The organism is Bradyrhizobium nanningense (assembly GCF_004114535.1).
GTDB lineage: Bacteria > Pseudomonadota > Alphaproteobacteria > Rhizobiales > Xanthobacteraceae > Bradyrhizobium > Bradyrhizobium nanningense.
In genome coordinates this window covers 1-57,671 of sequence record NZ_LBJC01000029.1, presented here as the reverse complement: position 1 = coordinate 57,671, position 57,671 = coordinate 1, and the positions used below count along the sequence as shown (strand labels likewise).

Genomic DNA, 57,671 nt, shown 5'->3' with positions numbered 1-57,671 from the left:
GATCGCGCCCCGCAACACCAAGGGCAGCAACGAGAACATCCCGCTTCTGGAGAAAGGCGAGCTCGATCTCGCGCTGGTCGCGGGCGAGCCGGCCTATGAGGCCTTCGCCGGCATCGGCCGCGCGCCGGTTCGGCTCAAGATCCTGACGGCGATTTATTCCAATCCCGGCATGTTCGTGGTGCGCGCGCACAGTCCCTACAAGACCATCCGCGATCTCATCGGCCAGCCGATCGCGTTCGGCGCCAAGGGCTCTGGCCTGCCGATCCTGGCGCGCTACGTGCTGGACGGCATCGGCCTGAAGCAGGACGAGGACTTCAAGGCCGTCTATCTCGATCGCGCCGGCGATGGCCCCGCGATGGTCGAGGACGGCCGGGTCGCCGCGCTGTGGGGCGCCGGCATCGGCTGGCCCGGCTTTGCGGCGGTCGCCTCGAGCGCGTCAGGCGCGCGCTTCATCGCGCCGACCGCCGACGAGATGACGCGCATCCGCGCCAAGCATTCCTTCCTGAAGCCGCTGCTGGTGCCGGCGAATAGCTATCCGAAGCAGGACGCGCCGATCGCCTCGCTCGGCTCCTGGAGCTTTGTGCTGACGCGCGAGGATTTGCCTGACGATGTTGCCTATCGCCTCGCAAAGACGCTGCACGGCAGTGAGGCAAATTTCTGCAAGAAGCTCGTCCAGGCCTGCGAGACCACGGCGGCGAACACGGTCGCCGCCGCGCCAAGGCCGGAGCTGATCCATCCCGGCGCGATGAAGTATTTTCGCGAGATCGGGGTGGTGAAATAGCGAGTGGCGAGTGGTGAGTAGTGAGTAGCGAATGGAGTTAATCCATTCGCTACTCCCTATTCGCCGCTCGCCAATCTCACTTCTTCACCATCGCGCAGGCCGGGTCCGGCGGGCCGAACGCCTTGTCGCCGGAGATCGTGGTGAGGATCTTGTAATAATCCCACGGATATTTGCTCTCTTCCGGCGTCTTCACCTGCACCAGCCAGAGGTCGTGGACCATCAGATTGTCCTCCCGCAAGCGGCCGTTGCGGGCGAAGAAATCCTCGATCGGCTTTTCGCGCATCTTGGCGGCGACCTTGAGCGGATCATCGGTGCCGGTTTCCTTGATCGCGTTGAGATAGTGCATCACGCTCGAATAGACGCCGGCCTGCCACATCGAGGGCATCTTGTTCATCTTGGCCAAGTAGCGCTTCGACCATTCGCGAGTCTTGTCGTCCATGTCCCAATAGAACGAGGTGGTCAGCAACAGGCCTTGCGCCGCCTGCAGGCCGAGGCCGTGGATGTCGGTGATCAGCGCCAGCAGCGCGGCCATCTGCTGGCCGCCCTTGAACACGCCGAACTCCGAGCCGGTCTTGATCTCGTTCATGTTGTTGGGGGGGCCTGCGGCGATGCCGATGATCTTGGCCTTGGAGGCCTGCGCCTGCAGCACGAAGGAGGACAGGTCCGGCGTTGCCAGCGGCGGCCGCACCGAGCCCAGCACCTTGCCGCCATTGGCGGTGACGACGGCGGACGCGTCGCGCTCCAGCGAATGGCCGAAGGCGTAATCGTCGGTGATGAAGAACCAGCTGTCGCCGCCACGCTTCACCACCGCGTCCGCCGTGCCGACCGCGAGCGCGCGGGTGTCGAACACCCACTGGATCGCGTAAGGCGAGCAGAACTTGCCGTGGAAGTCCGCGGTGCCGGTGGAGTGGGTGATGAACAGCCGCTTCTTCTCGTTGGCGATGTTCTGCACCGCGAGCCCGACCGCCGAGACCGGCACGTCGACGATCAAGTCGACCTGCTCGACATCGAACCAGCGCCGCGCGAGCGAGGCGCCGATGTCGGCCTTGAGCTGATGATCGCCGACCACGACGCTGATCGGCTTGCCGAGCACGGTGCCGCCGAAATCGTCGATCGCCATCTGCGCCGCCGTCACCGAGCCCTGGCCGGTCGGCGCGGAGGCCGGACCGTTCATGTCGGTGAGCACGCCGATCTTGACGACGTCGTCGGAAAGCTGCGCCATTGCGGCGCCCGACATCAGCGTTGCCGCCAACGCGGCCGCGATCGGTAGTCCAAATCTCGTTGGATTCACGTGTCTCCTCCCCTGATCCGGCGCGTTGGCCGGCGTTGCCCCGGGTGTGCCCCCGGCTGAATTGGTTTCTTTTGCAACTATTTGGGGGCGGGCGTCAATGTCAGGCTGCGAACCGGATCTGCCCTGCTGGCGAGGGATCATAGCCGGTCAGCTCCTCGGCGCGCTGGCGCAGGCGCCTTTCGGAGAGAAACCGGAGCAGGGCCTGCATGGCGGGGCGGAAATAGCTGCGCTGCCGCATCGCAAGATCAAAGTTCTCCCAGACCAGCGGCACGAAATCCAGACCCGCCGAGCGGGCGGTGGCGCGCGTCGCGATGCCGCAATCGGCCTGGCCGGCGCGGACGATCTCGACGAGGTCCGGCCCGGTCAGGGCCGGCGGCTCGATCCGGCGCAAATCCCGCGTCGAGGCGCCTGCGCGCTTCAGCAGCATGTCGAGCAGCATCTGCGCGCCGGTGCCCTGTTGGCGCATCGCCATCCTGGCGCCGAGCGCGAGCACGTCGGTCAGGCCGTGCAGGTGCTTGGGATTGCCTTGCGGCAGCACAAGCCCCTGCTCGCGGCGCACGAACGCCACCAGCACCGCATCATGCAGGTCGGGAGCGGCGCGCAGCGCTTCGATGCTGGCATCGACGGCGAGATCGTCGGAAGCATCCCGGCCGTGGAAGTGCACCGCTGCCGCCATCACCTCGTTGCGCTGCAGGCGCTCGAGCCCGCGCAGGCTGCCCTCGCTCATCGATCCCAGGCCCGAGCCGGATTCGCGCAGGCTCCAATCCAAGAGTTCGTCCTGGCTGCCGCCCACCACCGGCGGCGGCTCCGCGATCAGCATGCCGGCCGGACGCGCGAGGCCCGACAGCACCCAGAGATCGAGTTCGTGCCGCGGGAAGAGCCATTTTCCGGTCACCTTGGTGCAGGGGATCGCGCCGGTGGTGACGAGTTCGTAGAGCTTGCGTTCGCCGAGCCGAAGATAGTCGGCGGCTTCGCTGGTCGTCAGGAATTCCATCCTGCATTCCTATGCAAATTCTTGCTTCTTTTTGACGTTCGACGCAGGTGGAATTCTGCATTTCAATTCTGTCAGCGGAACCATGCCCGATCATCTCGCTGCTTTGCAACACATCCGCACGCTCAGTTTTTGCTTTGGTGAACGATCCGGAAGGCGCTCCGGCGTTGCCGAAATTTCCCGGCTAGGCGGCGCAAGCCCGTCACGAGTGGGGCGCAATCAATCCTCATCATGATCGCGTCTTAGCCAGTGGGAACCTGATCATGGGCCGCCTGTTCGTTGTATTCGCGCTCTTTTGCGGCCTCATCGCGGGCGTTGCGGCGTCATCCGCAGAGGACCGTAGCATCGTCCTCGCCACGACGACGGCGACACAGGAATCCGGCCTGCTCGACTATCTGCTGCCGATCTTCCACGACAAGACCGGCATCGAGGTGACCGTGATCGCGCGGCGCGCCGACGAGGTGCTCAACGGACCGCGAAGAGGCGAGGCCGACGTCGTGCTGATGCATGCGCGGCCGCAGGAGGAGAAATTCGTCGCCGACGGGTTTGGCGTGAAGCGTTTCGACGTGATGTACAACGACTATGTGCTGATCGGGCCGAAGAGCGATCCCGCGGCGGTGAAGGGCAAGGACATCGTGACGGCGCTGAAGGCGATCGAAGCCAAGGGCGCGCCGTTCGTGACGCGCGGCGATCGGTCGGGCACCCACGCCGCGGAGCTCGCGCTCTGGATCGTCGCCGGCATCGACATCGCCGGCGCCAAGGGCGCCTGGTATCGCGAGGCGGGGCAGGGCATGGCCTCGGCTCTCGACGCCGCGCGCGCCGCCAATGCCTATGTGCTGTCGGATCGCGGCAGCTGGATCTCGTTCAGGGATCGCGGCGATCTCGACATCGTCGTCGAAGGCGACCGGCGGCTGCTCAATCAGTATGGCGTGATGCTGGTGAATCCCGAGAAGTTTCCGAACGTGAAGAAGGATCTCGCGCAGACCTTCATCGATTGGCTGACCTCGCCGGAGGGGCAGGCCGCGATCGCCGGCTACAAGGTCGACGGGCAGCAGCTGTTCTTCCCGAATTCGGACAGGTCAGGCGGTTGAGGCCCGCACCGCCGGCGGTTGCCAAACCGGGCGATGCATGGTCCATCATGGCGCATGACCCAGCGCCTGCCGCCATCGCTGACACCGCTCGACACCGCGCTCGCCGCGTTGTTGAACGGGCTCGAGCCGCTTGCACCGGTGGAGTTGCCACTGCTCGACGCAGCCGGGTGCATTGCGGCGGGCACTCCGCTGCTTGCGGCCCATCCGCCGCACGACATTGCCGCCACGGACGGCTGGGCGCTCCGCGCCAATGACCTCGTCGGCGCCTCCTCTTACTCGCCGCTGCCTCTGACACGAATGCCGGCATGGGTCGAGGCTGGCGATGCGATGCCGGCGGGATGCGATTGTGTGCTCGATGCCGATGCGGTGGAAGTGTCGGGGCCGCTCGTGCAGGTGCTTGCGGAAGGCGTGCCGGGGCAGGGCGTCAGGCGCGCCGGCAGCGATATCGGAGAACGTACAGCCGTTGTGGCAGAGGGGCGTCCGGTCACCCCTGCCACTCTGCTGCTCGCGCGCGTTGCAGGTGTCGGCAAGCTGAGCGTGCGCCGGCCGCGGTTGCGTCTCATCAATGTGCCCGGTGCGACGACGACGGCTCATTTGATTGCCGAGATCGCGCGCGCAGCGGGACTGCACGTGGAGATGCATGAAGCCGGCACGCGTGCTGCGGCATCGATCGCGGAGGCCCTCGCCGATGACGCCTGCGACCTTGTCGTGACGATCGGCGGCAGCGGCGTCGGTTGCCACGACGCAGCCGTCACGGCACTGGCCGAGCGCGGCGAGGTGCTTGCTCATGGTTTCGCGCTTCAGCCCGGACGCACCGCCGCAGTCGCACGGCTCGGCAGGGTTCCCGCCGTCGCCTTGCCCGGTTCATCGGATCAGGCGCTCTCGGCGTGGTTCGCGCTCGTGCTTCCGCTGGTCGATCGCCTGTCGGCGCGACAGCCGCGCCGTCAGATCACCTTGCCGCTATCTCGCAAGATTGCCTCCGGCGTTGGCATCGCCGAAATGGTGCTACTGGCTGAGGAACATAAGACGTGGAGGCCGCTTGCCGTGGGCGAATGGCCGCTTCAGGCGATTGCCCGTGCGGATGCATGGTTGCTCATTCCCGGCAATCACGAGGGATTTGCGGCAGGTGAGCCGGTCGATGCTTATCTAATCCGGGAGTGATATCAGTTCCGGCATGACGATGATCCCAAAACCGCCAGATCGCAGCGTGCTCGAACAGGAGCAATTCCTCAAGATCCTCTCGCGCGAGGAGGCGCTGGCGCGCTTCGAGGCGGCGCTGTTTCCACGCGCGCTTCCGTGCCAAACGCGCAAGCTCGCCGATGCGCTCGGTAAAGCGCTTGCCGAAGACATCACGGCGCCAATCGACGTGCCCCCGTTCGACCGCTCCAATGTCGACGGTTTCGCCGTGCGCGCCGCCGACCTTGCGGCGGCCGGGGAAGGCGCGGCCGTGCGCCTTGCGCTGAACGGCGAGACCATTCACTGCGGCACTGCGCCGGCGCTGCAGGTGGCGGCGGGAACCGCAACGCCGATCGCCACCGGCGGTCCGCTGCCGCGTGGCGCCGACGCCGTCGTCATGGTCGAGCACACCCAGCCGGCGGGGTCGGATGCAATCGAGGTTCGTCGCGCCACGTCTCCCGGGCAATTCGTGTCCTACGCCGGATCCGACATTGCGTGCGGCGAGGCGCTGCTGCGTGCCGGCACCATCATAGGCTCGCGCGAGATCGGCATGCTGGCGGCTTGCGGCATCGCCGAGGTGAAGGTCGCGCGCAAGCCGCTTGTGGCCGTGATCTCGACCGGCGATGAACTGGTTCAGCCCGGCGGGGCTCTTCCGCCCGCCGCGATCTACGACACCAACGGCGCCATCGTCGCGGCCGCGATCGACGAGAATGGTGGCGAGGCGGTCTTTCTGGGTGCGATTCCCGACGATGAAGCCAGGCTCGAAGCTGCCATGCGCGGCGCGCTCGCCGATGCCGACATGCTGGTGCTGTCAGGCGGCACCTCGAAAGGCGCCGGCGACCTATCCCATCGCATTATCGGCCGGCTCGGCGAGCCCGGCATCATCGCGCATGGTGTTGCGCTCAAGCCCGGCAAGCCGCTGTGCCTTGCGGTGTGCGACGGCAAGCCAGTGGTGATCCTGCCGGGCTTTCCGACCTCGGCGATGTTCACTTTCCACGACATGATCGTGCCGGTGCTGCGCAAGCTGGCCGGGCTGCCGCCGCGCTCGGATGCCAAGGTGAGCGCGACCGTGCCGGTGCGCATTGCGTCCGAGCTCGGCCGCACCGAGTTCGTCATGGTCTCGCTGGTCGAGGGGCGGCATCGCCTGATCGCCTATCCCTCCGGCAAAGGCTCCGGCGCGATCACGTCCTTCGCGCAGGCCGACGGCTTTCTGCGCATCGATGCGCTCGCCGACCAGATGCCGGCCGGCACCGAAACCGAGGTGACGCTGTTCACGCCGCACGTGCGCGTGCCCGATCTCGTCATTATCGGCAGCCATTGCACGGGCCTCGATCTCGTCACCGCTGGGCTCGCGCATGTCGGTCTCGCCGTGCGCTCGATCGCCGTCGGCAGTCTTGGCGGCCTCGCGGCGGCCAAGCGCGGCGAATGCGATCTCGCGCCGATCCATCTGTTCGACGACAAGAGCGAGACCTACAACTCGCCCTATCTCGTCGAGGGACTCGAACTCGTGCCGGGCTGGCGGCGGATGCAGGGCATCGTCTTCCGCAAGGGCGACCAACGTTTCGAGGGCCTTGATGCGAGGGAGGCGGTCGCCGCCGCGCTCAAAGATCCCGCCTGCATCATGGTCAACCGCAACCAGGGTGCTGGCACGCGCATCCTGATCGACCGTCTGCTCGGCGGTGCGCGCCCCGAGGGTTATTGGAACCAGCCGCGGTCGCACAACGCTGTCGCGGCGGCCGTGGCACAGCACCGCGCCGACTGGGGCATGACCATTGCGCCGGTCGCCCATGCGGCCGGCCTCGGTTTCATTCCGCTCGCGGAAGAGCATTATGATTTCGCTCTGGTGACGGCGCGCAAAGACCGGCCGGCAGTGCGGGCTTTTCTCGATGCGCTTCGCTCGGACGAGGCGCGCGCGGCGCTGCAGCAGGCCGGCTTCCGGCCCGCGTAAGGACAGGCGACGCGGCGTTCAAGCCGCGCGACAGGGTAGGGGACGCGATGGCGAGACCGCTCTCGGTTGCGATCGTCGGTGCCGGCATGGGCGGGCTTGCGACCGCCGCGGCGCTGAGACGTGTCGGTATCAATGTCATCGTCTACGAGCAGGCCTCGCAATTCGCCCGCATCGGCGCCGGCATCCAGATCGGCTGCAACGCGATGAAGGTGCTGCGTGCGCTGGGACTGGAAGCGCGGATGCGCGAGCACTCCTTCTATCCACGCTCCTGGAACAACCGCGACTGGAAGAGCGGCGACATCAAGTTCGACATGATTTTTGGGGAGAGCGCGGAAGAGAAATTCGGCGCACCCTATCTGCTTGCCCATCGCGGTGATTTGCATGCGGCACTGGCGAGCGTCGTGCCGGCCGAGCTCGTGAAGCTCAATCACAAGCTGGTCGGCCTCGACGAGGCCACAGATGGCGTCCGGCTGAGCTTTGCCGACGGCACCAGCGCCGTCGCCGATGCCGTGGTCGGCGCGGACGGCGTGCATTCGGCGGTGCGCGATATCCTGTTCGACACCGCGCCAGCCCGGTTCACCGGCCGCATCGCCTACCGCACCACCTATCCCGCCGCATTGCTCGCAGGCGCAGAGATCGACGACTGCACCAAATGGTGGGGCGAGGACCGCCACATCGTGATCTATTACGTCAAGCCTGATCGCAGCGAGGTCTATCTCGTCACCAGCCAGCCCGAACCGGACTTCCGCATCGAGTCGTGGTCGGCAAAGGGCGATGTGCGCGACCTGCGCGCCTCGTTCGAAGGCTTTCATCCGCAAGTCGGCCAAGTGCTCGCGGCCTGCCCCGACGTGCACAAATGGGCGATCATGGACCGGGAGGCGCTCGACCGTTGGGCCGACGGCAAGGCGACTTTGCTCGGCGATGCCTGCCACCCGATGACACCCTACATGGCGCAAGGCGCGGCCATGGCGATCGAGGATGCTGCGGTGCTGTCGCGTTGCCTCCAAGGTGTCGATCGCGACCGGCTCGCGGATGCGTTCCGCCGCTTCGAGGCGACGCGCAAAGCGCGCACGACGCGGGTGCAGGAAACCTCGCGCGCGAACATCTGGTTGAAGGAGCGCACCGATACGAGCTGGGTTTACGGCTACGATGCCTGGGAGGCGCCGCTGGCGGATTGATCCTGTCGCTGCCCGAGCCGCCGGGCTCCGCCGTTTCGTGGCCGTTAGGCCGCGTCATCCAGTGCCGCGAGCCGCTCGGCTTCGGCGATGTCCTCGACCGTATTGGCGTTGAAGAAGGGATCGAGTGGCTCGGCCGGCCACGTCACGGTCGCCAGCGGATAGCGGGCGGTCCAGCGGTCGATCTTGCGGAGGTCTTCGACGACCAGGGCATGGCGCAGCTGGTCGCGCAAGGCGACCCGCCACAGGCCGATCACGGGGTGCGACTGCTCGCCGGATGCGGCAACCGCGAGCTGCGCGTTCTCTCGGCTCCGCGCGTCATGCAGGCGGGCGACCAGATCGCGCGGCAGGAACGGACAGTCGCCGGCGGCGCTGAGCACCCATTCGACGCCCGGCCGATTTGCCGCGGTCCAGTCGAGCGCGGCAAGGATGCCGGCGAGCGGGCCGGGAAAGCCGGGTACGTCGTCCGCGACGACCGGCAAGCCGAACGCGGCGAAACGCGCGGGATCGCCGTTGGCATTGAGGATCAACCCACTGCATTGAGGCTTCAGGCGCGCGATCACGCGTTCCAAAATGGTGCGGCCGCCGATGGTGCGCATCGGCTTGTCGCCGCCGCCCATGCGGCGGGCGAGACCGCCGGCGAGCAGCACACCTTGCGTGGCCGGAAATTCAGTCGTCACCAGCTTCACCCTTGCGCTTGTGCTTCGCCGATTCCTCCTCGACGTAAGCGAGGTCCTGGTCGTAGACGATGCGCTCCTCGCCCGCGAGGACGATGAAGCGCTTGCCGCGGGTGCGGCCGACCAGCGTCAGACCGACCTGGCGTGCGAGATCGACGCCCCAGGCGGTGAAGCCGGAGCGCGACACCAGGATCGGAATGCCCATGCGCACCGTCTTGATCACCATCTCCGAGGTGAGACGCCCGGTGGTGTAGAGGATCTTGTCGCTGGGGTCGACGCCGTGGCGATACATCCAGCCGGCGATCTTGTCGACGGCATTGTGGCGGCCGACATCCTCGGTGTAGCAGAGCGGGGTGCCCTCCTTGCACAGCACGCAGCCGTGGATCGCACCGGCTTCGAGATAGAGCGAGGGCATCGTGTTGATGGTCTGCGTCATCTGGTACAGCCAGGATGTGCGCAGCTCCGCCTTCGGCAGCGCGACGCTTTCGACGGCCTCTAACAGATCGCCGAAAGCGGTACCTTGCGCGCACCCCGAGGTCTGCGTTCGCTTCTTCAGCTTGGCTTCGAAATTGGTGTGATGTTCGGTGCGCACCACGACCACCTGGAGGTCGTCGTCGTATTCGACCTCGGTGACCGCGTCATTATATTTCAGCATGTTCTGGTTCAAGAGATAGCCGAGCGCCAGATATTCCGGATAGTCGCCGATCGTCATCATGGTGACGATCTCCTGGGCATTCAGGTAGAGCGTCAGAGGCCGCTCCATTGGCACCTTGATCTCGACCCTGGCACCGGTCTGGTCAGTCCCGGTCACGCTCTGGGTCAGGCGTGGGTCGTCCGGATTGGGGACGATCAGGGGCACCGGAGCTTTGTCGATCTTCATCATGGCCGCGAGGTTAGCATGACATTCCGCTCAAGCCGATATAAGCATGATCGGGAATGGGTAAAATGCCTCCTGGTCATTGCGAGCGCAGCGAAGCAATCCAGACTATCTCCGCGGTGGCAGTCTGGATTGCTTCGTCGCAAGGGCTCCTCGCAATGACGGGGATGGACCGAAGGTTCCATCGGCGGTCGCCGGTTGCGAAGAGAGAGCTGGAATGAAAGTCATCGGCCTTGCAGGCTGGAGCGGTGCTGGCAAGACCACGCTGTTGGCCCGCCTGATTCCGCATTTCAACGCGCAAGGCCTGCGCGTCTCGGTGATCAAGCATGCGCATCACCAGTTCGACGTCGACGTGCCCGGCAAGGATTCCTGGCGGCATCGCGAGGCCGGTGCGGCCGAGGTGCTGGTTGCGTCGTCAAACCGCTGGGCCCTGATGCACGAATTGCGCGGCGCGGCTGAGCCGCGGCTGCCGGAACTATTGGGCAAGCTTTCCGCCGTTGATCTCGTCGTGGTCGAGGGTTTCAAGCGCGAGCCGCATCGCAAGATCGAGGTCCATCGCGCGGCGAACGGCAAACCGCTGCTGTTTCCCGACGATCCCGGCATTGCCGGCATCGCGACCGATGCCGCCATTGACACGCGGCTGCCGACTGTCCATCTCGACGATATCGACGCTGCTGCGGCATTGCTGCTGCGCGCGGCGATGCCGGTCGAGGAGGTGGTGGCGAAGAGCGCCGCAATACGCTGACGAGGCACCATGGCGCAACTGTCGGACGATTGCTTTGCCTTCGGCGGCCCGATGATGTCGGTCGACGAGGCCGTGGGCCTGATCACGACGCGCGTCAACGCGATCGCCGATCTGGAGACGGTGAGGCTCACCGATGCAGACGGGCGCGTGCTGGCGCGCGACGTCGTGGCGCCGCTGCCGTTGCCGCCCTTCACCAACTCCGCCGTCGACGGCTACGCCGTGCGCGATGCCGATCTTCCGCAAGGCGTGGAGCGGGCGTTCCCACTCGATGGCCGCATTCCGGCGGGCGGCCTTGCGCAAGCACCGATCAAGCCCGGCCACACCGCGCGCATCTTCACGGGCGCGCCGATGCCGCCGGATGCGAAGACCGTCTTCATGCAGGAAGATGTCCGCATCGATGAGGCCGGCAGGATCGTGCTGCCGCCGGGACTGAAGCCTGGAGCCAATGTCCGGCCCGCGGGCGAGGACATCCCCCAGGGACGAGTTGCGCTGCCCGCGGGCCAGCGCTTGCGGCCGCAACACGTCGCGCTCGCGGCAGCGTTCGGTCTGACCAGCCTCGACATGGTCAGGCGCATTCGCGTTGCGGTGTTCTCGACCGGTGACGAGCTGGCCTCGCCCGGTGAGCCGCGCGCGCCCTCGCAGCTGTTCGATTCCAATCGCTTCATGCTGATGGCGATGCTGCGCCGGCTCGGCTGCGAGGTCAGCGACCTCGGCATTCTGCGCGACGAGCGTACCTCGCTCGCGAGCGGCCTGAAGCAGGTGGCAGGGCGCCACGACCTGATCCTCACCACCGGCGGTGTCTCGACCGGCGAGGAGGACCACGTCAAGGCCGCGGTCGAGAGCATCGGCTCGCTGGTGCTGTGGCGGATGGCGATCAAGCCCGGCCGGCCCGTGGCGATGGGGATCATCGACGGCACGCCGCTGATCGGATTGCCCGGCAATCCCGTCGCGAGTTTCGTGACATTCGTCCATGTGGTGCGGCCGACAGTGCTGGCGCTGGCGGGCGGCCTGCCGGAGCCGTTGACGCCGATCCCGTTGCGCGCCGCGTTTACCTACAAGAAGAAGGCGGGCCGGCGTGAATATGTGCGCGCCTCGCTGCGACGCGCGCAGGACGGCCGGCTCGAAGCCATCAAGTTTCCGCGCGAGGGAGCGGGGCTTTTGTCCTCGCTGGTCGAGACCGACGGCCTCGTCGAACTCGGTGAGAGCATCACGGCCGTCGAGCCCGGGCAGGATGTAGGCTTTTTGCCCTACGCCGATCTGCTCTAGGGGCCTTGCGTTGACGCCATCGTTTCGTCCCGCCATGTTGCGCCCATGACCAGAACGACGCTCGATCTCACCGGACTGAAATGCCCGCTGCCCGCCCTGAAGACGCGCAAGGCGCTCAAGCCATTGCAACCCGGCGATCAGCTCGAGGTTCACTGCACCGATCCGCTGTCGGTGATTGACATTCCGAATCTGATCCGCGAGACCGGCGACAAGGTCGAGATCACCGAGCGCAACGACGCGCGCATCGTGTTCCTGGTCGAAAAGGGCGACGCCCCGTAGAAAGGCGAATATTCACGGCGGCGACGTTTGACTATGATACCCCCGCGGGGGAAACGGCCGGAGCTTCGCTGCAATGCGAAAGGCGCCGATCGTTGCGGTGGATGATCTCAAACCTAAGACGTCGGGCATGACTTTCTCAACATCGAGGGCAAGCGCAGCCGCAACTCCCGCGGCGGGCCGCGAGCCTGCCGTCAAGCCCGGCAAGACGGCTGCAGGGCCGGAGTTCGGCGCGTTGGCGCAGGCCTCCATCCTGATCGTCGACGACGAGCCGGGCATGCGCAATTTCCTGGTGCGCACGCTTGGACCGCGCTGCAAGCTGGTGGACGAGGCGGCCGATACCGACCAAGCCTCGCGCAAGCTCGATTCCAACCGCTACGACGTCGTCATTCTCGACAACATCATGCCAGGCAAGAATGGCGTCGATTGGCTCGCCGAGCAGCGCGCCGTCGGCTTTTTCGCCGACGCCATCCTGATTACCGCCTATGCCGACCTCGACACCGCGATCCAGGCCCTGCGCGCGGGTGCGGCCGATTTCGTGCTCAAGCCGTTCCGCTCCAACCAGATCCTCAATGCCGTGGCGCGATGCCTCGACCGTGTCCGCCTCCAGCGCGAGAATTATGTCCTGCGCTATGCTTTGCGTGCCTCGTCCGACCGCGCCTTTCTGCGCGACAATCTGATCGGACAGTCGGCGGCGACACTGCGTGTGCGTGAGACCATCGCACGCGTCGCGCGCCTGCCGACCTCGGTCCTCCTCACCGGCGCATCCGGCACCGGCAAGGAAGTGGCGGCGCGCTCGATCCACTCGCTGTCCGACCGCGCGGACAAGCCGTTCGTGCCCGTGAATTGCGCGGCGATCCCGCCCGACATGATCGAGGCCGAGCTGTTCGGACACATCAAGGGCGCCTTCACCGGCGCCGATTCGGGGCGCGAGGGCCTGTTCCTGTATGCCCATGGCGGCACGCTGTTCCTCGACGAGATCGGGGAGCTGCCGCTGCCGATGCAGAGCAAGCTGCTCCGCGTGCTCGAAGACCGCCGCGTCCGTCCGGTCGGCTCCGAGCGCGAAGTTCCGGTCGACCTGCGCTTCATCTTCGCGACCAATGCCGAGCTTCAGAAGGAGGTCGAGAGGGGGCGTTTCCGAGCCGATCTGTTCTACCGGCTCAACGTGATGCAGATCCATTTGCCGCTCCTGAAGGATCGCGGCGATGACGTGCAGGAGCTTGCCAGCATCTTCATGAGCAAGCTGTCGGCTCAGCTCGGCATGCCGCCGGTGCCGATCGACGCCTCGGTGCGGGCGGCGCTCGCAAGCTATGACTGGCCAGGCAACGTGCGGGAGTTGCGCAATCTGATCGAGCGCACGCTGATCCTCGGCGCTTTCCCCGACGATTTCGCCGGTTCCCGCAACGACGGTCAGTCGGCGCCCGCCGACAGTCTTGCCGAGCTCGAGCGCCGTCACATCCTCGGCGTGCTGAAGGAGGTCAACGGCAATCGCGAGGAGGCGGCTCGGCGCCTCGGTATCTCGCGCAAGACCATCGACCGCAAATGCGCGTTGTGGGATGTCTGATGGTGCCGGCCGCAGCGGCGAGTTCGTGCGGGGACGCTCCGTCCGCTTCCGGCTGCTCGCGATCGCTTTGCTGCCGATGCTGGTCATCCTGCCGCTCCTGCTCGGCGTCGCGATCTATCGCTGGAACGCGAAATTCGACGCGACCCTGATCTCCAAGGTGAACGGCGATCTCACTATCGCCCACCAATATCTCGCCCGCATCCTGGAAAAGACCGGCGTCCAGATCCGGGCGCTCGGCCTGTCGGCCCGCTTCCACGAGGTGCTGGCGCCGGATGCGCGCGGCTCCTTACGGGATCTGCTCGACGAGACCCGCAAGGAAATCGGTCTCGACTTCCTGTATCTGACCAACGATCGCGGCGAGGTGCTGGCCTCATCGCCGCCGCTGCAGCATCAACCGAGACTTGACTGGCCGATCATCATGGCGGCGCTGTCGGGCGAGGTCGCTGCGACGGGCGTCGACATTTTCGGCAATGACGAGCTCGCCGCAATTTCACCGGCCCTGGCCGAGCGCGCGCGATTGGACCTCGTGCCGACCCCCAACGCGGTGCCGACCGACCGCAGCACGGAGACGCGCGGCATGGTCGTGCATGCGGCAAGTCGGGCGATGCTGCCCGACGGTCGCGCCGCGGCGCTGGTCGGCGGCACGCTGCTCAACCAGAATCTCGAATTCATCGACACGATCAACGATCTGGTCTATCGCGCGGCGAGCCTGCCGGAGGGCAGCCAGGGTACCGCGACGCTGTTCCTGGACGACGTCCGGATCTCGACCAACGTCCGCCTGTTCGAGGGACGGCGCGCGCTCGGCACCCGGGTGTCGGCGGCGGTGCGCTCGGCCGTGCTGGGCGAGGGGCGCACCTGGCTCGATAGCGCCTTCGTGGTCAATGACTGGTACATCTCCGCTTACGAGCCGCTGGTCGACAGCTATGGCAAGCGGGTCGGCATGCTCTATGTCGGCTTTCTGGAGAAGCCGTTCAGCGAAGCCAAATACCAGACATTGTTGATCATCATCGCGGCATTCATCGCGATCACCGCCGCGACCGTCCCGATCTTCCTGCGCTGGGCGACCTCCATCTTCATGCCGCTGGAGCGCGTCACCGCGACGATCGCTGAGGTGGAGCGCGGAAACCTGTCCGCTCGCACCAAGATGCCGGTGTCGGGCGACGAGATCGGCCGCGTCGCTGTTCATCTCGACGGCCTGCTCGACCAGATCCAGGAACGCGACCGACAGCTGCGGGAGTGGAACGAGGAGCTTAACGTCCGCGTGCTGGAGCGCACCCGGGACCTCGAGCACGCCAATCTCAAGCTCGAGGCGACCACCAAGCAGCTCATCATGTCCGAGAAGCTGGCTGCGATCGGCGAGATCACCGCGGGCGTCGCCCACGAGATCAACAATCCGATCGCGGTGATGCAGGGCAACCTCGACGTCATCCGCAGCGTGTTCGGAGCCGATGCCGACAAGGCCAAGGTCGAGTTTCGCCTGCTCGACGAGCAGATTCACCGCATCAGCCAGATCGTGACCAAGCTGCTGCAGTTTGCACGGCCGGAGGAATATGCCGGCTATGTCGAGCGCCATGCGCCGGCAAGCGTCATCTCCGACTGTCTGCCGCTGGTGCAACATCTTCTGAACAAGACCGAGATCGCGGTGGTCAGGGACGACCGCGCCAATCGGCTGGTGCTGATGAACCGGAACGAGCTGCAGCAGGTGCTGGTCAATCTCATCGTCAACGCGATCCACGCCATGCCGGACGGCGGAACCCTGACGCTCCGCTCCTTCGATGCCGAGCGCGACGGCCATCAAGGCGTCGCCATCGAGGTCGCCGATACCGGCATCGGCATGAGCGCTGAGGTGATCGAGAAGATCTTCGACCCCTTCTACACGACCAAACGGCGGCAGGGCACCGGGCTCGGCCTCTCCATCAGCCAGACGCTGATCAAGCGCCAGGGCGGACAGATCACGGCCGAAAGCCACCTCGGTTCCGGAAGTACATTCACCATGTGGCTGCCGGAAGCGACCTGATTGGACATTTTGTCCTGGGATTTGGGACATTCTGTCCGGCGCGGCGCATTGCGCTGCGGGAAGTCGTTGAATCGTCACGATGCGGCTTCTGGCACGCCCATTGCTCACCCCGAGACAGGGTGTTGAGGGGGATGAGGGCGCGATAGCCGTCACTGCAACGCTGCTTGCGAGCCGAAGGGACATCGCTCGCGATCAGTTGCTTGCTCGGCGCACGCGAGGCGATGCGCGCCAGACGATTCCACTTCGGCATGAAGTCCGACCGGTCATGCGCGGCTGCCAAGCATGCGCACGGCCGGTCTCAAACCGATGTGCCGGCAAGGCCGCGCTGGGAGGAAATGCTTATGACGACTGCCGATACCGTTTATGCACCGGTTGGTGCTTCCGGCTTCCTCGATCGTGAACGCACGATCGCGAAGGCCGGGTTCAATCGCTGGCTGGTGCCGCCGGCCGCGCTGTGCATCCATCTGTGCATCGGCATGGCCTACGGCTTCTCGGTGTTCTGGCTGCCGCTGTCGCGGGCGATCGGCATCTCGCAGAGCAAGGCCTGCGCCGACATCTCGCTGTGGCAGGAGCTCTTCACCACGACTTGCGACTGGAAGGTCGCCAGCCTCGGCTGGATGTACACGCTGTTCTTCGTCCTGCTCGGCGTCTCCGCCGCGATCTGGGGCGGCTGGCTCGAGCGGGCCGGCCCGCGCAAGGCAGGCTTCGTTGCGGCGCTGTGCTGGGGGGGAGGCCTCCTGATCGGCGCGTTCGGCATCTACGTCCATCAACTCTGGATCATGTGGCTCGGGGCCGGCGTCATCGGTGGCGTCGGGCTTGGCCTCGGCTACATTTCGCCGGTGTCGACGCTGATCAAATGGTTCCCCGATCGCCGCGGCATGGCGACGGGCATGGCCATCATGGGCTTCGGCGGTGGCGCGATGATCGGTGCGCCGCTCGCCAATCTCTTGATCAACTACTTCAAGAGCGCGTCGGACGTCGGCGTCTGGCAGACCTTCGTCGTGATGGGGGTGATCTATTTCGTCTTCATGACGATCGGCGCCTTTTCGTATCGCGTGACGCCGCCCGGCTGGCAGCCCGAGGGCTGGACGCCGCCGAGCGAGAAGAAGTCGATGATCACCGAGCACCATGTGCACCTCAACAACGCGCACAAGACGCCGCAATTCTGGCTGATCTGGTGGGTGCTCTGCTTGAACGTCTCGGCGGGCATCGGTGTGATCGGCATGGCCTCGCCCATGCTCCAGGAGATCTTCGCCGGCAAGCTGATCGGGCATCCGGAGCTGACCTTCGGCCAGCTTTCGGGTGAACAGAAGGCCGCGATCGCAGCGATCGCCGCGGGCTTTGCCGGCCTGCTGTCGCTGTTCAATATCGGCGGCCGCTTCTTCTGGGCCTCGATGTCGGATCTCATGGGCCGCAAGAACACCTACTACACGTTCTTCATCCTCGGCATCGCACTCTACGCGCTGGCACCCACCTTCGCGGCGATGGGCTCGAAATTGCTGTTCGTGCTGGGCTTCGGCATCATCCTGTCGATGTACGGCGGCGGCTTCGCGACGGTGCCGGCCTATCTGGCCGACATGTTCGGAACCCAGTTCGTCGGCGCCATCCATGGCCGGCTGCTGACGGCCTGGTCGACCGCCGGCATCATCGGCCCCGTGGTGGTCAACTACATCCGCGAGTTCCAGCTCGCGGCGGGCGTGCCACGCGATCAGCTCTACAACACGACGATGTACATCCTGTGCGCCATGCTGATCGCCGGTCTGATCTGCAACTACATGATCAAGCCGGTCGATCCGAAGTGGAACATGAGCCAGGAGGAGGTCGCCAGATTGCAGGCGGCCAGTGCGAAGAGCGAGGCATCGATCCAGCACGGCTCGTTCGGCATCGGCAAGGGCGGTTTGGACGCCAATGCCGCGATGTTCTGGGCCTTCGTCGGCGTGCCGCTCGCTTGGGGCGTCTGGAAGACGCTGGAGAGCGCGGTGAAGATCTTCTGATCGCGCACATTCAACAAGAGCGGGAGCGCGGCCTGCGCGCTCCCGCCGCTCATTTCGATTGTTTAAATTATCCCTGGGGGAATTCGATGGTTCGCCAACTCGTTTGTGCCGCCGCCGTGCTGCTCGTCGCCGGCGCCCTGCAATCCGCTTCCGCGCAGACCGCCGCGGCACCGGCCGGAACGCCGCCGGCCGCGACCGAGGCCAAGCCCGGCAAGCTCAAGCTGACCGCGCAGAAGCTCAAGGACATGAAGGCTAAATGGAGCGCCAACAAGCCGAAGCTCAAGGAGTGCCGCAAGGACGTGAAGGCCAAGGGCCTCGCGGGCGACGAGCGCTGGTTCTATATCGAGGAGTGCATGGGCAAGAGCTGACTCGTCAGCATTAGGGTCTTGGCGGGTCGCCCGTAGCCTCGGAGTGGAACTCGATACGACTTCGCTATCGCAGCATGGGAAGCCTTTATTGATCTCCGGACCAATTCGGGCTTCGGTTGATCGATCGGCGCGTTGGACGAGCGCAAGGCCGTGTCCGGGCAGCGATCCAGGGCTGCCGCCGGGCTGCGCTTAACTGCTTCCGCGAGCATGATAATTTGCTTGGCATCTGGCATGCCAGGAGCTAGAACTGGACCCGTTCTAAAAGACGAGATCGAGACGAATCGATGAGCCACGACGTGCATGAGGTCCGCCCGTTCGAGCATCCCGGTGAGGGACGCCGGCGCGCCAAGGCGACGCCCAAGGGACGCCAGGTCGATCCCACCGCCGCGCACGAGATCGAGCAGCTGCTCGGCGACCGGCCGCGGCGGCGCGATCTCTTGATCGAATATCTGCACCTCGTTCAGGACAAGTATCTTCAGATCTCGGCCGCGCATCTGGCCGCGCTCGCCGACGAGATGAAGCTCGCTTTCGCCGAAGTGTTCGAGACGGCGACCTTCTATGCGCATTTCGACGTGGTGAAGGAGGGCGAGCCTAACATCGCGCCGCTGACGATCCGCGTCTGCGACTCCCTGACCTGTGCGATGCTCGGTGGCGAGAAGCTGCTCGAGGACCTGCAAAGTGCTGGCGGCCCCGGCATCCGCGTCGTCCGGGCGCCCTGCGTCGGCCGCTGCGACACTGCGCCGGCAGCCGAGGTCGGGCACAATTTCGTCGATCATGCGACCGTCGCCAATGTGATGGCGGCCGCGAAGGCCGGCGACACTCACGCCCATCTGCCGAACTATGTCGGCTACGACGCCTATGTTGCCGGCGGAGGCTACAAGCTGCTGGCCCGCCTGCGCTCGGGCGAATTGTCGACGGACGATCTCTTGAAGGCGCTCGACGACGCTTCGCTCCGCGGCCTTGGCGGCGCCGGCTTCCCCACGGGGCGCAAATGGCGCGCCGTGCTCGGCGAACCCGGCCCGCGGCTGATGGCGATCAACGGCGACGAGGGCGAGCCCGGCACGTTCAAGGACCGCTTCTATCTCGAAAGCGATCCGCACCGCTTCATCGAGGGCATGCTGATCGGCGCGCATGTGGTGCAGGCCTCCGACGTCTACATCTATCTGCGCGACGAATATCCGGCTTCGCGCGAGATCCTGGAGCGCGAGATCGCAAAGCTGCCGCCCGGCGGCCCGACGCTGCACATGCGTCGCGGTGCTGGCGCCTATATCTGCGGCGAGGAATCTTCGCTGCTCGAGAGCATCGAAGGAAAGCGCGGCCTGCCCAGGCACAAGCCGCCTTATCCGTTCCAGGTCGGCCTGTTCGGTCTGCCGACGCTGATCAACAACATCGAGACGCTGTGGTGGGTGCGCGACATCGTCGAGAAGGGCGCCGACTGGTGGAAGGGCCACGGCCGCCACGAGCGACAGGGTCTGCGCAGCTTCTCGGTCTCGGGCCGCGTCAAGAATCCCGGCATGAAGCTGGCGCCTGCGGGCATCACCGTGCGCGAGCTGATCGACGAATATTGCGGCGGCATGGCCGACGGCCATCAATTCTACGCGTACCTGCCGGGCGGCGCGTCCGGCGGCATTCTGCCCGCGTCGATGGACGACATCCCGCTCGATTTCGGCACGCTGGAGAAATACGGCTGCTTCATCGGTTCGGCGGCGATCGTGATCCTGTCGCAAAAGGACAGCGTGCGCGCGGCCGCGCTCAACCTGATGAAGTTCTTCGAGGACGAGAGCTGCGGCCAGTGCACGCCATGTCGTGTCGGAACCCAGAAGGCGGCGCTGCTGATGCAAAAGCCGGTCTGGAATCGGGCTCTGCTGGAAGAATTGAGCCAGGCGATGCGCGATGCCTCGATCTGCGGGCTTGGACAGGCGGCATCGAATCCGCTCAGCTCCGTGATCAAATATTTCCCTGACGAGTTCAAGGAAGCGGCCGAATGACCAAGATTACGTTCGAGCTCGACGGCAAGCAGGTCGAGGCCAAACCCGGCGAGACGATCTGGCAAGTCGCAAAACGGCAGGGCCGTGACATCCCGCATCTGTGCTATTCGCCGGCGCCCGACTATCGCCCCGATGGCAATTGCCGCGCCTGCATGGTCGAGATCGAGGGCGAACGTGTGCTCGCCGCGTCCTGCAAGCGCACGCCGTCGGTCGGCATGAAGGTCAAGACCGAGAGCGCGCGGGCGGTGTCGGCGCAGAAGATGGTGATGGAGCTGCTCGTCGCCGACCAGCCGGCGCGCGAGACCAGCCACGATCCGGATTCGAAATTCTGGCACTGGGCGGAGACCACGGGCGTCACCGAGAGCCGCTTCCCCGCCGCCGAGCGCTGGGCGACCGACGCCAGCCATCCCGCGATGCGCGTCAATCTCGATGCCTGCATCCAGTGCGGCCTGTGCGTGCGTGCCTGTCGCGAGGTTCAGGTCAACGACGTCATCGGCATGGCCTATCGTAATCACGACTCGAAAATCGTGTTCGACTTCGACGATCCCATGGGCGAGTCCACTTGCGTCGCCTGCGGCGAATGCGTGCAGGCCTGTCCGACCGGCGCGCTGATGCCGGCCGTGATGCTCGACGACAAGCAGACTCGCGTGACTTATGCCGACAAGAAGGTGGATTCGCTCTGCCCGTTCTGCGGCGTCGGCTGTCAGGTCACCTATGAGGTCAAGGACGAGAAGGTGATCTATGCAGAAGGCCGCGACGGCCCCGCCAATCACAACCGTCTTTGCGTCAAGGGCCGCTTCGGCTTCGACTACATTCACCATCCGCATCGCCTGACCAAACCGCTGGTGCGGCTGCCGAATGCGAAGAAGGATGCCAACGACCAGGTCGATCCGGCCAACCCCTTCACCCATTTCCGCGAAGCGAGCTGGGAGGAAGCGCTCGACATCGCCGCCAAGGGGCTGGTCAAGATCCGCGACGAAAAGGGCGTGAAGGCGCTGGCCGGCTTCGGCTCGGCCAAGGGCTCGAACGAAGAGGCCTATCTGTTCCAGAAGCTGGTGCGCACCGGTTTCGGCTCGAACAATGTCGACCATTGCACCCGGCTGTGCCACGCCTCCTCGGTCGCCGCGCTGTTCGAAGGCCTGAGCTCGGGTGCGGTGTCGGCGCCGTTTTCGGCGGCGATGGACGCCGAAGTCATCATCGTGATCGGCGCAAACCCGACCGTGAACCATCCGGTCGCCGCCACCTTCATCAAGAACGCCGTCAAGCAGAACGGCGCCAAGCTGTTCGTGATGGATCCTCGTAGGCAGACGCTGTCGCGCCACGCGACCAAGCATCTGCAGTTCAAGCCCGGCTCCGACGTTGCCATGCTGAATGCGATGATCAACACGATCATCACCGAAGGCCTGACCGACGACCAATACATCGCCGGCTATACCGAAGGCTTCGAGGAGCTCAAGGAGAAGATCAAGGAATTCACGCCGGAGAAGATGGAGCCGATCTGCGGCATCCCGGCGCAGACCCTGCGCGAGGTGGCGCGAACCTATGCGCGGGCAAAGTCGTCGATCATCTTCTGGGGTATGGGCATCAGCCAGCATGTCCACGGCACCGACAATGCGCGCTGCCTGATCGCGCTCGCGCTGATCACCGGCCAGGTCGGCCGTCCCGGCACCGGCCTGCATCCGCTGCGCGGCCAGAACAACGTGCAAGGAGCCTCTGATGCCGGCCTGATCCCGATGTTCCTGCCGGACTATCAGCCGGTGGGGCGCGACGATCTGCGCGGCAGCTTCGAAAAGCTCTGGCAGCAGGATCTTGATCCCGTCCGCGGCCTGACCGTCGTCGAGATCATGAACGCGATCCATGCCGGCGAGATCAAGGGCATGTATATCGAGGGTGAGAACCCCGCGATGTCCGATCCCGATCTCCAGCACGCACGCCACGCGCTCGCCATGCTCGATCATCTCGTGGTGCAGGATCTCTTCGTCACCGAGACCGCGTTCCACGCCGACGTGATCCTGCCGGCCTCGGCCTTCGCGGAGAAGGACGGCTCTTTCACCAACACCGATCGCCGCGTCCAGCTCGCGCGTCAGGTGATCAAGCCGCCGGGCGATGCGCGGCAGGATCTCTGGATCATTCAGGAGATCGGCAAGCGCATGGGCTTGCCGTGGAGTTATTCCGGTCCCGGCGACGTCTTCACCGAGATGGCGGAGCTGATGCCGTCGCTGAAGAACATCACCTGGGCGCGGCTGGTGCGCGAAGGCGCGGTGACCTATCCGGTCGACGCGCCCGACAAGCCCGGCAACGAGATCATCTTCACCACGGGCTTCCCGACCGCGAGCGGCCGCGGCAAGATCGTGCCGGCCAAGGTGATCCCGCCGGACGAGATTCCCGACGACGAATATCCCATGGTGCTTTCGACCGGGCGCGTGCTGGAGCACTGGCACACCGGCTCGATGACGCGCCGCGCCCAGGTCCTCGACCAGATCGAGCCCGAGGCGGTCGCCTTCATGTCGCCGAAGGACATGCGCAAGAAGAACCTCATGCCCGGCGATTTCATTCGCCTGGAGACCCGCCGCGGTGCGGTCGAGGTCAAGGTGCGCTCCGACCGCGACGTGCCCGAGAACATGGTGTTCATGCCGTTCTGCTACGCGGAAGCCGCGGCCAACCTGTTGACCAACCCGGCGCTCGATCCGTTCGGCAAGATCCCGGAATTCAAGTTCTGCGCGGCCAGGGCCGAGCGCGTGGAAATGCGGGACGCGGCGGAGTAGGGAAGACCTTCTCCCCTTGGAGTTTGGCGGCATAGCGCTTCCAAACTCCGCCGTCGTCCCCGCGCACGCGGGGACCCATACCGCGTGATCTCGCGATTGCAGACGGACTAAGTACCAATCGTCGAGTCTTCGCCAAACTCCTCCCTGGGGTTATGGGTCCCCGCGTGCGCGGGGACGACACCTGAATTTGTAGCGAGTAGTTGTACCTCCACCGACACCGCTTCGCTCCTCGCAATGACGGTGGTAGATATGCCGCATGTCAAAAGTCACCCCTGCCACCCGGGCGCTCACGGCCGCTGGTGTTGCCTTCACCGTCCATGCCTACGACTACGATCCTGACGCCGAGAGCATCGGGCTGCAGGCCGCCGCCGCGCTCGGCGAGGAGCCGGCACGCGTCCTCAAGACGCTGATGGCGCTGGTCGACGGCAAGCCGGTCTGCGTGGTCGTCCCCTCCGACCAAGAAGTCTCGATGAAGAAGCTCGCCGCTGCTGTCGGCGGCAAGTCGGCACAGATGATGAAGCCGCCCGAGGCCGAGCGCGTCACCGGTTACAAGGTCGGCGGCATCAGCCCGTTCGGCCAGCGCAAGCAGGTACCGACCGTAATCGAGCAGAGCGCGCTCGGGCATGATCTCGTCTATCTCAATGGTGGTCAGCGCGGCCTGCAGGTGCGGCTCAAACCCACCGATGTGAGGGACGCGTCGAAGGCGATCGCTGCGGACGTGATTGCCTGAGGCGGCTCGCGCCTACTGCTTCTGCAGCAGTCTCAGCCGGCAGCGCAGCGCCTCGCGGATGTGTGCGCGCGCAAGCTGCTCGGCCTTGTCACCATCGCGCGCGCCGATGGCGTCGATGATGGCCTGGTGTTCGTCGTGACTGGTCGAGGGGCGGCCCGATATGGTGAAGGTGGTCGGGCCGAGCAGGGCGATCCAATCCTGCAATTCGCGCGAAGCGTTGTCGAGATAGCGGTTGCGCGCGGCGCGGCAGATCGCCTCGTGGAAGGCGCGGTTCAGCCTCGCCAGCTCGGCGGCGTCGGTCGCGGAAGCCCCGACGAAGGCCTGCTCGATGTCCCTGAGCGCGTCGATCTCCGGCGCTGAGGCGTGCTCGGCGGCGAGGCGCGCGGCGGCACCTTCCATGATCTCGCGCATGGCGTAGAGTTCGAGCACCTCGGAGATGTCGAGGTTGCGGACGATCACCCCGCGGCCCGCGGCCGGTTCGACGAAACCGCGTGCGGCAAGCCGGCCGAGGGCTTCCCGAACCGGCGTGCGGCTGACCTTGAGCCGCTGCGCGACCTCCTCCTCGCGCAAGCGGTCGCCGGCGCGATAGCTGCCGGCCTGGAGCGCCTCGCAGAGCGAGCGGAACACGGCTTCGCCAAGCGCAACACCGCCGCTGCGCACGATCGTTCCGCCTGCCTTCGCCGGGCGTCTGGCCATATTGCCTCGAACCGCGCAACGCATCCTGCCCATGCAGAGACGCCGCTTGCGCCCCTGATGTATATCTTTGTATACAAAAGTACGCAATGGCGCCCCGATCGGTCGAAGCCGCCGGCGGGCAGAATGTCTCCAATTTCGTCGCATCGGACAGACGGCATGAGCAGCAAGTACGACGTGCTGGTGATCGGAGGCGGCAATGCTGCGCTGTGCGCGGCGATCGCGGCGCGGCGCGGCGGAGCCTCGGTGCTGGTGCTCGAAGGCGCGCCAAAATTCTACCGGGGCGGCAACACTCGCCACACCCGCAACATGCGCTGCGCTCATGACGCTGCCACCGAAATCCTGACCGGTCCCTACACCGAGGAGGAGTTTTGGGAGGATCTGCTGCGCGTCACCGGCGGAAAGACCGACGAGGTGCTCGCCCGCCACATGATCCGCGAGTCCAAGGACATCCTGAACTGGATCGTGGAGCAGGGCGTGCGCTGGCAGCCCTCGCTCGGCGGTACGCTCAGCCTTGGCCGCACCAATTCCTTCTTCCTTGGCGGCGGCCGCGCGATGCTGAACGCGCTCTATCTGACCGCGGAGCGGCTCGGCGTCGACGTCGAATACGACGCAGAGGTCACCGACCTCGTGATCGAGGACGGCATGTTCCTCGCTGCACGCCTGAAACGGCCGATCAGGGGCGAGACCGAGATCCGCGCAACCTCGCTGGTCGCCGCGGCCGGCGGGTTCGAGGCCAACATCGAGTGGCTGAAACAATATTGGGGCGAGGCCGCCGATAATTTCCTGATCCGTGGCACGCCCTATAATCGCGGCTCGATCCTGAAGATGCTGCTCGACAAGGGTGTGCAGGAGGTCGGCGATCCCACCCAGTGCCATGCCGTCGCGATCGACGCCCGCGCGCCGAAATTCGACGGCGGCATCATCACGCGGCACGACTCGGTCGTGTTCGGCATCGTCGTCAACAAGCACGCCCAGCGCTTCTACGACGAGGGCGAGGACATCTGGCCGAAGCGCTACGCCATCTGGGGCCGGCTGGTCGCGGCGCAGCCCGACCAGATCGCCTACATCATTTTCGATTCCACCGTCGTCACCAGCTTCATGCCGACGCTGTTCCCGCCGATTGCCGGCCAGACGGTGGCGGAGCTCGCCGGCAAGCTCGAGCTCGATCCTGCCGCTCTGGAAAAGACCATTACCGAATTCAACGCCGCGGTGCGGCCGGGCACCTTTGACCACACGATCCTGGATGATTGCGTGACCGAAGACATCACGCCGCCGAAGACGCACTGGGCGCGCAAGATCGAGACGCCGCCCTACCTTGCCTATCCGGTGCGGCCTGGCATCACCTTCACCTATCTCGGCACGCGCGTGAACAAGGAAGCGCGGATGCTGATGGCTAATGGCAAGCCCTCGGCCAACATGTTCGCGGCCGGCGAGATCATGGCCGGCAACGTGCTCGGCAAGGGTTACGCGGCCGGCATGGGCATGACCATCGGCAGCGTGTTCGGACGGATCGCAGGGCGGGAAGCGGCCCGCCATGCGAAGAACTAGAATGGAAAAAAGGCAGGGAGGAACCATGTCGCGCATTGCCATTGCTTCGCTCACGGCGCTGCTGATCGCAGGTCACGCCCACGCCGCCGAGCCGATCACCCTGCGCGATATGGGCTCGTTCCATGTCGGCGGACGGCTCGTCGAAATCTCCGGCAAGCCGGTGAAGGAGGTCGTGTTCACGCCCGGTGGCGTGCCGGCCAAGGTCGATCCCAACGGCACGTATCAGGTCGAGCAGATGTACGTGCAATATTTCCTGCCGGCCAACGAGAAGGGGGCCTATCCGCTGCTGATGTGGCACGGCGGCGGACTGACCGGCGTCACCTACGAGACCACGCCGGACGGACGCGAGGGCTGGCTGAACTATTTCCTGCGCAAGGGCTGGGCGGTCTACAATTCCGACGCGGTGGAGCGCGGGCGCGCGGGCTGGGCGCAATATCCTGACATCTTCAAGGGCGAGCCGGTCTTCCTCACCACGGCCAATCCGTTCGAGCGTTTCCGCATCGGCGAGGGGCCGGGCTCCTACGATCCCGATCCTGCCAAGCGAAAGCTGTTGCCGGGTAGCCAGTTTCCGGTCGAGGGCTACGAGAACTTCGTCAAGCAGAACGTGCCGCGCTGGACCACGACGGACGATGCGATCATTGCCGCCTATATCGCCGAGATCGATCGCGTCGGCCCGTCGGTGATTCTGTTCCATAGCCAGGCCGGCAGCTTCGGCTTCAAGGTCGCCCAAGCCCGGCCCGACAAGGTCAAGGCGCTGATCGCGATCGAGCCGGCCGGCATCGGCGATCCCGCCAAGGCGGACGTGCTGAAGACCATTCCGACCCTCGTCATCTACGGCGACTATATCGAGCGCGACTCGCGCTGGCCCAAGATCCGCGCCAACGGCGTCGCCTTTGCCGACGCCATCAAGGCAGCCGGCGGCAGCGTCGACATCGTCGACCTCCCGCAGGCCGGCATCAAGGGCAATTCGCATATGGTGATGATGGACAAGAACAACCTCGAGGTCGCCGCCCTGATCCAGAAATGGCTCGAGGGCAAAGGCCTGACGAAGTAGAGCCATGCACGGAACCAGAATCCTGGACGAAGCCGACCGCCTGATGACGGTCTGCAATTCCTGCCGCTATTGCGAGGGTCTTTGCGCGGTGTTTCCTGCCATGGAGATGCGCCGCGCCTTCTCGGACGGCGACCTCAATTATCTCGCCAATCTCTGCCACGCCTGCGGCGCCTGCTATGTCGACTGCCAGTTCTCGCCGCCGCACGAGTTCAACGTCAACGTCCCGAAGACGCTGGCGGTCGCGCGCGCCGAGTCCTATGCGGCCTATGCCTGGCCGGGCGCGCTGTCCGGCGCCTTCGCCCGCAACGGTCTCGTCATCAGCATCATCGCTGCGTTCAGCATGGCGGCCTTCATCCTCGGTTTCGCCGCCCTGAATGACCGCAGCGTGCTGTTCGGCGTGCACACCGATCCCGGCGCCTTCTACAGACTGATGCCGCATAACGCGATGGCCGTATTGTTCAGCGCCGCATTCCTCTATGCCGTTCTCGCGCTGGTCATGAGCGTGCGCGCCTTCTGGCGCGACATCGGCACCCCGATCGGCGGCCGGGCCGACGGCGGTTCGATCTTCCAGGCGATCCGCGATGCCGGCGAGCTGCGCTATCTCCATGGCGGCGGTGTCGGCTGCTACAACGAAGACGACAAGCCGACCGACCGGCGCAAGCTGTATCATCACCTGACCTTCTACGGCTTCATCCTGTGCTTTGCGGCCACTTCGGTCGCGACGCTCTATCATTATCTGCTCGGCCGCGAGGCACCGTATCCGTGGTGGGACCTGCCTGTGGTGCTGGGCACGCTCGGCGGCATCGGCCTGATGATAGGCCCGATCGGTCTCTTCGCGGCCAAGATGCGGCGCGATCCGGCGCTGCTCGACGAGACTCGCTACGGCATGGATGTCGGCTTCATCGCCATGCTGTTCCTGACCGGCCTCACCGGCATGCTGTTGTTGATCCTGCGCGAGACCGCTGCCATGGGGCCGCTGCTCGCGCTGCATCTCGGCGCCGTGTTCGCGCTGTTCATCACCATGCCCTACGGCAAGTTCGTGCACGGCATCTATCGCTTCGCTGCCTTGGTGCGCTATGCGCAGGAGCGGCGCAGCGAAGCCGTTGCTTGAAGCGCGTCTGGGAGCCGCCCCAGAGAAAAGCCGTCGCACCGGGCATCTCTGCCAGTGCGACGGCTATGGGTCGGGTTACGCCACTTCGCGCTCCGGCGCGGACGCCTGCTCGCGGGCCATCGTCGTTGCCGTGACGTAGTCGGTCTTGCCGGTGCCGAGCAGCGGCACCTTGTCGACGACCATAATCGCCGCGGGCACGGTCAGCTCGGACGCGCCGATCGCCTTGGCCTGGCCCTGCATCGCGCTGCGCTCGGCGCTCTTCTCCGTTGTCAGCAGCACGATGCGCTCGCCCTTGCGCTGGTCGGGGATCGAGACGGCGACCGATGCGGCCTGCGGCCACAATGTCGTGGCGATGCTCTCGACAGCCGACAGCGAAACCATTTCGCCCGCGATCTTGGCAAAGCGCTTGGCGCGGCCCTTGATGGTGATGAAGCCGGCGGCGTCGATCGCCACGATGTCGCCGGTGTCGTGCCAGCCCGCGGGAAGCTTTTCGAGCACGCCGGGATTCTCGGCCCTGAGGTAACCGAGCATCACGTTCGGCCCGCGCACCGAGAGGCGTCCGCCTTCCTCGATGCCGGGGACCGGATCGAGGCGGCTCTCCATCAGCGGCGACAGACGGCCGACGGTGCCGGGGCGGTTCGCCATCGGCGTGTTCATCGCCAGCACCGGCGCGGTCTCGGTGACGCCGTAGCCTTCGAGGATGCGGATGCCGTAGCGCTCCATGAACACCTGCCGGGTGCGGTCCTTGACCGCCTCGGCGCCGGCGATCACGAGGCGCAGGGTGCGGAAGTCGTAGGCGTGCGCCGACCGGGCATAGCCGGTGAGGAACGTATCGGTGCCGAACAGGATGGTGGCGCCGGTCTGGTAGATCAACTCGGGCACGATCCGGTAGTGCAGCGGCGAGGGGTACATGTAGATCGGAATGCCCGCCAGCATCGGCATCATCATTCCGCCGGTGAGGCCGAACGAGTGGAACACCGGCAGCACGTTGAACACCTTGTCATTGGCGTTGGCATCGACCCGCGCCAGCGCCTGGGCGGCGTTGGCGAGGATGTTGCGGTGGGACAGCACCACACCCTTGGGCGTGCCTTCCGAACCTGACGTGAACAGCACGACAGCCGGATCGTTGGCCTGACGGACGACGCGGGGCGTCGTGCCGGCGAGCAGGCCCTTGATCTTGTCGGCCACGCCGATCGAGGCGCGGATGTCTTCGAGATAGACCACGCGCGCCTCAGTGGAGATCGCGGCCATCAGCTTGTCGAGCTTGCCCTTCTCGATGAACGCCTTCGACGTCAGCACGGTCTTGACCTGCGCGGCCTTCATGGCGGCGAGGACGTTGACCGGGCCGGCGGAGAAGTTGAGCATCGCCGGCACGCGGCCGATGTTCTGCAGCGCCATGAAGACGACGGCGACGCCGGCGGAATTCGGCAACAGCACGCCGACATTCTCGCCGATTGCGGTGCTGGTCTCGAGCTTGCGGCTCAAGACCTGCGCGCCGAGGATCAGCTTGCGATAGGTCAGCTTGGTGCCGAGCGCATCCTCGATGATGACCTTGCCGGTGTCGCGATCGCGATAGGCGTGGCCAAGTGCCTCGAACAGCGAGTGATCGAGCATGGCGTTCTTCACCAGAGCGTCGATCATCACGTCCTGGAGCGCGGCACCAGCGGCATTGCGGCGCGCCTTGCCCTTCAGCGCTTCATCGACCGGAAGCTTGACGGGCGGCAGGATCGTGACCGTCACCCGCGGAAACCACGAGCGCTTGATCTGGCTGGAATTGAGGTAGCTGAGATGCGAGCGCTGCGCGCCTTCGATGCGGACCGGCACGACTACGGCGTCGGCCTTGTCCGCGATCATCGCGGTGCCGTCATAGACCTTCATCAGCGAGCCCGAGACGGTGATGCGCCCCTCCGGGAAGATCACCACGGGCTCGCCGGCGGCGACGAGCTTGATCAGGTCGCGCGCGGCCAGCGGCTTGGTCGGATCCATGGTGTAGTGCTTGACGACGCGCAGGAACGGCTTGGCCCACCAGGCCTTGGCAATGCCGGTATCGACCGCGAAGCTGGCGTCGATCGGCAGCACGGCGTGCAGCAGCGGGCCGTCGATCAGGCTGACATGGTTCGGCGCGATCAGCATCCGCGTGCCTGGAGGCGGCAGGTTTTCCAGCCCGCGCACCTCGGTGCGGAACAGCGCACGGAATAGCAGTCCACCGAAATCGCGCACGCCTTCCTTGCCCCACTTGGTCAGCACGAACCAGACCGCGCCGAAGCTGGCGACGCCGAGGCCGAAGAAGATCCAGCCGACATGCAATCCGCCCGCCTGCAGCAGCGCGACGAACAGCGAGCCCACCACCATGAAGGCGGCTTGCAGCACGTTGCCGGCGGCAATGATGCGGGCGCGCTCGGACGCTGCCGACCAGGCCTGGACCGCGGCAAACGATGGAACGACGAACAGGCCGCCGCCGAACGCGAAGGCGACGAAATCCACCATCATGCGCAAGCCGGCGAAGGAGGTTGCGAAGTCGAGCGCGGCGATGTTCTGGCCCTTGGCGGTCACGGCGATGGCCCAGGCGAGATCGAGCCCGGCGAATCCCATGATGATGGCGCCGATCGGCACCAGCGCGAGGTTCGGACGAACATGGCTGAGGCTGGCTGCGAACAGCGAGCCGATCGCGATGCCGATCGCGAAGATCGCAAGGCACAGCGTCACCACGCCCTCGGTGCCGCCGACGACATCCTTGACCAGCGCCGGCAGCAGCGACAGCACGATGGCGCCGACCAGCCAGAACCAGGAGACGATCACGGTGCCGTCCCACAGGCGGTGGTCGGCGTGCAACGTCCTGAGCAGGCTCACCGTCGAGGTCCAGGGATTGGCATCGACGGGCAGGTCGGGCGCGGAAGGCGTCGTTTGCGGAATGCGGGACGCGAACGCCCATGACAGCAGGGCCAGCACGACCACGGCCGAGGCGACCCAGCCCATATGCGCGGAGCCGGCGACGAACTGGCCGCCTGCGACGGTGCCGAGCAGGATGGCCATGAAGGTCGCGCCCTCGACCAGGGCGTTGCCGGTCGCGAGCTCGCCGAGCTCGAGCTGATCCGGCAGCATGGAATATTTCACGGGCCCAAACAGGGCGGCGATGATGCCGAACAGTGCGAGCGCTGCGAACAAGAGCGGCACCGAGTGCAGGAAGAAGCCGGCAGCGGCAAAGCAGGCTGCGAAGATCTCGGCGAATTTGAGCCGCCGTGCGACGACGGATTTGACGTATTTGTCGGCGAGCTGGCCGCCGAGCCCGGAGAGGATGAAATAGGGGAAGATGAAGACGGCGCCGGCCACCGTGACCAGCGCATCGCCGTAGCCGGTTGCGGCACTGTAAAGCAGAATGATGACGAGTGCGTTCTTGAGCACGTTGTCATTCAGCGCCGAGAAGAACTGCGCCCAGAACAGCGGCGCAAAGCGGCGTGACGACATCAATTCCCTGATCATGACTAGTCCTGTTTTGGAAAGGCAGCCTGAGGTTGTTACGTTGTCTGTGAAGCGTCACGACCGGAAGCGCGTGGGGTGAACGATCGCACGGCGAGGATGTCGCCGACCTGCTCTGTCCCCTCGGTTCCTCCGATCCTGTTGGTCTCCAACTGGTCTCGTTAGGTTCGCAAATATCTGGTCGCGGCCGCGCCGGCCGCGCTGACCGGGATATGGCCCGGGCGATGATGAAAACCTGAACCGCCTCATGGAGGCCAGCGGGATCAACCGCGATTGTCCGGACATGGTGAGTCCTTCCTTGCAAGCAGTTTGGGAATTCGGGCCAAACTGGGGAGGGGCCCGCCACACTCGTCTCAGGTCAGATGGGAGAGGTGGCGAAAGGGCGAGAAGCGGCCAAGAATGCTAAACTTGCGCCCTTCGAGACGTGCACGATCGCGGCTGGCCCGCCACATCCGGAAGGCCGCCCGACGTTCCGCAAGCACGCCGGCGACATCACAGGCGTTGGCGATGCGATTGATCGGCCTCATCGCGAACCCAAGAACGGTCCGGCCAAAGCCGGTCACGAGAGCGGCGGCGTCATCGACGAAGGTGGCGGCGATATCAACAGCGAGGGTTTGCATTTTGCAGGTCTCCGTTCTAGTTTGAACAATGTTCACGTGAGTAGCTCGAAAATGAACAATGTTCAAGAAGAATCGCTGCGAGATCGAAAAAAGAATCGGCGGCGGCTCCAGATCCTGGAGATCGCCCGCGGCATTATCGCGACTAAAGGATTGAAATCATTGAAGGTTCGTGACGTTGCGGAGGCCGCCGGCTGTTCCGTTGGCAGCGTCTATAACGAGTTCGGCGACTTCGATGGCGTGATCCTCACCGTCAATCGGGAGACCGTTCGGGCCCTTACGGCCCGGCTTCGCGGGGTGCCGGGCCAAGACCCAGTGCGCCAGCTCTACGGACTTGCCGAGACCTATCTCGAATTCTTCGCCGAGCACGCCAATCTGCTGCGCTCGCTGTTCGAGCATCGGATGGAGGACGACCGTCCTTATCCCGACGACATCCTGCAGATGGTGATGGATGCTTTCGCCCTCATGCACCCACCGCTGGTACGGCTGCTACCTGATGCGGACGACGTGAAGATCGCGCTGTTGTCGCGCACCCTGTTTTCCGCCGTGCACGGGATCATCTCGCTGGGTCTCGAGGAGCGCATGGTGGCCGTGCCGCCCCAGATGCTGCGCCAGCAGGTCGACCAGTTTATCGACGTGCATCTCGCCGGTCTCGGAATTCTGCCTTTGCGGTGAACGAGGCCAGCAAACGAGGCTTGGGCCTCAGGCCCGTGCAGCTTCGCGCGGCCGTGCTGCAACGAGGACGACGTCCGGCCTTCCGCCGTCGACCTGGACTCGGTTGCGTCCCTTTTCCTTGGCCCGATAGCAGGCGGCGTCCGCGCGTCGCATCGCGTCCTCGAGCGTGGTGGTGCTGTCGGCAATGCAGGCGACACCGATGCTCGCGGTCACCGCAAAGCAGCGACCGTCCCAGGCGAAGGTGAACAGCTCCAGCGCTCGCCGCAGTCGTTCGGCGATATCGACCGCATCGTAAGGCGAGCACTGCGGCAGGATCAGGCCGAATTCGTCGCCGCCCAGGCGCGCCACCAGATCGTGCGGGCGCCGGTCCTGTTGCAGGAGGCGCGAGACCTGGCAGAGCAGGCGATCGCCCGCAAGGTGTCCGCAGCTGTCGTTGACGTTCTTGAACTGGTCGAGGTCGAGCAGGATCAGGCTGAGCGAATCCGCCGCGGCAATGTCGAGCTCGCCTTGCAGGCGCGCCTCGAAGGCGCGGCGATTGGACAAGCCGGTCAGCCAGTCGTGCGAAGCCTGGAAGGCCAGACGCTCCTTCTCTTCATGCAGAGCATGTTCGAACGCCTGTCGTTGCAGCACCAATCGCCTGGTGTGCCAGATCAGGAGCAGGATCAGCGTCACGGCGGTGACGATGTTGATGCCGGTCAGCGTCAGCTTGATGGCGCGGGAGCCTTCGCCGAGGACGGTCGAGAACCGGTTGGCGTGCACCGTGAACTGGGCGTTGAGCTCGGAGAGCCGTGACGACAGGAGCTGCAGGCGGTTTGCATCCTGAACAGGACCGTTCTCCCACTCGGACCGGATGACCTCGCCGAAGACGCTCAGCTCCAGCAGCATGGGGTCGGTAGCGGCCCACTCGCGGATCGCTTCCTGCAGGAAGCTGACGCGGTTGAAATAGCGAAACAGCCAGATCAATCCCGGAACGTCATCGGGATGATTGCCGCCTTGCAGGAAACCGATGCGGGCCGCCTCGACGTCGACCGGATCGCGCTCGAGTGCCCAGCGCGCGAACTCGTCGCCGATGGGAACGGCGAGCGAGGCCTGGTACTGCGTGAACTGGCCGGCATCGCCGGAATGCAGATAGAGGTTGAGGAAATAGACGGCGTTCTTTTGCGAACGCGACCACAACGCTTCGCCCGCGACATAGGCGCGAACCGAAGACATCACCTCGAGACTGAATCCCGCGACCGCCGCCTGAAGCACGACGACCATCACGAAAGGCGAGACGAGCTTGATGACGTGAAGGAAGCTGCGTCCCTTCCTCGACGTCGCTGTTCTGCGAAACACGCTACCGTTCCCCAAATCGCGCAATGCCCCCAGCGGAGCGCTGCGCCTGCAACTTGAACTAGATGCGATGGTTGCTTAACTCGACCTGAAATGGGTGGAGGACTACATTGCAGGGTGAAAGCGTCGCGAACTGAATGCCTGCAGATTGCTTCAAATGCCGGGCAATCGGGCGAACTAACCCATTACATTCGTCGTGCGCGCTTTGCTCGACGAAGGGAGTTGGGGTCCGCGACTAGACCAGCACCGGCTTGCGCACGCGGCCGGCGTCGCCGAACACGCGCAAGTAACGCTCGATCTCCGAGGGCATGCCGGTCGCCTTCTCCGGATTGTCGGAGAGCTTGACGGCGGGACGGCCGTCGACCGACGACACCTTGCAGACCAGCGAAATCGGATCGAGATTGAACGATCCGTCCGGCGTGCAGCCGACGAAATCATTGGTGAGGTTGGTGCCCCAGCCAAAGGAGAGCCGCACCCGGCCGGCGAAGTGATGATAGGTCTCCTCGATCGAGCCGACGTCCATTGCGTCGGAAAAGACCAGCAGCTTGTCTTTGGGATTACGACCCTTCTTCTCCCACCAGGCGACGATCTCCTCGCCGGCCTGGATCGGCGGCGCGCTGTCGGGCCGGAAGCCGGTCCAGTCGGCGACCCATTCCGGTGCATCGCGCAGGAAGGCCTTGGTGCCGAAGGCGTCGGGCAATGCGATCAGGAGGTTGCCGCCATAGGTCTGGCGCCACTGGTCGAGAATGCGATAGGGCGCCCAGCGCAATTCCTCATCGTCCTTGGCGAGCGCGGCCGCGACCATCGGCAGCTCGTGTGCATTGGTGCCGATGGCCTCGAGATCATTGTCCATGGCCAGCAGCACGTTGGACGTGCCGATGAAGGACGAGCCCAGGCCTTCCTTCACCGCCTCCACGCACCAGCGCTGCCAGAGGAAGCCGTGACGGCGGCGGGTGCCGAAGTCGGACAGGCGCAGATTCTCGAGCTTGCGAAGACGCTCCACCTTGGTCCAAAGCTTGGCCTTGGCGCGGGCATAGAGCACGTCGAGCTCGAAGCGGCCGCGGCCCTTGATCGCCGCACGGGAGCGCAGTTCGTTGAGGATTGCGAGCGCCGGAATCTCCCACATCGTGGTGTGCGACCACGGCCCGTGGAAATGCAGCTCGTACTGGCCCTCGACCTTGCGCAGCTCGTATTCGGGAAGGCGGAATTCAGCCAGCCAGCGGATGAAGTCCGCCGAGAACATGTGGGTCTTGCCGTAGAAGGTGTTACCGGCGAGCCAGATCAGCTCCTTCTTGGTGAAGCGGATGGTGCGGGCATGGTCGAGCTGGGCGCGCAGCTCGCCCTCGTCGATGATCTCGGCGAGCCGCACATGGCGCGAGCGGTTGATGACCGAGAAGGTCACCTGCTGATCCGGGTAGTCTTCCCGAATCATTTGCAACATCAATAGCTTGTAGAAGTCGGTATCGAGCAGGCTGCGGATGATGGGATCCAGCCGCCAGCTGTGATTGTAGGTCCGGCTCGCAATGTCGGTCACTGTCATGGGGGAATTCTAGCGTGGCGGCCCGCGCGCAACCAGTGGGTTTGGCGAGGGCTGGTCTTCCGAAAGACGGTATCGCTATCATGCCTTGGCGGCCGTCGCTGCGACCGTCTCGAGCTGGCTCCTGATCCAGCGGTGGGCCGGGTCCTTCTGATAGCGCTGGTGCCAGACCATGAACATCGGTAGCTCGGCCAGCGTCCGCGTGCGGGACGCCAGCGGAATCCGCGTTTGCGCGAAATCGCGCATGATCCCGGACGCCAGCAGGCTCGGCATGCTCGCCAGCATTTGCGTGCCGCGCAGGAAGGACGGCACGCCGGAAAAGCTCGGCACCGAGATGGCGATGTCGCGGTGAAGACCGTTGGCCGCCAGCCGCCGGTCGAAGTCGAGCCGCTCGTTGTCGGTATAGACGACGGTGATGTGACGCGCCGCGAGATAGGCCCCGCGGCCGGTCGGAGCCGTGCGCATCCTGGGATCGAAGTAACAGACGTAATGATCGCTCAAGAGGCGCTTCTGCACGATATCGATACCGGACGGTGGCAACGGCGTGATCAGGACGTCGCAGCGGTTTTCCCGCAGCATCGCAGGCGAGGGGGACTGCGAAGGGATCACGCGCAGGTTCAGACCCTTCACTTGTGCCGCGACATGAGCGAAGAACCGCGGCAGCAGCAGATCGCGCTGGAAGTCATTGGCGGCGATCGTCAGCGAAAGCTGCGCGCGCGCCGGCTCGAACGTGACGCCCCCGGCAAAGCTCCGCATCTCGTCGATCAGTGCCCGTGCCTTTGCGGCGAGGGCCTGCGCATGCGCGGTGGCGACGATGCCGCGGCCGGATTTCGCGAATAGCGGATCGCCTGCGATCCGCCGCAGCTTGTTCAGCCCGTGACTGACCGCCGATTGCGTCAGGCCGAGCCGGGTTGCCGCCGCGGTGACCGAGCCCTCCTCCAGCACGGCGAGGAACAGTTCGAGCGCGTGGCCGTCGAGCGCCAAATGATCGATTTCTTTCATGCAATATATTATAATCGATCTATTTATCCGGGGAATAGACCGGACCATGATCTCCCGATAAGCCGCGTCCGGACCGGGCGCCCCAGGGAGAGACACGATGAATGCCCAGGCGCCAGCCTTGCGGGATCCCCGCCTCAACCGTCCCGAGCCCCTGACGCCGCCGCTCGGAGACGGCGGCTTTTTCCAGCGCGACCGCTCCATCCATCCGCCGGCGCATGCGCCCGGCTACAAATCCTCGGTGCTGCGCTCGCCGCGGCAGGCGCTACTGTCGCTGGAGAATTCGATCTCCGAGATCACGGGGCCGGTGTTCGGCCACAACGATCTCGGCCCGCTCGACAACGATTTGATCCGCAACTACGCCAAGGACGGCGATCCGATCGGCGAGCGCATCGTCGTCCACGGCCGCGTGGTCGACGAGACCGGCCGCGGCGTGCCGAACACGCTGGTCGAGTTCTGGCAGGCCAATGCCGGCGGCCGCTACCGGCACAAGAAGGACACGTATCTGGCCCCGATCGACCCGAATTTCGGCGGCTGCGGCCGCGCGCTGACGGACGACACCGGCTACTACTATTTCCGTACCGTAAAGCCGGGGCCCTATCCCTGGCGCAACTACGTCAACAGCTGGCGTCCCGCCCACATCCATTTCTCCGTGTTCGGTTCCGGCTTCGCGCAGCGGCTGATCACGCAGATGTATTTCGAGGGCGATCCCCTGATCCCGATCTGTCCGATCCTGACGACCATACCGGACAAGGATGCGCTCGACCGCTTGGTGGCGCCGCTCGACCTCAACGCCTCGACGCCGTTCGACTCGCTCGCCTACCGCTTCGACATCGTGCTGCGCGGCCAGCGCTCCACCTATTTTGAAAATCGAACCGCGGGGAACTGAAATCCATGGCGCAGCCGCTCAACTATCTCAAGGAAACCGCCTCGCAGACCGCGGGTCCCTATGTCCATATCGGACTGATCTCGGCGATGGCCGGCTTCGACATTTTCGAGAAGAACTTCTCGAATGTCCTGACAACGCCGAATACGCAGGGCGAGCGCATCACGCTGGAAGGCAAGGTGCTCGACGGCACCGGGACGCCGCTGCGCGACGTGCTGCTGGAGATCTGGCAGGCCAATGCTAGCGGCCGCTACAACCATCCGGCCGATCGTTCGGCCGGCGCGCCGAGTGAGGAGTTTCGCGGCTGGGGCCGCGCCGGCTCCGATTTCGAGAGCGGTCTCGTGACGTTCGAGACCATCAAGCCGGGCGCGATCATCGACAGAGCGGGCCGCAAATGCGCGCCGCATGTCAATGTCTGGATCGTCGCGCGCGGCATCAATATCGGCCTCAACACGCGGCTCTATTTCTCGGATGAAGAGGCCGCCAACGCTGCCGACCCCGTGCTCAACCTGATCGAACAGCCGTCCCGGCGCTCGACCCTGATCGCCAAGCGCGGTGAGCGTGCCGGCAAGGTCGTGTATTCCTTCACGATCAATCTGCAGGGGCCGGAGGAGACGGTGTTCTTCGACGTGTGACGATCAGCGGCGTCCCGCAGGGTCACTCTACCCGGTCGTCGCGCTTGATCGTTCCGCGCGCGAGGAATTGCGGTGGCTGCCGCACCTCGCGCGATGCCGGCCGGTCGACCGGATCGCGGCCGACCTTTGGTCTCAGTTCGACCAGATCAATGAAGACATCCGCCTGCCGGCGCAGGTCGTCGGCGACCATGGGGGGCTGAGTGGCGAGCGTGGAGACGACCGTCACGCGGACGCCGCGGCGTCGCAGGGCCTCCACCAGCGAACGAAAATCTCCATCGCCCGAGAACAACACGATCTGGTCGACATGTTCGGCAAGCTCCATCGCGCTCACCGGCAAGGTCGACATCCATGCTGCCCTTCACCTTGCGGCGGCCCGTAGTGGCGTCGACGAACTCCTTGGTGGGTTTGGTGACGACGGTGTACCCGTTATAGTCGAGCCAATCGATCAACGGGCGGATCGACGAAAACTCCTGATCCTCGATGACGGTCGTGAAGTAGAAGGCGCGCAACAGCGTGCCCCGGCTTTGAAATTCGTCGAGCAGGCGCCTGTAATCGATGTCGAAGCCGAGCGCCTTGGAGGTGGCATGGAAATTGGAACCGTCGATAAAGAGTGCGATCTTCTCGATCGAAGACATTCTGCACAAATCCCCCGTTCCGAATGAAAGCAGCCGGTCCGGCGTCAGGGCACGCTGTGTGGGCCGGAAAGCACTGACAGCGTCGGCGGCCCTGTTGAAAAAGCGACGCAGACGACCGGACAGGAGGGCCGTCTTGCGCCGAGGTTAGGGAGGTTCGATGCCACCAGCGCCAGGGCGCCGAATGCAGCCACGCTAAGGCGCGTGCAACCCTTCCTCAATTGTACAAAGGGTAGCTTCCCCTATACGAAGGTAAGTGGCCGCACCGACAACCAGCGGAATTACAGTTCGCGGCCGGCCTCCGACCATAAGCGCCGCCCGGATCGTTCGTCCGATGTGTCAGCTCTCGTCGCCATGGAGCTGCGCGCGGAAGGCGCGCGGTGACACGCCCGTGGCTGCGGCATAGACGCGGCTGAAATAGGCGGGATCCTCGAAGCCGAGCGTGTAGGCGATCGTCGAGACCGGCAGATTGGTGTAGACGAGGTTGCGGCGGGCCTCGCGGATCAGCCGGTTGAGGATGAGGTGCGAGGCGGTATCACCGGTCGCCGCCCGTGTGATCCGGTTGAGGTGGGTCGGGGTGACGGCCAGCGCCTCGGCATAATCCGCCACGCTCCAGCGCTCCAGATGGTGCTGCTCCAGCAGCGCCTCGAAGCGGCGAAACAGGCTGGATTCGATTGTGCCGTTGCCGCCGCTCTCGCTGGTGAGCGCGCGGGCCACCAGCCCGATCATGGCGGCCGACAACGCGCGCAGCACATGCGCGCGGCCGAAATCGCGCGCGGCATGTTCGGCGAAGATCTGCTTCATGATGGCGCGGATCTGCGGCGTGCTGCGGACCACGGCCGAGCGCGATAGCGCGCCGCGCAGGCCCTCGGCTGCGAGCAGCGCCTCATCCAGGATCTCCGCGGCGATCGTCAGCACCCATCCTTGGGTATCGGGCACGAAGCGGAAGCCGTGGACGTGACCGACCGGCACGTTGACGATCTGCATCGGCCTCAACGTCACCACGCGTCCATCCAGCGTCGCTTCGCCGCCGCCGCGCTCGATCAGCAGCACCTGGTGCAGCCGGGCATGCCGGTGCACGGCCAGGGTCCAGTCGTGCAGCACCGAGCGGGACGCGATGGTCTCGCAATGCACGACGTCGGGCAAGTCGCCGGACTCGCCGAACAGATTGTAGATCCGGATCGCGGGGGCTGTGGCTCTCATGTTCGAATAGTACAAGACAATGGCGAAACCCTCCATCGGTCCGCGGCATTAAATCTGCAAAAAAGTGCCGACGGGAGGACGCAAAAATGAAAGTTCAGGTCTGTATCATCGGCGGCGGGCCGTCCGGGCTGCTGTTGTCCCAGCTCCTGCACCTCAAGGGCATCGACACGATCGTGCTGGAGAAATACAGCCGCGACCATGTGCTCGCCCGCATCCGCGCAGGCGTGCTCGAGCATGGCTTCGCCAAGCTGATGCGCGAGGCGCAGTGCGGCGAGCGGATGGACCGCGAGGGCGAGATTCACACCGGCTTCGAGATCGCCCATGACGGCGTGCTGTCCAAGATCGATCTGCACAAGCATTCCGGCGGCAATTCGGTGCTGGTCTACGGCCAGACCGAGCTGACGCGCGACCTCTATGAGGCACGTAACCGCCTCGGCGGCAAGGTCGTGCACAACGCCGAAGACGTGACGCCGCATGATCTGACGTCGGACCGGCCCTACGTGACCTATCGATCGAACGGCGAGACCGTCCGTGTCGATTGCGACTATATCGTCGGCGCCGACGGCTTTCACGGCGTCAGCCGCAAATCGATCCCGAAGGACGTGCTACGCGAATATGAGAAGGTCTATCCGTTCGGCTGGCTGGGCGTGCTGTCGCGCACGAAACCCGTGTCGCCCGAGCTGATCTATGTGAAGCACGAGCGCGGCTTTGCGCTCTGTTCGCTGCGCTCGCAGGTGCTCAGCCGCTACTACATCCAGGTGCCCTTGACCGACAAGGTGGAGGATTGGTCGGACGATGCGTTCTGGGCCGAGCTAAAGCGCCGTCTGCCGAATCAGGTCGCCGGCAACCTGATCACGGGGCCGTCGATCGAGAAGAGCATCGCGCCGCTGCGCAGCTTCGTTGCCGAGCCGATGAGCTATGGCCGGCTGTTCCTTGCCGGTGACGCCGCTCACATCGTGCCGCCGACGGGCGCGCGCGGGCTGAACAGCGCTGCGTCCGACATCTACTATCTCTACCACGCCCTGCTCGCGCATTTTCAGAGCGGCGATGATTCCGGCCTTGAAGGCTATTCCGCCAAGGCGCTGGCGCGGATCTGGAAGGCGCAGCGCTTTTCCTGGTGGATGACGATGCTGCTGCATCGTTTCCCCGACCGGCTCGACTACGAGGACCGGCTGCAGCAGACCGAGCTCGACTATCTGCTCTCGTCGGAGACCGCGCAGCGCCTGCTCGCGGAGAATTATGTGGGACTGCCGTTTTAGGGTGATGTTGTCGGCGAGCCACGCTCTCCCACAAGGGGAGAGGGTGAGAAGCGGCAGACTTCCTGCCGTCACTTCCCTTCCAGCGTATTGACCGGGGTCCAATCCGGCGGCGGTGGATTCGCGGTGAATGCTAGCGCGCGCTTGGCGAACAGCGCTGATGCCGAATCGGTCTTTGCCATCTGCCCGAACGCATCCGCCGCCTTCGCAAACTCCCGCGCGCGCCAGCTGGCGAGCCCTTCCGCATACGTCGTCGCCACCTTCGTCTGTTCGGCGCTCTCTGCGCCTGTCTCCGCCAGTGGCTCGAACACCTTGATCGCCTCGCCGCGGCCCAGTACGCGGATCGCGTCGAGCTCGCGCCAGGCAAACGTATCGCCGGTCTGCGCCATCGTCGTTTCGGAGGCCATGATCGCGGTGCCGTAATATTTGTTGGCGCCCTCGAGCCGCGAGGCGACGTTCACGGTGTCACTCATCACGGTGTAATTGAAGCGGCGGCGCGAGCCGATGTTGCCGACGACGGCTTCACCGCTGTTGAGGCCGATGCGGTGCGACAGGCCATGGCCGGCAAAGGCGGGGTGATTGGCGTTGAGCTCGGCCAGCTTTTCGTGGCACCTCAGCGCGGCGCGAACCGCGTTCGTTGCATGTGCGGGATCGTCGGCCGGCGCGCCGAACATGGCGACGATGGAATCGCCGATATATTTGTCGACGTAACCGCCGTGGCCTTCGATGATGTCGGTCATGGCGGAAAGATATTCGTTCATCAGCGTCACCAGCTCGCCCGGTGTCATGGTCTCGGCAATCGACGAGAAACCGCTGAGATCGGAGAAGAACATGGTGACGTTGCGCATCTCACCGCCCAGCGCCGGCATCTTGCCGGAAGCGACCATGGTGTCGATCACTTCGGGCGCGAGATAGAGCGCAAAGCTCTTGCGCAGGAAGCGCTCGTCGCGATCGGCCAGCACGAAGCGATAGCCGATCATCGATGCGAGTGCCGCAAGGCTCGCGAGCGCAGGCTCCGCCAGCGGCAGCGCCTTCGCATGAACGAAGGCGCCGACGGCCATTGCGGTGTAGACGGCAGTGAGGACGAGCCAGGCGGCCAGCGCGCCGGTCGGCGCGAATATGGAGGCCGCGCAGGCGATGATTGCGGCGACCACAATCGTGAGAATGGTCCGCATCGGAAAGCCGAGCTCGGTCGTGGCGTCGTGCTCGATCAGGTTTCGTACGGCCGTGGCGTGCACGAAGACACCCGCGACGTCGCTGCGCGCTTTTTGCGGCGAGCTTGCCGGCGCGGGCAGGGCGCATCGGGCGGCCGGCGTTCCATCATAGCCGCCGGACAGGCGCATCGAGGTGAGCTTGCGGTCCTCGAAATTCAGGACCGTGCCAACCAGCACGACCTTGCCGCCGAAAGCGCGGCGGAAGAAATCGCGGTCACCCTTTTCGGCGCAGGCGTGCAGATCGACGAAGGAAAAGGTCGGGATGTCGCGTCCCCGCCCTCGGAAGTTGAGCGTCATTGTATTCGGCACCGCGCTCGGGATCGCGCGGCCGGACAATTCGGTCGCGTCGGAAGGCGCAATCTCGGGCTTTGCGCCGGTCGCGCGCGCCGCGAGCTCGGCCGCCATCGCGGGGACCGGCCGGCCCTCGATGGCGAAGCTCAACGGCATTCGCCGGATGACGTCGTCGTGGTCGGTGTGGACATTGAGCGCCCGGACGGTGTTGCGCACGGCCACTTGCTGGGCGCGATAGGGCACTTCCGGATGGTCGTTGCTCAGGATTTCGCCGAGCACGAGCTTGCCGCTGTCCGAGAGTCGCCTGAGCGCAATCAGATAGTCACGGTCAAATCCTCTCACACGGCTGCCAAACGACGTGTCGCCAAAGGGAATCTCCGACTGCTCGATCGAGTTCTTGAAGATGACGTCGAAGCCGATCACCTTGGCGCCGCCTTCGCTGATGCTGTCGAGCACCCGGCCGATCTCGCGTGTCCAGGTTTGCGTCGGCGATCCCTGGAACGGCGCCGTCTCGTAGGTTTCACTGTCGATCGCCACGACGACGACCGGCGATGTCGCGGGATCGCGGCGGTCGCCAATCAGCTTGCCGCGCAGTGCCGTGAGGATGTCGAGCGAGAGGCCTTGCAGGACTTGAAGCGGCGGAGACGTGAAAATTGCGCCCGTCACGAGCGCAATCACGATCGCTGCAACGATGTCCCGTCCCCCGATCCGCCGCATCGCCCCGTCGCTAGGTCCGCTTATTCGAGCCGCAGCAGGCGACCGATGATCGGGGTCGGCGCGGCGGTGGCGCTGGCGTCGACCTGGAAGGTGTAACGCTTGGTGCCGAGGCTTGCGAGATAGCTGCCGCCCGGCGTCAGCGACTTTCCGGCCTTGGCAAAATCATAGAACTTGCCACGGGTCATGACGTCGCTCTTGAGCGCTACGCTGATCGTGGGCTCCTTGCCGTCGGTGCGCTCGATCACCAGCGTGCTGCCGCTCTTGGCCTGGACGATCGGCGCGACGCCGTAGAGCGTCGGCAGTCTGGACGGAGCGGCCTTGGTGTCGGGCCGCATGGTCCGGAACGTGGTGGCGGCACTCTGATTCGCTTCGCGGTCGGAGAGCTGCGCTGCCTTGGTGTCACAGGGCACCTTGGCGCGCTGCACCTCGCCAAGCTGCACGGTGCTTTGCTCGGCGCCGACCAGCACGACGCCTTCGCTGATCGTCTCGCGCAGGCAGGATTTGAGATAGCTGAGCGTGATGCTGGCCTTCGGTCCGAGCTTGATGATCTTGCCCGCCGCGACGTAGTCCATGAATTCGACGCCGTCGACCTTGCCTTGCACGTCCTCGACGATGGCGGCAGGGGTCTCCGCCAAGGCGGGGGCCGCAACACAGAACGCGCCGACAGCGGCGCCGAGCAGGCTTTTCATGGGAATTCTCATCCAGTTTGACCGACGTATGACCAGTCCCCGTCCTGGTCCGATGCTTAGCAGCAGGGCATCCAGGCAAGTGTGAGCAGAATCACTCTTTGTTATTGGTGCCACTCTAGCAGGAACAGGTTCAACCCGGCGACCGGAGAAAACGGAGCCGCGGCAAGCTCTTGGGCGAATTCTCAGGCGGCCGGGACGGGCTCGACCGGACGGCTCTCCGCTGCACTCTCGGAAACGAGCGCGGCGTCCGTCTTCTGAAACGGCGTGGCCTGCTGCCCCGCAGCGATCTCCACGACCTCCTTCCAGCGCGACAGGAATGCCTCGACGCAGGCCGGGTCGAATTGCCGCCCCTGATGCTCGATCAGGTAATTGCGCGCCGCCTCGATCGGCATCGGCTCCTTGTAGGGGCGCCGCGTCGTCAGGGCGTCGAACACGTCGGCGACCGCGACGACGCGTGCGGCAACCGGGATCTCGTCTGACTTGAGACCGTTCGGATAGCCCGCGCCGTCCCAGCGCTCATGATGACCTGCGGCAATTTGCGCACCGAGCTGGATCAGCTCGCAGCCGGAATCCGCCAGGATCCGCTCGCCGATCGTCGCATGGGTGCGGATCACCGCTATCTCCTCGGCGGTCAGCTTGCCCGGCTTGAGCAGGATATTGTCGGGAATGGCGACCTTGCCGACGTCGTGCAGCGGCGCGGCCAGATAGATGTCGCGGCAGAGCCGGGCCGGCAGGCCGAGCTGCTCGGCGATGATGCGGCTGTACCGGGCGACCCGCAGCGTGTGCTCTCCGGTGTCGTTGTCGCGATATTCGACCGCGAGCGCGAGGCGCAGGATGATCTCCTCCTCGCGCTCGCCGAGCTTCCGCGTCGCGGCTGCGACTTCACTGGCCAGATGCGCGGCGCGATCGTTGAGCTTGCGCACGGCTGCACCAAGCTGAATCAAATTCCGCAGACGCACCGTCATCTCGACGCTTTGCGGCTGCTTGGGCAGGAAATCGGTTGCACCGGCCTGCAGCGCTTCCATCTTGACGTCGTCGGTCTGTCGCGAGGTGATCATCGCGATCGGGATGTCGGCACAGCCGGGCAGGGTACGGAAGACCCGGATGAAGCTGATGCCGTCCATATGCGGCATCTCGTAGTCGACCAGCACGAGGTCGAAAACGCGCTCGCGCGCACAGGTCAGCGCTTCGACGGGATCGAGGAAGGTGGTGGCTTCGACCAGACCTTCGGCCTCGATGTGACGTTTCAGGAAGTTGAGGATGGAGCGGCTGTCGTCAACCAGAAGCGCTTGGGTCAGCATCGGCGGCCGGGCTCTCTTCGCTGGCAAAGGCACGGACCCCACCCATAACCCGAGCGAATTTAACGCGAAGCAAATGCGCTGCGGGACCGTGCGCCCCGGATGCGATTTCAGCAGGCTGTGCACGCCTGCATGCACCTGCGCGAATTCCGGTGGAATGTGACCCGTAGTTGTACGGACCGCCGCGTTAGTAGTTTGCTCATTTTATTCACGTCAAACGTGTAGCGGGATTCTAGCAGAGGCGGGGCATTGATGGCGCTCGATCCGACGGAGCCGAAATGGTCGTTGCGGTTACCCGCCGATTGCAGCATCGCTGCTGTTCGCAGCGTTTATGATCTCATTCGCGAGGCCTTCGGGCGCGAGCAGCGTCTCGAGATCGACTGCTCGAGCGTCGACAAGGCCGACGTGACGTCGATCCAGCTTCTGCTGTCGACCGCCAAGACGGGCGAGGCCCAAGGCCGCCCGGTGGTGCTGACCTCCTTCTCACAGTCTCTGCGTAACACCCTTCGTCGCGCCGGCTTCGCCAGCGAGGCGATGCTCGATCAGCATTTCCCGCAAAAGAAAGATGGCACCTGATGGCCACGATTCTCACGGTCGACGACTCCCCCAGCATCCGGCAAATGATCAAGGTCGTGCTCGAGCCGGCCGGTCACAGCGTGATCGAGGCGGGCGACGGCGCGCAAGGGCTCGCCAAGGCGCAAGCCGGCATCCGCACTCGCGGGCGGCGTGGCCTACATGAAGCTCGGCGACATGATGGCGACCGCCGACAGCATGGTTCTGCGCGCAACGCGGATGGAAAAGGCGACGCAGATCGAAAAGGACATCCTGCTCCAGCTGCGTGCCGAGAAGAACTCGATTCTCGGTACCGAGGCCCAGGTCGAACAATTTGCCGCCGACGCGGCCAGGCTTCGCGACGACGCGACGAAGACCAAGGATGAGGTCTACGCGCTGGCGAGCGAAGCGGGCAGGAAGCTGCTCGACGGCTTTGCCGCCGCGTACGCGAAGATGAATACCTACCAGGAAGAGACGATCCGGGTGGCGAAGACGGACAAGCCGAAAGCCACCGAGCGCTCGATGGGTGACGGCCGCAAGGTGGTCGCGGATGCCATGGAATCCATGGGTGCCTATGTCGTCAACACCAAGAAGCAGATGGCTGAGCAGGCCGTTCAATCCAAGGCGGAAGGACACCAGGCTCAGCTCCTGCTGATAACGCTGATCGGCGTCTCGCTGGCGGTTGCGATCGGGGCTGCGCTCTGGATCTCCATCTCGATCAGCCGTTCGCTCGGCCGTGCGGTCGGACTTGCCGGCGCGGTCGCCCAGGGCGATCTCAGCCAGACCATTCCCTCCGCCAGCAACGACGAGATCGGCGATCTCGTCAGGTCGTTGAACGCCATGGTCGAGAAGCTCCGGCAGATCGTCGCCGAGGCAATCACCGCGGCGAGCAACGTCTCCGCCGGAAGCCAGGAGCTGTCCGCGAGCGCCGAGCAGCTCTCACAGGGCGCGACCGAGCAGGCCTCTTCGGCCGAGGAAGCCTCCTCCTCGATGGAGGAGATGGCTTCGAACGTGAAACAGAACGCCGACAACGCCAATCAGACCGAGAAGATTGCGGCGCGATCTGCTCAGGATGCCGAGGCCAGCGGCGTCGCAGTGGGCCGCGCCGTCCAGGCAATGCAGACGATCGCCGAGAAAATCACGATCGTGCAGGAGATCGCGCGCCAGACCGACCTGCTGGCGCTCAACGCGGCGGTCGAAGCCGCGCGCGCCGGCGAGCATGGCAAGGGCTTTGCCGTCGTGGCTTCTGAAGTGCGCAAGCTCGCCGAACGCAGCCAGGCCGCAGCCGCCGACATCGGCACGCTGTCGACGGAAACGGTGAAGGTCGCGCAGGAGGCCGGGGACATGCTGTCCAAGCTCGTGCCCGACATCAAGAAGACCGCCGAGCTGGTCCAGGAGATCACCGCGGCATGCCGCGAGCAGGACGTCGGCTCGGCCCAGATCAACCAGGCGATCCAGCAGCTCGACAAGGTCGGCCAGCAGAACGCCAGCGCGTCCGAGCAGGTGTCATCGACCTCGGAGGAGCTTGCCTCGCAGGCCGAGCAGCTGCAGTCGACCATCTCGTTCTTCCGGATCGACGACGCTGTCCGCAACAAGGAGAAAACGGCGGCCGAACCGATCGACCGCGCCGTCGGTCAGCTCCGGGCCAAGGCTGCGCATATGGCGGCCGTCGACCGCGGCGCGAAGAAGCCGGCGCCTGTTCGCAAGCCGGCGCGTGCGATGAAGGCCGCCGGTGGCGGTGGCTTCGCCTTCGACATGCACGACGGCGAAGACGACCGCGACGCCGAGTTCCAACGCTGATCAACCGGTCCGGCCTCGCGCCGGACCGCGCTCTTCCAAACCTTCGGAACCCCGGACTGCATCATGGCCGCAACCTCGCAATACCTGACGCTCGGGCTCGCCGGCGAGACCTTCGGCATCAGCATCCGCAACGTCCGCGAAATCCTGGACATGCGGCCGATCTCGCGGCTCCCGCACGCGCCGAACTTCCTGCTGGGCATGATCGACGTGCGCGGCAGCGGCTATCCGATCGTCGATCTCCGCACCAAGCTTGGCCTGCCGACCGTGGCCGACACGGAAGCGACCCGCATCATCATCCTCGACGTGCCGATGAAGGATCGTCTGGTCGGCGTCGGCTTCGTCGCCGACTGCGTGTTCGAGGTTACCGATATCGACGAGCAGGCGATCGAGCCGGTGCCCGAAGTCGGCGGGAAATGGCAGTCGGATTATGCCGCCGGCATCGGCCGCAAGGGCGAGAAGTTCGTCGTGATCTTCGATCTCGCCAAGCTGATGGCGCATGACGAGATTCCGGAAGATCGCGGCGCCGACGCGCCCCGCGCCGCCTGAGTTTGCAACAGTAAAGCGTGGTCAAGCGTACGCTCCCCATTCGAACCAAATGAGATTTGATATGAGATTCACAGTCAAAGCCAAGCTTGCGAGCGCGTTCGGCGTCGTCATCCTGCTCTCCATGGTCGCCGGCGCCGTCGCTTATCTCAAACTGAGCGACATGGTAGGCACCGCCGAACACCTCTCCGCACGGGCCGGCCGGTTGGCGAAGGTGGCGGAGCTTCAGGAAAGTGTCCTGCTCCAGGTTCGCGCCGAGAAGAACGCCATTCTCGCCTCCGATGCCGACCAGGACAAGTTCATCAGCCAGATCGCTCAATTGCGGGAACGCGCGATGAGGATCAAGGATGAGGCCTATCAGGGAGCAAGTGAAACCGGCAAGAAAATGATCGATGCGTTTTCTGCCGCTTACGCCAGTTGGAGCGTGGTGCAGGATCAAACGCTCAAGCTGATCAAGCAGGACAAGGCGAAAGCCGCCGAGCGCTCGATGACTGACGGCGTGAAGGCCTCGACGCCGGCACTCGAAGCGGCAAGCGCGTATATTAACTTTGTCAAAAAGCAGATGACCGAAGAGAGCGAGGCCGCCAGGATCGAGGGAAGCCGGGCGGAAATCGTGCTGATGAGCCTCGTGCTGGCTTCGCTGCTCATTGCAGTCGCTGCCGCCACCTGGATCGCGCTGAACATCAGTCGCGCCCTGTCGCGCGCCGTCGACCTTGCGGATGCCGTCGCCATCGGGAACCTCAGCCGGAAGATCGACGTCGTCAGCAACGACGAGCTTGGCGATCTGATCAAGTCGCTCAATACGATGACCGCGAATTTGAATCAGACTGCCGCCCTCGCTAACGAGATCGCACAGGGCAATCTGACCGTGGAAGCCAAGCCGCTGTCGGACAAGGATACGCTGGGCCTGGCGCTCGAGCGCATGGTCATGAAGCTCCGCCAGATCGTCTCGGAAGCCTTGACCGCGGCGCAGAACGTCTCGGCCGGCAGCCAGGAACTCTCCGCCAGCGCCGAGCAACTCTCGCAAGGCGCGACCGAGCAGGCTTCGTCAGCCGAGGAAGCCTCCTCCTCGATGGAGGAGATGGCCTCGAACGTGAAGCAGAATGCCGACAACGCCAACCAGACCGAGAAGATCGCGGCGCAGTCGGCGAAGGATGCGGAAGCCTCCGGCGCAGCCGTCGGTCGGGCGGTCGACGCGATGCAGACCATCGCCGAGAAGATCACGATCGTGCAGGAGATCGCGCGCCAGACCGATCTGCTGGCGCTCAACGCGGCCGTCGAAGCCGCCCGGGCCGGCGAGCATGGCAAGGGCTTTGCGGTGGTCGCCTCCGAGGTGCGCAAGCTCGCCGAGCGCAGCCAGGCCGCCGCGGCGGAGATCGGATCGCTGTCGTCAGAGACCGTGAAGGTCGCGCAGGAAGCCGGCGCCATGCTTGCCAAGCTCGTTCCTGATATTAAGAAGACGGCGGAGCTGGTCGAGGAGATCACGGCGGCGTGCCGCGAGCAGGACGTCGGATCGGCCCAGATCAACCAGGCGATCCAGCAGCTCGACAAGGTCGGCCAGCAGAATGCCAGCGCCTCCGAGCAGGTGTCCTCGACCTCGGAGGAGCTCGCCTCGCAGGCCGAGCAGCTCCAGTCCACGATCGCCTATTTCCGCATCGAGCAGGGCGCCAAGAGCCAGGCGTCGGCGCCGATCGACCGGGCGGTGAGCCAGTTGCGCGCCAAGGCGGCCACCATGGCGGCTGTCGAGCGTCCGGCGAAAAAGGTCGTGCCGGCCAAGCCGGCGCGCGCCCTGAAGGCGGCCGGCGGCGGTGGCTTCGCTTTCGACATGAACGACGACGAGGACGACCGGGACGCCGACTTCCAGCGCTAATGCGTCGCGGCGGATCGGCGCGCCGTCGCGTGCGCGCCGATCCTCCCCAGTTCTTCCAGTAGAAGCGTAGGATTGCAGATGGCCAGGATGGCCCGACATTCAGCAAAGGTGGCCATTCCGGACCGGGGCAGGCGGCCATGATGCCCGCCATGCAGGATACGGCCGTCCATCTGTCGGACCGGCACTTCCGGACCATCGCCGAACTCATCGAGGGCCAGGTCGGCATCAAGCTGCCGCAGGGCAAGCGGCTGATGCTGGAGGGGCGGCTGCACAAGCGCGTGCGCGCACTGAACTTCTCCGACCTTAACGAATATGTCGAGAACCTGTTCGAGCCGGATCATTTCGACGCCGAGCTCACGCATCTCATCGACGTGGTGACGACCAACAAGACCGACTTCTTCCGCGAGCCGCAGCACTTCACCTTCTTGCGCGATGTCGCGATCCCCGCTTTGCTCAAATCCCATGGACGCAAGAACGCGAACCTGAAGATCTGGAGTTCGGCAAGCTCCACCGGCATGGAAGCCTATACGACCGCGATGGTGCTGGACGACATGACGCGGAACGGCTCGCGCTTTCAATACCGCGTCCTCGGGACCGACATCTCGACCGCCGTGCTGCGCCTCGCCAAAACCGCCATCTACACAAGGGACGTGCTCGCCCCGGTGCCGGAGCACTTCGTGAAGCGATATTTCCTGTCGTCGCGGGACAAGTCGCGCGGCGAAGTGAGGGTGGTGCCGGAATTGCGGCGCGTGACTCATTTCATGAGGATGAATCTCATGGACGCGTCCTATCCCGTCGATCGCGACGTCGACATCGTCTTCTGCCGCAACGTCCTGATCTATTTCGAGCGCGAAACGCAGCGCAAGGTGATCGAGCGGTTGTGCAGCCATTTGCGGCCGGGAGGCTATCTCCTGGTCGGCCATTCCGAATCGATGATTCACAGCGCCGTGCCGGGTCTGAAGCAGGTCCAGCCCACCATCTTCCAGGTTTGATCGGAGCGCCGACAAAAAATGCCGAAGGAGAAAGTTCGCGTACTGATCGTGGACGATTCGGCGTCGGTGCGCCAAATCCTGCAAACGATCCTCAACGATGATCCCGACATCGAGGTGATGGCAACAGCCTCGGATCCGTTCGTGGCGGCGCGCCGTCTCCAGGACGAGATTCCCGACGTCATCATCCTCGACCTCGAGATGCCGCGCATGGACGGCATGACGTTCCTGCGCAAGATCATGGCGCAGCGCCCGATCCCGGTGATCATCTGCTCCTCGCTGACCGAGGAGGGCTCGAACTTGATGTTCGAGGCGTTCGAGGCCGGTGCGGTCGACATCGTGCCGAAGCCGAAGATCGACACGCGGCAGGCGCTGCTCGAATGCTCGACGCGGCTGCGCGAGGCCGTGAAGTCGGCTGCGCGCGCGCGGGTGCGCCCACGCTCGGAACGCCGGGCCATCGAGAAGAAGCTGACCGCTGACGCCATTATCCCGCCGCCGGTGCAGGGCAGGGTGCGGCCGACGACGGAGCGCATCGTGTGCATCGGTGCGTCGACGGGGGGGACTGAAGCGCTCAACGACGTTCTGGAGATGCTGCCGCCGCACTCCCCGCCGATCGTCATCGTCCAGCACATGCCGGCTGGCTTCACCGCCGCCTTCGCCAAACGGCTCGACGGTGTTTGCCAGATCAGGGTCAAGGAGGCCGAGGATGGTGAGCCGGTGCTGCCGGGCTGCGCCTATATCGCGCCCGGCGCCCGGCACATGCTGCTCCAGCGCATCGGCCTGCGCTACCAGATCGCGATCAAGGACGGTCCGCCGGTGTCGCGGCATCGCCCCTCGGTCGATGTGTTGTTCCGCTCCGCGGCCCAGCATGCCGGCGCCAACGCGCTCGGCGTCATCATGACCGGCATGGGCGATGACGGCGCGCGCGGAATGCTGGAGATGCGCAAGCTCGGCGCCGCGACGCGGGCGCAGGACGAAGAGAGCTGCGTGGTGTTCGGCATGCCCAAGGAAGCCATCGTCCATGGCGGCGTCGAGAAAGTCGTTCCGCTGCATCAGATCCCGCGCGAGATCATGCTGTGGTATCAGGCCGGCCACACCGCGGTGGCGGGCTGATGGCCATGTCCCTCGTTCCGGCCAACACGCTCGCCGAGGCGACCGCGGCGATCGAGGACGTCTCCTCGCGCATCGAGGACGTCTTCGCGCGCGTCGGTCATGACCTCGGGCGCGGTCACCTCATCTTCCAGGAGCTGAACCAGGGTCTCGCGACGCTGTCGGGAGAACTCTCCGGCGCCGAGATCGAAGGCGCAGCAACGGCGCTGCAGGAGATCGCCGCACGGCTGAGCGGGCTGGCGCAGGCGCTGCCGGCGGAGAGCGCCCTGCTGGAGACGATCGGCAAGAGCACGACAGAGGCATCTTCGCTGCTCAAGCCGCTGTTCAAGCACATCCAGATGATCACCATCATCGCGCGTAGCGCGCGGATCGAGGCGGCCTCGCTCGACGGCGACCGCGAGGGCTTTCTCGCCTTCACGCAGGAAGCCTATGATCTCGGCAAGGCCGTGCAGCACTCGATCGAAGGCTGCGCACGGGACCAGCAGCGCCTGTCCGAAGCGGTCGCCACCGCCTCCGGCCGGCAGAAGGAGTTCGAGAGCCGCTACCGGGCCCAACTGATGTCGGAGAGCGCCGAACTCGGCGCGGCCTATTCCGGCTTGCGCGAGCAGCGCAGCAAGAGCAGCCATCTGGCCGAGCGCGCAAGTTCCAGCACCAGGAAGATCGCCGAAGCGGTCGGCAGCGCGATCGTCTCGCTGCAGGCAGGCGACAGCACGCGTCAGCGTCTCGAACATGTGTCCCACGGTCTCGGTCTCGCGTCGGTCACCGCGCCGAGCCTCGTTCCCGAGCCTGTTACGAGCGATCATGGCGTGCGTGCGATTTGCCAATTGCAGGCGGCCCAGCTGAGGGATGCGGAGCGCGAGTTCGGCGGCGACATCGGCCAGATCGTCGGCGCGCTGACCGCCATCCTGCGCGATGCGGGCAGCGTCGCCGGTCACGGCCGTACGCTGTTTGGCGGCGAGGAGGACGGCTCGTCGTCGTTCCTGACACGCATCAAGCAGACGCTGGCACATGCATCGAACCTGGTCGCCACCTGCGAAAGTGCGGGCCGCTCGGTCGACGAGGCGCTCGCGATCGTCGAGGACACGCTGGCAAAATTTCGTCAGGCGATCGCCGGCCTTGCCGAGGCGACCGTCGACATCACGCTGATCGGAATGAATGCCGGCCTCAAGGCGAGTCATCTCGGCAGCCGCGGCAGCGCCTTCGTCGTCATCGCCAACGAGCTCAAGGCGACCGCCGACCAGGTCTCGGCGGGGGCCGGGCGCCTGCGGCCCGTGCTCGACGGTATCGAGCGCTCGGCCAACGAGCTGAAGGAGCTGCGTGTGCAGGGTGATCCGACGCAGCTTGCCAAGCTCGAGCCGCAGATCCTTCTGGCGCTGCGGGAGGTCGAGGCCGGCAATGAACGGCTCGGCAAGCTGATGAGCCGGCTCGTGAACGAAGGCGCGGAATTCGAGCGGTTGATGAATTCGGCGCAAGGCCTGATGACCACGCTCGGCGAAAGCTCGGCGGCCTTGCCTGCGGTCGCCACGCGGCTCGAGACTGCGAGCGCGGCTGCGCAGCGGCTACAGCCGGAGCTGCAGGATCAGGCGATCCTCGACGATCTCTTCGCGCGCTACACGATGGAGCGCGAGCGGGACGTTCATCGCGAGTTCCTGCAAGCGCTCGGACTTAAGTCGACCACTGCCACGCGCCGGGTCGAGTCGGTCGAGGCCGCGGACGACGGCATCGAATTGTTCTGACGCCGCAGCCGGCATCGCCTCGTGCGGCGGGGGCAATTTGACCAGTTGATTTTGCAGGGCGTTAACCGTGGCGGAATGCTCGCCGCGTCGGTCATTGCCGCGCCCGAGAGTTGGTTGCAAATACCGGTGAATCTTACGGTGGATGCTTCCATGATGAGAGACGGCAAATACGCGGCCTGGTTCAGGACCCCGCGCGCCCAGGGCACGGGCATCGTGCATCTGGCGGAAGGACGCATCTCCGGCAGCGACAGCTTCTTCACCTATGGCGGCTCCTATCGGTTCCAAGACGACCAGCGCTTCACGGCCGTTCTGACCACGCGGCGCCATGCCGATGGTCCGCCGACCGTGTTCGGTCTGGATGAGGTCGAGGTCAGCCTCGCGGGCGTGTGCAGCGGTGCGATGGCGACCTGCTCCGGAACGGCCAGGGAAGCACCCGACGTGAGGTTCGAGGTGACGCTGATCTACAGCCAGGAAGACGTGCCAGCCGCGGAGGTTCGAGGCGCCGTCGTGAAGCTCAATGACAAATTGCCCAAGGGCCTCGACAGCCGGTCGCGGCCGCGCCAGTTCCCTGTACCTCCGAGACCTCCCGTATCTTGAAGCATGATCCGGAAAAGTGCGCGGCGGTTTTCCGAAGAGATCATGCTCGAACAATTAGTCTTGCGTTGACGCTGTCGCATGAAACGGGCTGCGACCGCGGCACGGCAAATGTGCATTCAGGCGCGGAAGGCTAGGATGCGGCCGCTGTAAAGGACGGACGGAACATGCCTCAGATTTGGATGACCTACGACGAGCTGGCGACGCTCAGCGGCTGCACGCCGGCAGAGGCCAGGATGTGGGCTCTCCATTTGTCGCTCGACCGCCGCAAGAGTCGCGACGGAGCAACGCGCGTCAAGCTTGACCTGGCGCTGACCGCCAAGTTCTTCGCATCGATCCGCGAAGCGGATTTCGATCTCGACGGTGCCATTGAGGCGCTCCAGACCACGCACAGGCAAATGGCCGAACTCCTGGCACCGACCGGGTTCCGCGAGCGCGGGGCAGCTTAAGCGCCTCGCGTCACGCCCTCGGGCTGCTCGCTCCAGGCGCCGCCTGCGGGATCTCCGATAGCTTTTCGCGAATCAGGCATAGACTCGCCTTCCAGAATTTCGAGACGGGGTCGGGGTTTCAACCACAGCGGGTCCGAGAGCCCGCAGGAGAATGCCATGAGGAAAGCCAAGTATCGGATCGGCATGACTTTGTTGGGAACGGCGATGCTCGGTGGGCTGCTGATCGTCACAGCCGCGCCGTCACGTGCGGAGGTCGTCAAGCTGCAGGCCGACCTCAAGGGCGGCAATGAAGTCCCTCCGAACAACTCCTCCGGCTCAGGCAAGGCCGAGGCCGCATTCGATACCCAGACCAAAGTCCTGACCTATACGGTCACCTATGCCGATCTGACGGGTCCGGCGATGGGGGCTCATTTTCACGGCCCGAGTGAAGCGGGCAAGAACGCCGGCATCGCTTTGCCGTTCAAGACGGTGCAAAGCCCGATCCAGGGCAGCGCCGCGCTGACGGACTCTCAGGCGGCCGATCTGTTGGCCGGGAAATGGTACGCGAACATCCATACGGCCGCCAACCCGGGCGGCGAACTGCGCGGGCAGATGATGAAGTAGGGATGATGTCCCGGCGGCGCTGAAGAGGTTGTCGGCGCCGTGATCTTCAGGCTGGCGGCCGGGGCAGGAAGGCCAGGATCGTCTGCGCGAGGACGACGCCGATGGTCCCGCCCGCCGCCTTCTGCAGCACGTCGAGGAAGCCCGGATCACGATCGGGGGTCAGCGCTTGCAGGACTTCCAGCCCCATCGCAACAGCCACGACGAGCGAGCAGGCCAAAGCGAGCCGGCCGGGCAACAGGAAGGACAGCAGGAAGCCCAACAGGCCATAGGCGCTGAAGCGCTCGATGACGACGATCCAATAGGCCTCGCTATGCCCCATCAGCGCGGGCCGTCCCGCCAGCCTTGCCAAGGTGGCATAGGCGATGAGGGCGAGGCAGATTCCTGCGGCTGCGATGAGATGGTTTCGACGCATGGCCTACCATAGCCGCTCGGATGCCATCCCGCTTTGAAAGACGAGAACATCGTTAAAGCGCGGCGTCGCTCTTCCGGGCTGCGGACGGCTCAAGATCTGGCCGCGATCCGGATCCCCGTAGGTCCCAAGGCGATCGCATATGATGTGCAGGATGCAGCGGCATCGACACTGGGGCTCCCTCCCCCGCTTGCGGGGGAGGGTTGGGGAGAGGGTGTCTCCGCGCTGGGATTGTTGAGAATTGGCTGAGGACGTCCCGGCGCGGCGAGAGCCCTCACCCGCCGCGCTCTGCGAGCGCGTCGGCCTCTCCCGCAGGCGGGAGAGGCCGAGCAAGCCTGCAGACAGTCCCTGTGTAATCCATATGCCGGTCAGGCCACCAGGACATCGCCGGCCGGCGCCGCGGATGCGGAATGGCGGTGCGACTCGACGAGCTCGCTGAATTTGGCGAATGGCAGCGGAGCGGCGACGAGATAGCCCTGTCCTTCTTCGACGCCGGACGCGATCAGCGCACGCCGCTGCTCCTCCGTCTCGATTCCTTCCGCAACGACCGTCATCCGAAAATCCTTGGCGAGCGCGACCAGCATCTCGACGATCGTCGTGGTCGATGCATCCACGGTGATGGTGTCGACGAAGAACTTATCGATCTTGATCGTGTTGGCGCCGAGGCCCTTCAGCCGCGACAGCCCGCTATGGCCAACGCCGACGTCGTCGATGGCGACGCGGAAGCCATGGTCACGCAGCTCGGCCACAATGGTCGCGGCGCGATCGAGATCGTCGAGCTCGTCGCGCTCGGTCACCTCGACCACGATCTGGCGTGCGGAGATCCTGGCCGCCAGGACCGTGCGGCGCAGCGTTTCAACGAAGCCGGCGCTCAGCAGGTGCTTGGGCACGACATTCACGGACATCTTGAAGCTCTTGTCCGCCCTCAAGACGACCTCCAGATCGGAGAGCGCCGATCGCAGGATTTGCCATGTCATCGCCTCGATGCGCCCGCTGGATTCGGCCAGCGGAATGAAGTTCATGGGTGGCACCACGACGCCGTCCCGGCGAACCCAGCGCGCCAGAACCTCGCAGCCCGTGATCTGGCCCGTCCTGAGGTCGAAGATCGGCTGGTAATATGGCGTGAACTCGCCGGCCGCGAGCGCGCGATCGAGATCGGCGACCGGCCCTTCCATCCGGCGGCTGCGCGCCAGTAGGATGCCGAAGAGTGCACCCAGTCCAAGGGCCACCGCGAGCGCCGGCCAATAGGCCTCGCTGTTCCAGCTCGAGAGGACTGCCTGCTCGAGCCGGACCGTGGCGTGAAGCGGCAAGCGCGTGGAAGACCTGTCGAAGCTGATCTGGACCTCCCCTAAATCGGTGGACACCTATAGCTTAGGCAGCGAGAGGTGTCAGATGGCAAAACGGCAACGTCGGTCCTATTCGGACGAGT

The 57,671-nt window shown here is 65.1% G+C and carries 47 protein-coding genes and 2 pseudogenes (1 of these 49 running past the window's edge); 33 read left to right on the top strand and 16 right to left on the bottom strand.

Annotated elements, in window-relative coordinates; translation table 11 throughout:
• On the top strand, positions 1-781 hold the 3' portion of the coding sequence (locus XH84_RS24545; RefSeq protein ID WP_128916026.1) for a TAXI family TRAP transporter solute-binding subunit. It extends 194 nt beyond the left edge of the window; the window shows 781 of its 975 coding nt (coding positions 195-975); the start codon falls outside the window, past its left edge; its stop codon occupies positions 779-781.
• A gap of 76 nt (positions 782-857) precedes the next feature.
• On the opposite strand, the gene XH84_RS24540 is transcribed toward XH84_RS24545, so the two are convergent.
• Entirely contained in the window at positions 858-2,072 is a 1,215-nt protein-coding gene (locus XH84_RS24540) for an ABC transporter substrate-binding protein (protein ID WP_128948507.1), read from the bottom strand.
• A 100-nt stretch (positions 2,073-2,172) separates the two neighbouring features.
• On the bottom strand, positions 2,173-3,066 hold the full coding sequence (locus tag XH84_RS24535) for a substrate-binding domain-containing protein (RefSeq protein WP_128916028.1): 894 nt from the start codon (positions 3,064-3,066) through the stop codon (positions 2,173-2,175).
• Between the two features lie 260 nt (positions 3,067-3,326).
• On the opposite strand from XH84_RS24535, the gene XH84_RS24530 reads away from it, so the two are divergent.
• From XH84_RS24530 to XH84_RS24515, 4 genes are read left to right on the top strand one after another with little or no spacing between them, the layout of a single operon-like run.
• Complete coding sequence (locus tag XH84_RS24530; protein ID WP_128916029.1) at positions 3,327-4,154, top strand: ABC transporter substrate-binding protein; 828 nt, start codon at positions 3,327-3,329, stop codon at positions 4,152-4,154.
• Between the two features lie 54 nt (positions 4,155-4,208).
• Positions 4,209-5,315 carry a molybdopterin-binding protein gene (locus tag XH84_RS24525; protein ID WP_128916030.1) on the top strand — a complete coding sequence of 369 codons (1,107 nt, stop codon included), beginning with the start codon at positions 4,209-4,211 and terminating at the stop codon, positions 5,313-5,315.
• Between the two features lie 13 nt (positions 5,316-5,328).
• Positions 5,329-7,278 carry a molybdopterin biosynthesis protein gene (locus tag XH84_RS24520; protein ID WP_164935802.1) on the top strand — a complete coding sequence of 650 codons (1,950 nt, stop codon included), beginning with the start codon at positions 5,329-5,331 and terminating at the stop codon, positions 7,276-7,278.
• 47 nt (positions 7,279-7,325) lie between these two features.
• A complete protein-coding gene (locus tag XH84_RS24515; protein WP_128916032.1) occupies positions 7,326-8,456 on the top strand; it encodes an FAD-dependent monooxygenase in 1,131 nt (376 codons plus the stop codon).
• 44 nt (positions 8,457-8,500) lie between these two features.
• Here XH84_RS24515 and mobA read toward each other — a convergent pair whose 3' ends face one another.
• Entirely contained in the window at positions 8,501-9,142 is a 642-nt protein-coding gene (gene mobA / locus XH84_RS24510; protein WP_128916033.1) for a molybdenum cofactor guanylyltransferase MobA, read from the bottom strand.
• A complete protein-coding gene (gene fdhD, locus XH84_RS24505; RefSeq protein WP_128916034.1) occupies positions 9,123-10,013 on the bottom strand; it encodes a formate dehydrogenase accessory sulfurtransferase FdhD in 891 nt (296 codons plus the stop codon). Before fdhD ends, mobA begins: the two co-directional genes overlap by 20 nt.
• Before the next feature lie 211 nt (positions 10,014-10,224).
• Here fdhD and mobB point away from each other — a divergent pair, with 211 nt between their 5' ends.
• The 10 genes from mobB to ybaK all read left to right on the top strand — a co-directional run bounded on the left by mobB (position 10,225) and on the right by ybaK (position 23,720).
• Positions 10,225-10,752 (top strand): molybdopterin-guanine dinucleotide biosynthesis protein B, encoded by a 528-nt coding sequence (gene mobB, locus XH84_RS24495; protein ID WP_128916036.1) that lies wholly within the window; start codon positions 10,225-10,227, stop codon positions 10,750-10,752.
• A 9-nt stretch (positions 10,753-10,761) separates the two neighbouring features.
• The gene (locus tag XH84_RS24490; RefSeq protein WP_128948506.1) at positions 10,762-12,018 is read left to right on the top strand and encodes a molybdopterin molybdotransferase MoeA; all 1,257 of its coding nucleotides are present in this window, start codon (positions 10,762-10,764) and stop codon (positions 12,016-12,018) included.
• Positions 12,019-12,063: 45 nt separating this feature from the next.
• Complete coding sequence (locus XH84_RS24485; protein ID WP_128916038.1) at positions 12,064-12,297, top strand: sulfurtransferase TusA family protein; 234 nt, start codon at positions 12,064-12,066, stop codon at positions 12,295-12,297.
• Between the two features lie 127 nt (positions 12,298-12,424).
• A complete protein-coding gene (locus XH84_RS24480) occupies positions 12,425-13,858 on the top strand; it encodes a sigma-54-dependent transcriptional regulator (RefSeq protein WP_128916039.1) in 1,434 nt (477 codons plus the stop codon).
• Positions 13,851-15,875, top strand: a complete 2,025-nt coding sequence (locus tag XH84_RS24475) for a sensor histidine kinase (RefSeq protein WP_128916040.1) — start codon at positions 13,851-13,853, stop codon at positions 15,873-15,875. The genes XH84_RS24480 and XH84_RS24475 overlap by 8 nt, the downstream gene beginning before the upstream one ends.
• 341 nt (positions 15,876-16,216) lie before the next feature.
• The gene (locus tag XH84_RS24470) at positions 16,217-17,869 is read left to right on the top strand and encodes an OFA family MFS transporter (protein ID WP_128916041.1); all 1,653 of its coding nucleotides are present in this window, start codon (positions 16,217-16,219) and stop codon (positions 17,867-17,869) included.
• Positions 17,870-17,955: 86 nt separating this feature from the next.
• Positions 17,956-18,237: a hypothetical protein gene (locus tag XH84_RS24465; RefSeq protein WP_128916042.1), complete on the top strand. Its 282-nt coding sequence runs from the start codon at positions 17,956-17,958 to the stop codon at positions 18,235-18,237.
• Between the two features lie 284 nt (positions 18,238-18,521).
• A complete protein-coding gene (locus XH84_RS24460) occupies positions 18,522-20,225 on the top strand; it encodes an NADH-ubiquinone oxidoreductase-F iron-sulfur binding region domain-containing protein (RefSeq protein ID WP_128916043.1) in 1,704 nt (567 codons plus the stop codon).
• Positions 20,222-22,990: a formate dehydrogenase subunit alpha gene (gene fdhF / locus XH84_RS24455; protein WP_128916044.1), complete on the top strand. Its 2,769-nt coding sequence runs from the start codon at positions 20,222-20,224 to the stop codon at positions 22,988-22,990. The genes XH84_RS24460 and fdhF overlap by 4 nt, the downstream gene beginning before the upstream one ends.
• Before the next feature lie 256 nt (positions 22,991-23,246).
• Positions 23,247-23,720, top strand: coding sequence for a Cys-tRNA(Pro) deacylase (gene ybaK / locus XH84_RS24450; RefSeq protein WP_128916045.1), 474 nt, complete (start codon positions 23,247-23,249; stop codon positions 23,718-23,720).
• Positions 23,721-23,732: 12 nt separating this feature from the next.
• On the opposite strand, the gene XH84_RS24445 is transcribed toward ybaK, so the two are convergent.
• Positions 23,733-24,416 carry a GntR family transcriptional regulator gene (locus XH84_RS24445; RefSeq protein ID WP_164935803.1) on the bottom strand — a complete coding sequence of 228 codons (684 nt, stop codon included), beginning with the start codon at positions 24,414-24,416 and terminating at the stop codon, positions 23,733-23,735.
• A 156-nt stretch (positions 24,417-24,572) separates the two neighbouring features.
• Here XH84_RS24445 and tcuA point away from each other — a divergent pair, with 156 nt between their 5' ends.
• The 3 genes from tcuA to tcuB are packed head-to-tail and all read left to right on the top strand — an operon-like array spanning position 24,573 to position 28,129.
• A complete protein-coding gene (gene tcuA, locus XH84_RS24440) occupies positions 24,573-25,964 on the top strand; it encodes an FAD-dependent tricarballylate dehydrogenase TcuA (RefSeq protein WP_128916047.1) in 1,392 nt (463 codons plus the stop codon).
• A 25-nt stretch (positions 25,965-25,989) separates the two neighbouring features.
• A complete protein-coding gene (locus XH84_RS24435) occupies positions 25,990-27,018 on the top strand; it encodes an alpha/beta hydrolase (protein WP_128916048.1) in 1,029 nt (342 codons plus the stop codon).
• A 4-nt stretch (positions 27,019-27,022) separates the two neighbouring features.
• A complete protein-coding gene (tcuB, locus tag XH84_RS24430) occupies positions 27,023-28,129 on the top strand; it encodes a tricarballylate utilization 4Fe-4S protein TcuB (protein ID WP_128916049.1) in 1,107 nt (368 codons plus the stop codon).
• A gap of 75 nt (positions 28,130-28,204) precedes the next feature.
• On the opposite strand, the gene XH84_RS24425 is transcribed toward tcuB, so the two are convergent.
• A complete protein-coding gene (locus tag XH84_RS24425; RefSeq protein ID WP_128916050.1) occupies positions 28,205-31,609 on the bottom strand; it encodes an acyl-[ACP]--phospholipid O-acyltransferase in 3,405 nt (1,134 codons plus the stop codon).
• Positions 31,610-32,277: 668 nt separating this feature from the next.
• Here XH84_RS24425 and XH84_RS39985 point away from each other — a divergent pair.
• Complete coding sequence (locus XH84_RS39985) at positions 32,278-32,898, top strand: TetR/AcrR family transcriptional regulator (RefSeq protein ID WP_206734047.1); 621 nt, start codon at positions 32,278-32,280, stop codon at positions 32,896-32,898.
• A 27-nt stretch (positions 32,899-32,925) separates the two neighbouring features.
• Here XH84_RS39985 and XH84_RS24415 read toward each other — a convergent pair whose 3' ends face one another.
• From XH84_RS24415 to XH84_RS24405, 3 genes are all read right to left on the bottom strand, one after another.
• Positions 32,926-34,233, bottom strand: coding sequence for a GGDEF domain-containing protein (locus XH84_RS24415; protein ID WP_128916052.1), 1,308 nt, complete (start codon positions 34,231-34,233; stop codon positions 32,926-32,928).
• A gap of 232 nt (positions 34,234-34,465) precedes the next feature.
• Positions 34,466-35,770 carry a nicotinate phosphoribosyltransferase gene (pncB, locus tag XH84_RS24410; protein ID WP_128916053.1) on the bottom strand — a complete coding sequence of 435 codons (1,305 nt, stop codon included), beginning with the start codon at positions 35,768-35,770 and terminating at the stop codon, positions 34,466-34,468.
• Between the two features lie 78 nt (positions 35,771-35,848).
• On the bottom strand, positions 35,849-36,769 hold the full coding sequence (locus XH84_RS24405; protein ID WP_164935805.1) for a LysR family transcriptional regulator: 921 nt from the start codon (positions 36,767-36,769) through the stop codon (positions 35,849-35,851).
• 97 nt (positions 36,770-36,866) lie between these two features.
• Between XH84_RS24405 and pcaH the strand changes: the two genes are divergently transcribed.
• Both pcaH and pcaG read left to right on the top strand, forming a co-directional pair.
• Positions 36,867-37,655: a protocatechuate 3,4-dioxygenase subunit beta gene (pcaH, locus tag XH84_RS24400; RefSeq protein WP_128916055.1), complete on the top strand. Its 789-nt coding sequence runs from the start codon at positions 36,867-36,869 to the stop codon at positions 37,653-37,655.
• Positions 37,656-37,660: 5 nt separating this feature from the next.
• Positions 37,661-38,287, top strand: coding sequence for a protocatechuate 3,4-dioxygenase subunit alpha (gene pcaG, locus XH84_RS24395; RefSeq protein ID WP_128916056.1), 627 nt, complete (start codon positions 37,661-37,663; stop codon positions 38,285-38,287).
• 22 nt (positions 38,288-38,309) lie between these two features.
• Here the strand turns inward: pcaG and XH84_RS24390 are convergent.
• Both XH84_RS24390 and XH84_RS24385 read right to left on the bottom strand, forming a co-directional pair.
• Positions 38,310-38,922: pseudogene (locus XH84_RS24390) on the bottom strand (LabA-like NYN domain-containing protein).
• Between the two features lie 336 nt (positions 38,923-39,258).
• Positions 39,259-40,158, bottom strand: coding sequence for a helix-turn-helix domain-containing protein (locus XH84_RS24385; protein ID WP_128916057.1), 900 nt, complete (start codon positions 40,156-40,158; stop codon positions 39,259-39,261).
• 50 nt (positions 40,159-40,208) lie between these two features.
• On the opposite strand from XH84_RS24385, the gene pobA reads away from it, so the two are divergent.
• Positions 40,209-41,381, top strand: coding sequence for a 4-hydroxybenzoate 3-monooxygenase (pobA, locus tag XH84_RS24380; protein ID WP_128916058.1), 1,173 nt, complete (start codon positions 40,209-40,211; stop codon positions 41,379-41,381).
• A 68-nt stretch (positions 41,382-41,449) separates the two neighbouring features.
• Here pobA and XH84_RS24375 read toward each other — a convergent pair whose 3' ends face one another.
• The 3 genes from XH84_RS24375 to XH84_RS24365 form a co-directional block, all read right to left on the bottom strand.
• Positions 41,450-43,600 carry an adenylate/guanylate cyclase domain-containing protein gene (locus XH84_RS24375; protein WP_128916059.1) on the bottom strand — a complete coding sequence of 717 codons (2,151 nt, stop codon included), beginning with the start codon at positions 43,598-43,600 and terminating at the stop codon, positions 41,450-41,452.
• A gap of 20 nt (positions 43,601-43,620) precedes the next feature.
• Positions 43,621-44,289 (bottom strand): hypothetical protein, encoded by a 669-nt coding sequence (locus tag XH84_RS24370; RefSeq protein ID WP_164935806.1) that lies wholly within the window; start codon positions 44,287-44,289, stop codon positions 43,621-43,623.
• A gap of 182 nt (positions 44,290-44,471) precedes the next feature.
• A complete protein-coding gene (locus XH84_RS24365; protein ID WP_128916061.1) occupies positions 44,472-45,590 on the bottom strand; it encodes an HD domain-containing phosphohydrolase in 1,119 nt (372 codons plus the stop codon).
• A gap of 249 nt (positions 45,591-45,839) precedes the next feature.
• On the opposite strand from XH84_RS24365, the gene XH84_RS24360 reads away from it, so the two are divergent.
• The 11 genes and pseudogenes from XH84_RS24360 (at position 45,840) to XH84_RS24310 (ending at position 55,833) form a co-directional block, all read left to right on the top strand.
• Positions 45,840-46,163, top strand: coding sequence for an STAS domain-containing protein (locus XH84_RS24360; protein ID WP_128916062.1), 324 nt, complete (start codon positions 45,840-45,842; stop codon positions 46,161-46,163).
• Positions 46,163-46,291, top strand: a pseudogene (locus XH84_RS40965) (response regulator); the annotation flags it as partial. The gene XH84_RS24360 and the pseudogene XH84_RS40965, both read left to right, overlap by 1 nt.
• Positions 46,292-46,322: 31 nt before the next feature.
• The gene (locus tag XH84_RS24350; protein ID WP_164935807.1) at positions 46,323-47,939 is read left to right on the top strand and encodes a methyl-accepting chemotaxis protein; all 1,617 of its coding nucleotides are present in this window, start codon (positions 46,323-46,325) and stop codon (positions 47,937-47,939) included.
• A gap of 63 nt (positions 47,940-48,002) precedes the next feature.
• Entirely contained in the window at positions 48,003-48,485 is a 483-nt protein-coding gene (locus tag XH84_RS24345) for a chemotaxis protein CheW (protein ID WP_128916063.1), read from the top strand.
• A 61-nt stretch (positions 48,486-48,546) separates the two neighbouring features.
• Positions 48,547-50,352, top strand: a complete 1,806-nt coding sequence (locus XH84_RS24340) for a methyl-accepting chemotaxis protein (RefSeq protein ID WP_128916064.1) — start codon at positions 48,547-48,549, stop codon at positions 50,350-50,352.
• A 137-nt stretch (positions 50,353-50,489) separates the two neighbouring features.
• Positions 50,490-51,344: a CheR family methyltransferase gene (locus XH84_RS24335; RefSeq protein WP_128916065.1), complete on the top strand. Its 855-nt coding sequence runs from the start codon at positions 50,490-50,492 to the stop codon at positions 51,342-51,344.
• An 18-nt stretch (positions 51,345-51,362) separates the two neighbouring features.
• Positions 51,363-52,454 (top strand): protein-glutamate methylesterase/protein-glutamine glutaminase, encoded by a 1,092-nt coding sequence (locus tag XH84_RS24330; RefSeq protein WP_128916066.1) that lies wholly within the window; start codon positions 51,363-51,365, stop codon positions 52,452-52,454.
• Positions 52,455-52,459: 5 nt separating this feature from the next.
• Positions 52,460-54,187 (top strand): chemotaxis protein, encoded by a 1,728-nt coding sequence (locus tag XH84_RS24325; protein ID WP_128916079.1) that lies wholly within the window; start codon positions 52,460-52,462, stop codon positions 54,185-54,187.
• A gap of 150 nt (positions 54,188-54,337) precedes the next feature.
• Complete coding sequence (locus tag XH84_RS24320; protein WP_128916067.1) at positions 54,338-54,784, top strand: hypothetical protein; 447 nt, start codon at positions 54,338-54,340, stop codon at positions 54,782-54,784.
• A gap of 164 nt (positions 54,785-54,948) precedes the next feature.
• Positions 54,949-55,230, top strand: a complete 282-nt coding sequence (locus tag XH84_RS24315; protein ID WP_128916068.1) for a hypothetical protein — start codon at positions 54,949-54,951, stop codon at positions 55,228-55,230.
• Between the two features lie 156 nt (positions 55,231-55,386).
• Entirely contained in the window at positions 55,387-55,833 is a 447-nt protein-coding gene (locus XH84_RS24310) for a CHRD domain-containing protein (protein ID WP_128916069.1), read from the top strand.
• A 46-nt stretch (positions 55,834-55,879) separates the two neighbouring features.
• Here the strand turns inward: XH84_RS24310 and XH84_RS24305 are convergent, their stop codons facing one another.
• Together XH84_RS24305 and XH84_RS24300 are read right to left on the bottom strand one after the other, a co-directional pair.
• Positions 55,880-56,245, bottom strand: coding sequence for a VanZ family protein (locus tag XH84_RS24305; protein ID WP_128916070.1), 366 nt, complete (start codon positions 56,243-56,245; stop codon positions 55,880-55,882).
• A gap of 365 nt (positions 56,246-56,610) precedes the next feature.
• Complete coding sequence (locus tag XH84_RS24300; RefSeq protein ID WP_245471840.1) at positions 56,611-57,606, bottom strand: EAL domain-containing protein; 996 nt, start codon at positions 57,604-57,606, stop codon at positions 56,611-56,613.
• Positions 57,607-57,671: the final 65 nt, after the last annotated feature.

Excerpts from the sequence above, each read along its gene's own strand:
- XH84_RS24385 (WP_128916057.1), bottom strand. The coding sequence starts at position 40,158 with ATGGAGGGTTTCGCCATTGTCTTGTACTATTCGAACATGAGAGCCACA.
- XH84_RS24465 (WP_128916042.1), top strand. The coding sequence starts at position 17,956 with ATGGTTCGCCAACTCGTTTGTGCCGCCGCCGTGCTGCTCGTCGCCGGC.
- XH84_RS24370 (WP_164935806.1), bottom strand. The coding sequence starts at position 44,289 with ATGAAAAGCCTGCTCGGCGCCGCTGTCGGCGCGTTCTGTGTTGCGGCC.
- XH84_RS24480 (WP_128916039.1), top strand. The coding sequence starts at position 12,425 with ATGACTTTCTCAACATCGAGGGCAAGCGCAGCCGCAACTCCCGCGGCG.
- fdhF (WP_128916044.1), top strand. The coding sequence starts at position 20,222 with ATGACCAAGATTACGTTCGAGCTCGACGGCAAGCAGGTCGAGGCCAAA.
- XH84_RS24325 (WP_128916079.1), top strand. The coding sequence starts at position 52,460 with ATGTCCCTCGTTCCGGCCAACACGCTCGCCGAGGCGACCGCGGCGATC.
- XH84_RS24530 (WP_128916029.1), top strand. The coding sequence starts at position 3,327 with ATGGGCCGCCTGTTCGTTGTATTCGCGCTCTTTTGCGGCCTCATCGCG.
- XH84_RS24375 (WP_128916059.1), bottom strand. The coding sequence starts at position 43,600 with ATGCGGCGGATCGGGGGACGGGACATCGTTGCAGCGATCGTGATTGCG.
- XH84_RS24460 (WP_128916043.1), top strand. The coding sequence starts at position 18,522 with ATGAGCCACGACGTGCATGAGGTCCGCCCGTTCGAGCATCCCGGTGAG.
- XH84_RS24485 (WP_128916038.1), top strand. The coding sequence starts at position 12,064 with ATGACCAGAACGACGCTCGATCTCACCGGACTGAAATGCCCGCTGCCC.
- XH84_RS24490 (WP_128948506.1), top strand. The coding sequence starts at position 10,762 with ATGGCGCAACTGTCGGACGATTGCTTTGCCTTCGGCGGCCCGATGATG.
- pobA (WP_128916058.1), top strand. The coding sequence starts at position 40,209 with ATGAAAGTTCAGGTCTGTATCATCGGCGGCGGGCCGTCCGGGCTGCTG.
- XH84_RS24520 (WP_164935802.1), top strand. The coding sequence starts at position 5,329 with ATGACGATGATCCCAAAACCGCCAGATCGCAGCGTGCTCGAACAGGAG.
- pcaH (WP_128916055.1), top strand. The coding sequence starts at position 36,867 with ATGAATGCCCAGGCGCCAGCCTTGCGGGATCCCCGCCTCAACCGTCCC.
- XH84_RS24365 (WP_128916061.1), bottom strand. The coding sequence starts at position 45,590 with ATGCTGACCCAAGCGCTTCTGGTTGACGACAGCCGCTCCATCCTCAAC.
- XH84_RS24425 (WP_128916050.1), bottom strand. The coding sequence starts at position 31,609 with ATGATCAGGGAATTGATGTCGTCACGCCGCTTTGCGCCGCTGTTCTGG.
- XH84_RS24310 (WP_128916069.1), top strand. The coding sequence starts at position 55,387 with ATGAGGAAAGCCAAGTATCGGATCGGCATGACTTTGTTGGGAACGGCG.
- XH84_RS24405 (WP_164935805.1), bottom strand. The coding sequence starts at position 36,769 with ATGAAAGAAATCGATCATTTGGCGCTCGACGGCCACGCGCTCGAACTG.
- XH84_RS24515 (WP_128916032.1), top strand. The coding sequence starts at position 7,326 with ATGGCGAGACCGCTCTCGGTTGCGATCGTCGGTGCCGGCATGGGCGGG.
- XH84_RS24305 (WP_128916070.1), bottom strand. The coding sequence starts at position 56,245 with ATGCGTCGAAACCATCTCATCGCAGCCGCAGGAATCTGCCTCGCCCTC.
- XH84_RS24345 (WP_128916063.1), top strand. The coding sequence starts at position 48,003 with ATGGCCGCAACCTCGCAATACCTGACGCTCGGGCTCGCCGGCGAGACC.
- XH84_RS24445 (WP_164935803.1), bottom strand. The coding sequence starts at position 24,416 with ATGGCCAGACGCCCGGCGAAGGCAGGCGGAACGATCGTGCGCAGCGGC.
- XH84_RS24330 (WP_128916066.1), top strand. The coding sequence starts at position 51,363 with ATGCCGAAGGAGAAAGTTCGCGTACTGATCGTGGACGATTCGGCGTCG.
- mobB (WP_128916036.1), top strand. The coding sequence starts at position 10,225 with ATGAAAGTCATCGGCCTTGCAGGCTGGAGCGGTGCTGGCAAGACCACG.
- XH84_RS24340 (WP_128916064.1), top strand. The coding sequence starts at position 48,547 with ATGAGATTCACAGTCAAAGCCAAGCTTGCGAGCGCGTTCGGCGTCGTC.
- pcaG (WP_128916056.1), top strand. The coding sequence starts at position 37,661 with ATGGCGCAGCCGCTCAACTATCTCAAGGAAACCGCCTCGCAGACCGCG.
- pncB (WP_128916053.1), bottom strand. The coding sequence starts at position 35,770 with ATGACAGTGACCGACATTGCGAGCCGGACCTACAATCACAGCTGGCGG.
- XH84_RS39985 (WP_206734047.1), top strand. The coding sequence starts at position 32,278 with ATGAACAATGTTCAAGAAGAATCGCTGCGAGATCGAAAAAAGAATCGG.
- fdhD (WP_128916034.1), bottom strand. The coding sequence starts at position 10,013 with ATGATGAAGATCGACAAAGCTCCGGTGCCCCTGATCGTCCCCAATCCG.
- XH84_RS24335 (WP_128916065.1), top strand. The coding sequence starts at position 50,490 with ATGATGCCCGCCATGCAGGATACGGCCGTCCATCTGTCGGACCGGCAC.
- tcuB (WP_128916049.1), top strand. The coding sequence starts at position 27,023 with ATGCACGGAACCAGAATCCTGGACGAAGCCGACCGCCTGATGACGGTC.
- XH84_RS24435 (WP_128916048.1), top strand. The coding sequence starts at position 25,990 with ATGTCGCGCATTGCCATTGCTTCGCTCACGGCGCTGCTGATCGCAGGT.
- XH84_RS24320 (WP_128916067.1), top strand. The coding sequence starts at position 54,338 with ATGATGAGAGACGGCAAATACGCGGCCTGGTTCAGGACCCCGCGCGCC.
- XH84_RS24360 (WP_128916062.1), top strand. The coding sequence starts at position 45,840 with ATGGCGCTCGATCCGACGGAGCCGAAATGGTCGTTGCGGTTACCCGCC.
- XH84_RS24525 (WP_128916030.1), top strand. The coding sequence starts at position 4,209 with ATGACCCAGCGCCTGCCGCCATCGCTGACACCGCTCGACACCGCGCTC.
- XH84_RS24535 (WP_128916028.1), bottom strand. The coding sequence starts at position 3,066 with ATGGAATTCCTGACGACCAGCGAAGCCGCCGACTATCTTCGGCTCGGC.
- XH84_RS24315 (WP_128916068.1), top strand. The coding sequence starts at position 54,949 with ATGCCTCAGATTTGGATGACCTACGACGAGCTGGCGACGCTCAGCGGC.
- tcuA (WP_128916047.1), top strand. The coding sequence starts at position 24,573 with ATGAGCAGCAAGTACGACGTGCTGGTGATCGGAGGCGGCAATGCTGCG.
- XH84_RS24475 (WP_128916040.1), top strand. The coding sequence starts at position 13,851 with ATGTCTGATGGTGCCGGCCGCAGCGGCGAGTTCGTGCGGGGACGCTCC.
- XH84_RS24470 (WP_128916041.1), top strand. The coding sequence starts at position 16,217 with ATGACGACTGCCGATACCGTTTATGCACCGGTTGGTGCTTCCGGCTTC.
- XH84_RS24350 (WP_164935807.1), top strand. The coding sequence starts at position 46,323 with ATGAAGCTCGGCGACATGATGGCGACCGCCGACAGCATGGTTCTGCGC.
- ybaK (WP_128916045.1), top strand. The coding sequence starts at position 23,247 with ATGTCAAAAGTCACCCCTGCCACCCGGGCGCTCACGGCCGCTGGTGTT.